This is a genomic window from Acidiphilium rubrum (assembly GCF_900156265.1).
Lineage (GTDB): Bacteria > Pseudomonadota > Alphaproteobacteria > Acetobacterales > Acetobacteraceae > Acidiphilium > Acidiphilium rubrum.
The window spans coordinates 1-56,355 of sequence record NZ_FTNE01000024.1; the positions used below are offsets into that span (position 1 = coordinate 1).

General features: G+C 67.0%; 51 protein-coding genes, 1 tRNA gene and 1 pseudogene (1 of these 53 only partly in view). 20 read left to right on the forward strand and 33 right to left on the reverse strand.

Annotation, left to right across the window (positions count from 1 at the left end; translation table 11 throughout):
* Nucleotides 1-435: pseudogene (locus BW994_RS19725) on the forward strand (hypothetical protein); the annotation flags it as partial.
* Nucleotides 436-476: 41 nt separating this feature from the next.
* Here the strand turns inward: BW994_RS19725 and BW994_RS14745 are convergent.
* Complete coding sequence (locus BW994_RS14745) at nt 477-1,643, reverse strand: CCA tRNA nucleotidyltransferase (RefSeq protein ID WP_029312602.1); 1,167 nt, start codon at nt 1,641-1,643, stop codon at nt 477-479.
* Nucleotides 1,644-1,787: 144 nt separating this feature from the next.
* Between BW994_RS14745 and BW994_RS14750 the strand changes: the two genes are divergently transcribed.
* Nucleotides 1,788-2,258, forward strand: a complete 471-nt coding sequence (locus tag BW994_RS14750; RefSeq protein WP_211252788.1) for a hypothetical protein — start codon at nt 1,788-1,790, stop codon at nt 2,256-2,258.
* 6 nt (nt 2,259-2,264) lie between these two features.
* Here the strand turns inward: BW994_RS14750 and BW994_RS14755 are convergent, their stop codons facing one another.
* Entirely contained in the window at nt 2,265-2,825 is a 561-nt protein-coding gene (locus tag BW994_RS14755; RefSeq protein WP_029312600.1) for an NUDIX hydrolase, read from the reverse strand.
* A gap of 34 nt (nt 2,826-2,859) precedes the next feature.
* Nucleotides 2,860-3,507, reverse strand: coding sequence for a DUF1285 domain-containing protein (locus BW994_RS14760; protein ID WP_245801584.1), 648 nt, complete (start codon nt 3,505-3,507; stop codon nt 2,860-2,862).
* A 138-nt stretch (nt 3,508-3,645) separates the two neighbouring features.
* Here BW994_RS14760 and BW994_RS14765 point away from each other — a divergent pair, with 138 nt between their 5' ends.
* Genes BW994_RS14765 through BW994_RS14780 form a run of 4 tightly spaced genes read left to right on the forward strand, consistent with a single transcriptional unit; the run spans nt 3,646 to nt 10,211 of the window.
* Nucleotides 3,646-4,674 carry an AAA family ATPase gene (locus BW994_RS14765; protein WP_081849135.1) on the forward strand — a complete coding sequence of 343 codons (1,029 nt, stop codon included), beginning with the start codon at nt 3,646-3,648 and terminating at the stop codon, nt 4,672-4,674.
* Complete coding sequence (locus BW994_RS14770) at nt 4,667-5,518, forward strand: DUF58 domain-containing protein (RefSeq protein ID WP_029312597.1); 852 nt, start codon at nt 4,667-4,669, stop codon at nt 5,516-5,518. The genes BW994_RS14765 and BW994_RS14770 overlap by 8 nt, the downstream gene beginning before the upstream one ends.
* Nucleotides 5,515-8,196: a DUF4159 domain-containing protein gene (locus BW994_RS14775; protein ID WP_029312596.1), complete on the forward strand. Its 2,682-nt coding sequence runs from the start codon at nt 5,515-5,517 to the stop codon at nt 8,194-8,196. The genes BW994_RS14770 and BW994_RS14775 overlap by 4 nt, the downstream gene beginning before the upstream one ends.
* Nucleotides 8,196-10,211, forward strand: a complete 2,016-nt coding sequence (locus BW994_RS14780; protein ID WP_029312595.1) for a hypothetical protein — start codon at nt 8,196-8,198, stop codon at nt 10,209-10,211. Before BW994_RS14775 ends, BW994_RS14780 begins: the two co-directional genes overlap by 1 nt.
* A 258-nt stretch (nt 10,212-10,469) precedes the next feature.
* On the opposite strand, the gene BW994_RS14785 is transcribed toward BW994_RS14780, so the two are convergent.
* Nucleotides 10,470-11,246 (reverse strand): SDR family oxidoreductase, encoded by a 777-nt coding sequence (locus BW994_RS14785; RefSeq protein ID WP_029312594.1) that lies wholly within the window; start codon nt 11,244-11,246, stop codon nt 10,470-10,472.
* Between the two features lie 4 nt (nt 11,247-11,250).
* Nucleotides 11,251-12,024: an alpha/beta fold hydrolase gene (locus tag BW994_RS14790; protein ID WP_051657448.1), complete on the reverse strand. Its 774-nt coding sequence runs from the start codon at nt 12,022-12,024 to the stop codon at nt 11,251-11,253.
* Nucleotides 12,025-12,157: 133 nt separating this feature from the next.
* Between BW994_RS14790 and BW994_RS14795 the strand changes: the two genes are divergently transcribed.
* Genes BW994_RS14795 through BW994_RS14805 form a run of 3 tightly spaced genes read left to right on the forward strand, consistent with a single transcriptional unit; the run spans nt 12,158 to nt 16,504 of the window.
* A complete protein-coding gene (locus tag BW994_RS14795) occupies nt 12,158-12,784 on the forward strand; it encodes a GntR family transcriptional regulator (RefSeq protein ID WP_217696470.1) in 627 nt (208 codons plus the stop codon).
* A gap of 53 nt (nt 12,785-12,837) precedes the next feature.
* Complete coding sequence (locus tag BW994_RS14800) at nt 12,838-14,190, forward strand: MFS transporter (protein WP_211252787.1); 1,353 nt, start codon at nt 12,838-12,840, stop codon at nt 14,188-14,190.
* 13 nt (nt 14,191-14,203) lie between these two features.
* Nucleotides 14,204-16,504 carry a xanthine dehydrogenase family protein molybdopterin-binding subunit gene (locus tag BW994_RS14805; protein ID WP_245594159.1) on the forward strand — a complete coding sequence of 767 codons (2,301 nt, stop codon included), beginning with the start codon at nt 14,204-14,206 and terminating at the stop codon, nt 16,502-16,504.
* A gap of 9 nt (nt 16,505-16,513) precedes the next feature.
* Here the strand turns inward: BW994_RS14805 and BW994_RS14810 are convergent, their stop codons facing one another.
* A complete protein-coding gene (locus BW994_RS14810) occupies nt 16,514-16,777 on the reverse strand; it encodes a DksA/TraR family C4-type zinc finger protein (protein WP_029312589.1) in 264 nt (87 codons plus the stop codon).
* A gap of 151 nt (nt 16,778-16,928) precedes the next feature.
* On the opposite strand from BW994_RS14810, the gene hemN reads away from it, so the two are divergent.
* The gene (gene hemN, locus BW994_RS14815; RefSeq protein ID WP_029312588.1) at nt 16,929-18,281 is read left to right on the forward strand and encodes an oxygen-independent coproporphyrinogen III oxidase; all 1,353 of its coding nucleotides are present in this window, start codon (nt 16,929-16,931) and stop codon (nt 18,279-18,281) included.
* Between the two features lie 17 nt (nt 18,282-18,298).
* Here the strand turns inward: hemN and BW994_RS14820 are convergent, their stop codons facing one another.
* The 7 genes from BW994_RS14820 to BW994_RS14850 are packed head-to-tail and all read right to left on the reverse strand — an operon-like array spanning nt 18,299 to nt 25,632.
* Nucleotides 18,299-18,847 carry an NADH-quinone oxidoreductase subunit B family protein gene (locus BW994_RS14820; protein WP_029312587.1) on the reverse strand — a complete coding sequence of 183 codons (549 nt, stop codon included), beginning with the start codon at nt 18,845-18,847 and terminating at the stop codon, nt 18,299-18,301.
* A gap of 6 nt (nt 18,848-18,853) precedes the next feature.
* A complete protein-coding gene (locus BW994_RS14825) occupies nt 18,854-20,257 on the reverse strand; it encodes a hydrogenase large subunit (RefSeq protein ID WP_245594158.1) in 1,404 nt (467 codons plus the stop codon).
* Between the two features lie 7 nt (nt 20,258-20,264).
* Entirely contained in the window at nt 20,265-21,713 is a 1,449-nt protein-coding gene (locus BW994_RS14830) for a hydrogenase 4 subunit F (RefSeq protein WP_029312585.1), read from the reverse strand.
* Nucleotides 21,710-22,375, reverse strand: coding sequence for a hydrogenase-4 component E (locus BW994_RS14835; RefSeq protein ID WP_029312584.1), 666 nt, complete (start codon nt 22,373-22,375; stop codon nt 21,710-21,712). The genes BW994_RS14830 and BW994_RS14835 overlap by 4 nt, the downstream gene beginning before the upstream one ends.
* An 11-nt stretch (nt 22,376-22,386) precedes the next feature.
* A complete protein-coding gene (locus tag BW994_RS14840) occupies nt 22,387-23,343 on the reverse strand; it encodes a respiratory chain complex I subunit 1 family protein (RefSeq protein WP_029312583.1) in 957 nt (318 codons plus the stop codon).
* Nucleotides 23,334-25,373, reverse strand: a complete 2,040-nt coding sequence (gene hyfB, locus BW994_RS14845; RefSeq protein ID WP_029312582.1) for a hydrogenase 4 subunit B — start codon at nt 25,371-25,373, stop codon at nt 23,334-23,336. The genes BW994_RS14840 and hyfB overlap by 10 nt, the downstream gene beginning before the upstream one ends.
* 1 nt (nt 25,374) lies before the next feature.
* Nucleotides 25,375-25,632 (reverse strand): helix-turn-helix domain-containing protein, encoded by a 258-nt coding sequence (locus BW994_RS14850; protein WP_029312581.1) that lies wholly within the window; start codon nt 25,630-25,632, stop codon nt 25,375-25,377.
* Nucleotides 25,633-25,803: 171 nt separating this feature from the next.
* Here BW994_RS14850 and BW994_RS14855 point away from each other — a divergent pair, with 171 nt between their 5' ends.
* Nucleotides 25,804-26,514: an SDR family NAD(P)-dependent oxidoreductase gene (locus BW994_RS14855; RefSeq protein WP_029312580.1), complete on the forward strand. Its 711-nt coding sequence runs from the start codon at nt 25,804-25,806 to the stop codon at nt 26,512-26,514.
* 137 nt (nt 26,515-26,651) lie between these two features.
* On the opposite strand, the gene BW994_RS14860 is transcribed toward BW994_RS14855, so the two are convergent.
* The 4 genes from BW994_RS14860 to BW994_RS18925 form a co-directional block, all read right to left on the reverse strand.
* Nucleotides 26,652-28,529 carry a heavy metal translocating P-type ATPase gene (locus BW994_RS14860; protein WP_245594157.1) on the reverse strand — a complete coding sequence of 626 codons (1,878 nt, stop codon included), beginning with the start codon at nt 28,527-28,529 and terminating at the stop codon, nt 26,652-26,654.
* Between the two features lie 37 nt (nt 28,530-28,566).
* A complete protein-coding gene (locus tag BW994_RS14865; RefSeq protein ID WP_139334144.1) occupies nt 28,567-29,262 on the reverse strand; it encodes a VIT1/CCC1 transporter family protein in 696 nt (231 codons plus the stop codon).
* 40 nt (nt 29,263-29,302) lie between these two features.
* A complete protein-coding gene (locus BW994_RS14870; protein WP_051657447.1) occupies nt 29,303-30,391 on the reverse strand; it encodes an AI-2E family transporter in 1,089 nt (362 codons plus the stop codon).
* A gap of 580 nt (nt 30,392-30,971) precedes the next feature.
* Entirely contained in the window at nt 30,972-32,711 is a 1,740-nt protein-coding gene (locus BW994_RS18925) for a DUF2786 domain-containing protein (protein WP_217696471.1), read from the reverse strand.
* 309 nt (nt 32,712-33,020) lie between these two features.
* Here BW994_RS18925 and BW994_RS14880 point away from each other — a divergent pair, with 309 nt between their 5' ends.
* Entirely contained in the window at nt 33,021-33,293 is a 273-nt protein-coding gene (locus tag BW994_RS14880) for a transposase (protein WP_281174444.1), read from the forward strand.
* 110 nt (nt 33,294-33,403) lie between these two features.
* On the opposite strand, the gene BW994_RS14885 is transcribed toward BW994_RS14880, so the two are convergent.
* The 3 genes from BW994_RS14885 to BW994_RS14895 are packed head-to-tail and all read right to left on the reverse strand — an operon-like array spanning nt 33,404 to nt 35,500.
* Nucleotides 33,404-34,159: a molybdopterin-dependent oxidoreductase gene (locus BW994_RS14885; protein ID WP_029312574.1), complete on the reverse strand. Its 756-nt coding sequence runs from the start codon at nt 34,157-34,159 to the stop codon at nt 33,404-33,406.
* Nucleotides 34,156-34,779, reverse strand: a complete 624-nt coding sequence (locus tag BW994_RS14890) for a cytochrome b/b6 domain-containing protein (RefSeq protein WP_029312573.1) — start codon at nt 34,777-34,779, stop codon at nt 34,156-34,158. The genes BW994_RS14885 and BW994_RS14890 overlap by 4 nt, the downstream gene beginning before the upstream one ends.
* Nucleotides 34,780-34,804: 25 nt before the next feature.
* Entirely contained in the window at nt 34,805-35,500 is a 696-nt protein-coding gene (locus BW994_RS14895) for a hypothetical protein (RefSeq protein WP_029312572.1), read from the reverse strand.
* Nucleotides 35,501-35,722: 222 nt separating this feature from the next.
* Here BW994_RS14895 and BW994_RS14900 point away from each other — a divergent pair, with 222 nt between their 5' ends.
* Nucleotides 35,723-36,754, forward strand: coding sequence for an aldo/keto reductase (locus BW994_RS14900; RefSeq protein WP_029312571.1), 1,032 nt, complete (start codon nt 35,723-35,725; stop codon nt 36,752-36,754).
* A 172-nt stretch (nt 36,755-36,926) separates the two neighbouring features.
* Here BW994_RS14900 and eutC read toward each other — a convergent pair whose 3' ends face one another.
* From eutC to BW994_RS14920, 4 genes are all read right to left on the reverse strand, one after another.
* Complete coding sequence (gene eutC / locus BW994_RS14905; RefSeq protein ID WP_029312570.1) at nt 36,927-37,712, reverse strand: ethanolamine ammonia-lyase subunit EutC; 786 nt, start codon at nt 37,710-37,712, stop codon at nt 36,927-36,929.
* A complete protein-coding gene (locus BW994_RS14910; RefSeq protein WP_029312569.1) occupies nt 37,702-39,090 on the reverse strand; it encodes an ethanolamine ammonia-lyase subunit EutB in 1,389 nt (462 codons plus the stop codon). The genes eutC and BW994_RS14910 overlap by 11 nt, the downstream gene beginning before the upstream one ends.
* Before the next feature lie 116 nt (nt 39,091-39,206).
* The gene (locus tag BW994_RS14915; protein ID WP_076454674.1) at nt 39,207-40,304 is read right to left on the reverse strand and encodes a LacI family DNA-binding transcriptional regulator; all 1,098 of its coding nucleotides are present in this window, start codon (nt 40,302-40,304) and stop codon (nt 39,207-39,209) included.
* A gap of 10 nt (nt 40,305-40,314) precedes the next feature.
* On the reverse strand, nt 40,315-41,334 hold the full coding sequence (locus BW994_RS14920) for an L-idonate 5-dehydrogenase (protein WP_029312567.1): 1,020 nt from the start codon (nt 41,332-41,334) through the stop codon (nt 40,315-40,317).
* A gap of 176 nt (nt 41,335-41,510) precedes the next feature.
* On the opposite strand from BW994_RS14920, the gene BW994_RS14925 reads away from it, so the two are divergent.
* The 4 genes from BW994_RS14925 to BW994_RS14940 are packed head-to-tail and all read left to right on the forward strand — an operon-like array spanning nt 41,511 to nt 45,973.
* Nucleotides 41,511-42,278 (forward strand): glucose 1-dehydrogenase, encoded by a 768-nt coding sequence (locus tag BW994_RS14925; RefSeq protein WP_029312566.1) that lies wholly within the window; start codon nt 41,511-41,513, stop codon nt 42,276-42,278.
* Nucleotides 42,275-43,810: a sugar ABC transporter ATP-binding protein gene (locus BW994_RS14930; protein WP_051657445.1), complete on the forward strand. Its 1,536-nt coding sequence runs from the start codon at nt 42,275-42,277 to the stop codon at nt 43,808-43,810. The genes BW994_RS14925 and BW994_RS14930 overlap by 4 nt, the downstream gene beginning before the upstream one ends.
* Nucleotides 43,791-44,873, forward strand: a complete 1,083-nt coding sequence (locus tag BW994_RS14935) for an ABC transporter permease (RefSeq protein ID WP_029312564.1) — start codon at nt 43,791-43,793, stop codon at nt 44,871-44,873. Before BW994_RS14930 ends, BW994_RS14935 begins: the two co-directional genes overlap by 20 nt.
* Nucleotides 44,870-45,973 carry a substrate-binding domain-containing protein gene (locus BW994_RS14940; protein WP_029312563.1) on the forward strand — a complete coding sequence of 368 codons (1,104 nt, stop codon included), beginning with the start codon at nt 44,870-44,872 and terminating at the stop codon, nt 45,971-45,973. The genes BW994_RS14935 and BW994_RS14940 overlap by 4 nt, the downstream gene beginning before the upstream one ends.
* Nucleotides 45,974-45,995: 22 nt before the next feature.
* Here BW994_RS14940 and BW994_RS14945 read toward each other — a convergent pair whose 3' ends face one another.
* Both BW994_RS14945 and BW994_RS14950 read right to left on the reverse strand, forming a co-directional pair.
* Nucleotides 45,996-46,637, reverse strand: a complete 642-nt coding sequence (locus BW994_RS14945; protein WP_029312562.1) for a DUF6969 family protein — start codon at nt 46,635-46,637, stop codon at nt 45,996-45,998.
* Between the two features lie 8 nt (nt 46,638-46,645).
* Nucleotides 46,646-46,864: a hypothetical protein gene (locus BW994_RS14950; RefSeq protein WP_029312561.1), complete on the reverse strand. Its 219-nt coding sequence runs from the start codon at nt 46,862-46,864 to the stop codon at nt 46,646-46,648.
* A gap of 193 nt (nt 46,865-47,057) precedes the next feature.
* Here BW994_RS14950 and BW994_RS14955 point away from each other — a divergent pair, with 193 nt between their 5' ends.
* Nucleotides 47,058-47,624, forward strand: coding sequence for an RNA polymerase sigma factor (locus tag BW994_RS14955; RefSeq protein WP_029312560.1), 567 nt, complete (start codon nt 47,058-47,060; stop codon nt 47,622-47,624).
* Nucleotides 47,614-48,288: an NrsF family protein gene (locus tag BW994_RS14960; RefSeq protein ID WP_076454676.1), complete on the forward strand. Its 675-nt coding sequence runs from the start codon at nt 47,614-47,616 to the stop codon at nt 48,286-48,288. Before BW994_RS14955 ends, BW994_RS14960 begins: the two co-directional genes overlap by 11 nt.
* A 13-nt stretch (nt 48,289-48,301) precedes the next feature.
* On the opposite strand, the gene BW994_RS14965 is transcribed toward BW994_RS14960, so the two are convergent.
* The 5 genes from BW994_RS14965 to BW994_RS14985 all read right to left on the reverse strand — a co-directional run bounded on the left by BW994_RS14965 (nt 48,302) and on the right by BW994_RS14985 (nt 54,580).
* Nucleotides 48,302-49,309 carry a HAMP domain-containing sensor histidine kinase gene (locus tag BW994_RS14965; RefSeq protein ID WP_051657444.1) on the reverse strand — a complete coding sequence of 336 codons (1,008 nt, stop codon included), beginning with the start codon at nt 49,307-49,309 and terminating at the stop codon, nt 48,302-48,304.
* A 240-nt stretch (nt 49,310-49,549) separates the two neighbouring features.
* A complete protein-coding gene (locus BW994_RS14970) occupies nt 49,550-50,440 on the reverse strand; it encodes an ABC transporter permease (RefSeq protein WP_029312557.1) in 891 nt (296 codons plus the stop codon).
* Nucleotides 50,437-51,270, reverse strand: a complete 834-nt coding sequence (locus BW994_RS14975; protein ID WP_035229334.1) for an ABC transporter ATP-binding protein — start codon at nt 51,268-51,270, stop codon at nt 50,437-50,439. The genes BW994_RS14970 and BW994_RS14975 overlap by 4 nt, the downstream gene beginning before the upstream one ends.
* Before the next feature lie 102 nt (nt 51,271-51,372).
* Nucleotides 51,373-52,893, reverse strand: coding sequence for a porin (locus BW994_RS14980; protein WP_029312555.1), 1,521 nt, complete (start codon nt 52,891-52,893; stop codon nt 51,373-51,375).
* A 160-nt stretch (nt 52,894-53,053) separates the two neighbouring features.
* Nucleotides 53,054-54,580 carry an ATP-binding protein gene (locus tag BW994_RS14985; protein ID WP_051657443.1) on the reverse strand — a complete coding sequence of 509 codons (1,527 nt, stop codon included), beginning with the start codon at nt 54,578-54,580 and terminating at the stop codon, nt 53,054-53,056.
* Nucleotides 54,581-54,814: 234 nt separating this feature from the next.
* Between BW994_RS14985 and BW994_RS14990 the strand changes: the two genes are divergently transcribed.
* On the forward strand, nt 54,815-55,696 hold the full coding sequence (locus tag BW994_RS14990; protein ID WP_139334143.1) for a methyltransferase domain-containing protein: 882 nt from the start codon (nt 54,815-54,817) through the stop codon (nt 55,694-55,696).
* 225 nt (nt 55,697-55,921) lie between these two features.
* On the opposite strand, the gene BW994_RS14995 is transcribed toward BW994_RS14990, so the two are convergent.
* A tRNA-Val gene (locus BW994_RS14995) sits at nt 55,922-55,996 on the reverse strand.
* A gap of 56 nt (nt 55,997-56,052) precedes the next feature.
* A protein-coding gene (locus tag BW994_RS15000; protein WP_029312552.1) for a hypothetical protein crosses the window boundary here: on the reverse strand, nt 56,053-56,355 show its 3' portion. 255 nt of this gene lie beyond the right edge of the window; 303 of the gene's 558 nt are visible here — the last part of the coding sequence; the start codon falls outside the window, past its right edge — the gene reads right to left on this strand; the stop codon is at nt 56,053-56,055.

A 56,355-nucleotide genomic window follows, 5' to 3' on the forward strand; every position in this document is an offset into this window, starting at 1 on the left:
GCCCTAACCCTGCCGCGCGGCTTCGCCTGGCTCATCCGCCTGCTGCCCAACGGCCCAGCCGCCCCCATCGTCGCCGGTGCCAACGCCCGCGGCGATCTCCAGCACTTCATGGAAGACCCCATCGTCCAGGCCCTGCTCGCCACCCACCCCAGCCTCGGCCGCATCCTCCGCCCGCTCCACACCATGCTCGGCCTGCGCTACCCACCCAGCATCAAGCGCCCCAAATCGACCAAGCCCCGGCCCAAGCGCATCCGCAAACCAAAGCGCCAGCCCAGCTTCATGGACCAATACAAAATCAACCCCGACGGCAGCATCGACTTCACACCCGAACAACTCCACGAAATCCTCGGCCCACCCCCACCGCCCGTGCCACCCTGGCACCAGCCGTTCATCCCCTCCTTCAATGTGAAAAAAATGTGGCGCAAAGGGCCGTGATCTTTCACGCCTAATTCGTTACGATATCGTAATAAATTAATCTACCCGCGGTGGCTCCGCACCAGCATGTCCAACCGCCGCCTCATCTCCTCCCGGCCCGCCACGCAGCCGTGCTCCAACCACCAGGCCCGCAGCGCGGCAAGCAATTCGCCCACCGCCGGTCCCGGCGCCACGCCCAGCGCGAGAACATCGCGACCCTTGAGCGGAAACACCGGCCGCGCCATCGCCGCAAGCCGCGCCCGCAGCGCGGCATATTCCACCCCGCCGGCCAGCCAAATGCGATCGATCAACGACTCCGCCGTCCAATCCGCCAGCGCGCGCCGCAGTACCGCATCATCGGCATCCGCCCCCAGCAGCGGTGCCGCCTGGATCAGCGCAAGCCGGGAGCGTTCGGCCTCCGATAATTTCAGCCGCGCCGCCAGTGCCGGATCGACCATCACCAACCCCGCGAACCGCAGCAACGGGTCCGCCGGCGCACCGGCGGCAATCATGTCCTCGAGCCCGCCGAGCAACCCGGCCTCGGGCAGAATTGCCGCCAATACGCCGGTATCGCGCATCAAATGCAGCGCGCCACACGGGTCGGGTGCCGCAAGGATTTTCTTGATCTCCTGCCAGACGCGCTCCGCCGAGAGCTGCACAAGGCCCGGGTGCAGCGCGCGGATCGCCGCCAGCGCCGCCGGATCGGGTGCAGCACTTGCATAGCGGGCAAAGAAGCGAAAAAACCGCAGAATACGCAAATAATCCTCGGTGATCCGCAAGGCCGGATCGCCGACGAAGCGCACAATCCCCGCCGCCAGATCGGCAGCCCCCCCGAAATAATCGTGCAGCGTGCCCGCACGATCGATCGACATCGCATTGATCGTGAAGTCGCGCCGTGCGGCATCCTCCCGCCAATCATCGATGAACGCAATCACGGCGTGCCGCCCGTCGGTCTCGACATCGCGCCGCAAGGTGGTGATCTCGAAACTCTGCGCGCCGACCAGCGCGGTAATCGTGCCATGGGCAAGCCCGGTCGGAATCGCGCGCAGCCCCGCCGCCTCGAGCCGCGCCACCACGGCATCGGGCGGCAGCGGACTGGCCAGATCGATATCGGCAATGCCACGCCCGGCCAACTGATCCCGCACCGCGCCCCCCACGATGCGCGCTTCAGGGATGGCGCGCCACAGCGTGGCGAGGCCGGGATAATCGATCAAGCCGCTCGGCCCCATTCCCGCAGTTTCAGCAATTTGCGCCTCCTTTTTGTCGTGCGAAAAATTTCTAACCAAATCTTAATGACTATATTGTAACTGTTACAAGACCATGCCAAACCGATGGCTCTCGCTTCATGTCACAATATTTAACGATCCGGAGGATTGTCTTTGAACTACCGTATAGCACGACTGATTTGGCCGCTCATCGCAATTTTGCCAGCCGCCGGATGCGCATCGATCGTCGATGGCACAAGCCAGGTTCTCTCGGTCCAAACCATCGCTGATGGCCAGCCGGTATCCGGCGCCCAATGCAGCCTGAAAAGCAACAAGGGCACATGGTTCGTGACCACCCCCGGAACGGTCACCGTTCATCGCGGCTATGACAGGCTCCATTTGAAATGCGACAAATCCGGCTATCAGCCTGGCATGCTGGCCGTTGCTTCTTCGACCAAGGGTATGGCGTTCGGGAACCTTCTATTCGGCGGCGTAATTGGTGCCGGCGTCGATATGAGCACCGGTGCGGCGTATGATTATCCGAAACTCATCACAGTGCCCATGCAGCCGGCTCCAGCAGCGACGGCATCCGTCAGCGCCAACCCGGCGCCGCAGCCGGCCAGCCAACCCGTCGACTAACGGCGATCAACCCTGGCGCAACGCCGTCGCCAACCGGAGCAGGATCCACGCGGTCGCACCCCAGATCACATGATCAGGGTGCGGCCAGACCGGAAAATCGCGCGTGCCGCCGTGCCAGGTGCCGCGCCGCCACTCCGGCAATGCGGGGTCGAGCAGCGCATCGAGGCCGAGCGGAAAGATCGCTGCGACCTCGCCCGGCGCCGCGACAAACCGGGGTTCGCCATGGATCAGGGCGGTGATCGGCGTAATGTGAAAGCCGGTGCCGGTCGCGAAATCATCGAGCCGGCCGATCAGTTCGACCTGCGCGGGATCGAGCCCGATTTCCTCCCACGCTTCCCGCAGTGCTGCGGCTTCGGGCGAGGCATCCGATGGATCGACCGAGCCGCCCGGCAACGCCACCTGGCCGGCGTGGTGCAGCAGATGCGCCGAACGCCGGGTCAGCCAGACACCGCGCGCCGGCTCGATCGCCACCAGTACGGCAGCGGCTCTGGCATCGCTCGCGCAACCCTGGCTGCGGGGGCTGACCGCCGCATGGCTCAGCCGGCGGCGAATATCATCGGGGGTCATCACGGCGCCAGTGTGAACCGCACCGCCGCGCTGATCAATCCGTGCAGGAAGCCAGTTCGCCCAGCGAGAAAAACACGCCCTGGCTCCAGACGCCGAGCACGCGCTTGCCGAATTTAATGCCGGGCTCGGCGAGCGCGACCAGCTCATAATACACCGAGCGGCTCACCCGCGCCTCGATCGGGAACATCCCCGCGCCATCGCGCACATGTAAATAAGGCGTCGGTTCGCAGGTCAGCAGATTATGCGATACGCGCAGCCCGTGGCCTGGGCCGGCGGTGATCATCTCGTCGATATTGGTGCGAAAATGCAGCACCTGCGACTGGCCCTCGCCGCTCCACTCCAGCCCGACGGCGACGAACGGCGCATCCTCCACCGCGATCCGCCCGCGCTCGGCCGGCGTTTCGAGCAGAAAATGCCCCTCATCGTCGCGCTTGAGCACGCTGGCGAACAGGCACACCATCGATTTCCGCCCGATCGGCGAGCCGCGATACATCCAGGTGCCGTCGCGCCGGATCACGAAGGGCAGGTCACCGCAATCGACCGGCACCCGCTTGCCGCGCCCGGCCGGACCCGCTGGCTTGACCGCGCGCGGCGACGCCGCCTCCGCGAATTCGGCGAACCGCGGACTACCCTGCCGGGCCGCGCAATTGTCGTCCGACCCGTTCTGCGTCATGGTCTCCATCATCGGACTTATGGCAGATGGTCCGGCACTGCGATGAATATCGTTCACAATCCTTAGCCTCTATGCTTCGACCTGATCGTTCATACATGCTGATATAGGCAGGCGATACTCTCGGTAAAACCACACAGGCGATCACAAATGACCAGCATATTGCAAAAAGATGGCGGCGAGGCGAGCGGGGCTGCCACACCGGATATCCTGGCCCGGTTCGCCGCCACCACGGCAAGGCTGGCCGCGGCACGCCAGGAGGTGCGCCGGGTGATTTTGGGGCAGGATGCGGTGATCGACCAATGCCTGGCGGCGGTGCTGTCCGGCGGCCATGCGCTGATCGTGGGCGTGCCCGGCCTCGGCAAGACCAAGCTGGTCGAGGCTTTGGCGGCCGCACTCGGCTTGGCGACACGGCGCATCCAGTGCACGCCCGATCTGATGCCGGGTGATATTCTCGGCAGCGAGGTGCTGGACTCCGATGCCGCCGGGGCGCGCAGCTTTCGTTTCATCGAAGGGCCGGTGTTCACCGAATTGCTGATGGCCGATGAAATCAACCGCGCCAGTCCGCGCACTCAATCGGCGCTGTTGCAGGCGATGGCGGAAAACCGGGTCGCGGTGGCGGGGTTGAACCGCGAACTGCCGCGGCCGTTTCATGTGCTGGCGACGCAGAACCCGCTCGAACAGGAAGGCACCTACCCGCTGCCCGAAGCACAGCTCGACCGGTTCATCTTCGAGATCCGGATCGATTACCCGAGCCTTGCCGATGAACGGGCGATGTTGCTGGCCACCACCGGCACCACGCAGACCCGGGTAAACGCCGCGCTCGATCCCGCAAGCCTGCTGGCGGCGCAGCATCTGGTGCGCGCCATGCCGGTGGGCGAGCGGGTGCTCGATGGCATCATGCGCCTGGTGCGCGGCGCGCGGCCGGAAACCCCGATCCTGCCGGAGCTGAAAGAAGCGCTCGCCTGGGGGCCGGGCCCGCGCGCGGCGCAGGCGCTGATGCTGGCGTGCCGGGCGCAGGCGTTGCTCGATGGCAGGGAAGCCCCGAGCCTCGATGATGTCGCAAGCCTCGCCGCCCCGGTGCTGCGGCATCGGATGGGGTTGTCCTTCGCGGCGCGCGCCGAGGGCGAAGGGGTCGAGGCATTGATCGGCCGGGTGGTGACCAAGGCGCTTGGCTGATCATCGGGCGTCCGCACGCAGCCGGATCGCCGCGGCCGAGGCGCTGGCGGCCCGGCTGCCGGCGCTGGTGCTGGCAGCACAGCGCCTGGCCGCGAGCGCGGCACCAGGCCGGCATGGCCGCCGCCGGGCCGGCGCGGGCGAGCAGTTCTGGCAATATCGCGACGTGCGCGACGGCGATTCCCCCGCCAGCATCGACTGGCGGCGCAGCGCGCGCGGCGAGCGGCTGTATGTGCGCGAGCGCGAGTGGGAATCGGTCGAGACCCTGGTGATCGACGTGCAGGATCACGAGGGGATGGATTTCACGGGCCAGACGAACCAGCCGACCAAGCGGGACCGCGCCTTGTTGCTGGCGCTGGCGCTTGCGGCACTCGCCCTCGATGGCGGTGAGCGCGTCGCCCTGTTCGGCCGCACCCCGGCGTTCGGCGGGCCGGGCGCGCTCGATCGTCTGGCGGCGGGGTTCATGCTGGCGGCGAGCACGACGCCGGTGGCCGGGCGGCTCGCGCTGATCGGCGATTTTCTGGCACCACCCGAGGCGATCGCCGCCGATCTGGCGCGGCACGGCGCGGCGGGTCGGGGCGGCGTGCTGGTGCAGGTGCTCGATGGCGCGGAGTGCGATTTTCCCTATCGCGGCCGGGTGCTGTTCGAACGGCGCGGCGAAGCGGCCGAGGATATCGCCCGCGCCGAAGACATCGCCGCCGCCTATCGGGCACGCCTCGCCGCCCAGCGCGACGCGGTGATCGGCCTCGCCGAAGCCGCACGGCTGGTACCGCTGTTGCACCGGACTGACGCCGCACCCGGACCGGCGCTCGCCGCGATCCGCGCGGGGCTGGAGCCGGTCTCGTGATCGGGCCGATCAGCTTCGCCGCCCCCGCCATCCTGGCCGGGCTCGCGCTGCTGCCGGCGCTGTATTTTCTGCTGCGCGCCACCCCGCCGGCGCCGAGGCGGCAGGAATTTCCGCCGCTGCGTCTGCTGCGCGACATCATGCCGACCGAGCGCACCCCGGTGCGGATGCCGTGGTGGCTGCTGCTGCTGCGCCTGCTGGGCGCGGCGCTGGTGATCATCGGCTTCGCCGGACCGCAGATCGTGCCGCCGCGCCTGCTGGCGGGCGACGGGCCAGTGCTGCTCGCGATCGACAATGGCTGGGCCGCGGCAGCCGATTTCACCGCCCGCATCGCGGCGGCGCGGCATCTGGTGGATCAGGTGGCGGGCCAGCGCGGCATCGTGCTGCTCGCCACCGCGGGCAACGCCGCCGGCCGACCGCCGCGCGCGAGCGGCGTGCTCGGGCGGATCGGCGCGCTCGATGCGCTGGGCGCGCTGCACGCCGAACCCTGGCCGGCGGATCGCGCGGCGGCTGCTGCGGCGGTCACGGTCGCGCGCCGGCGGATTGCCGGGCTGACCGGCGTGTATCTGGCGGATGGGCTGGCAGCACCGGGGTTGCGGCGGTTTCTCGCCGCACTCGATCCCGCACGGATCATCGCCGGTTCGCCGGATAGAATACGCCTGTTGCAGTCGCCGAAGTTGAGCGCGGATGGTGCGCTGATCGCCCGCCTCGCGGTGGTGCCGCAGCAAAATGAAGTGACGCAGCCGGTGCTGGCCGAAGCCTCATCCGGGGCGGCGCTCGCGCGCATCGTGGTGCGCATCGCGCCGGGTGCGGCCAGCGGCGCGGCGCGGTTCGACCTGCCGGCAGCCCTTGCATCCCAGGTGACCTCGCTCGCGCTGCCCGGTGCGGCCGGACCCGGCGGGGTCATGCTGCTCGATGGCGCGACGCGGCAGATCGTGGTCGGGCTGGTTTCCGGCGGCACCGCCAATCCCGAGCAGAAACTACTCGGCTCACTCTATTATGTGCGCCGCGCCCTGCCGCCGGGCAGCGTGGTGCGGACCGGGCGGATCGGCCCGCTGGTCGCCTCCGGCATCAGCGCGCTGATCCTGGCCGATGTGCCGTTGAACCCGGCCGATCGCAGCACGTTGGATCGGTTCATCGCCGGCGGCGGCGTGGTGATCCGCTTCGCCGGACCGTTGACGGCACCGCAACCCGATACGCTCACCCCGGATCACCTGCTGGATGGCGTGCGGATGCTGGGCGGTGCGCTGGCCAGCGGCAAGCCTGAGCGGATTGCGGCGTTCGAGCGCGGCGGGCCGCTCGCCGGCCTCACGCCGCCGCGCGCGGCGACCGTCTCGCGCCAGATCCTGGCCGATCCCGCGACGCTCGACCCGGCGACCGTGTGGGCGCGCCTGTCGGACGGCACGCCGATCGTGCTCGGTGTGCGGCGCGGCCGGGGCGTGCTGGTGTCGGTGCTGACCACCGCCAACACCGCCTGGTCGAACTGGCCGATCGCGGCGGATTTTCCGGCGCTGATCGGCAGGCTGGTGCGCCTGGGCACCGGGGCCGCGCCGAAATCGGGCTTGCTGCGGCCGTTGCGGGTGCTCAACGGCATCGGCACGCTGGGCGTGCCGGGCGCGGGCGCGCGGCCAATGGCGGTGGCGGATTTCGCTCATACCACCGTCTCGCCCGCGCATCCGCCGGGGTTATGGGGCGATGCGCAGGGGTCGATCGCGCTCAATATCGGCGGCCATGTGCCGCCCCTCGCGGCGGCGGCGCTGCCCGCCGGCGTGCCGGTGACCGGGCTGGATGCGCTGCCGCGCGCGCGCCGGTTCGGCCCGCCGATATTGGCCATCGCACTGGCGCTGCTGCTGGCCGATCTGCTGATCTCGCTGCTGCTGCGCGGCGCGCTGCGGTGGCGGGCGGCTTTGGTGCTGCTCGCGCTGCTCAGCGGCGGGCATCGGGCGCGCGCGGCGACCCCAGTTCCGGCCGGCGCGCTGGCGCCGATGCTCGCCTATGTGCGGACCGGTGATCCCACGATCGATCGGATCAGCCGCTCGGGGCTCGGCGCGATCGCCGATCTGGTCAACCAGGAAACCGCAGCGCATCTGGGTGCGCCGCGCGGCGTCACGCCGGGGGTGAGCCCGATCAATTTATATCCGCTGCTCTACTGGCCGATCACCGGCGCCACGCCGGCACCGGATGCCAAGGCGTGCCACGCGCTCGATGCGTTCATGGCCGGCGGCGGGCTGCTGGTGATCGATACCGATGGCGGCGGCAGCGATGCCGCCGGCTCCGGCGCCGGGTTCGACCCCGGGGCCGATGCGGCGCTGCACCGCGCCACCGCCTGCCTCGCCATTCCGCCGCTGGTGGCACTGACCGCGCGGGACACGCTGGCCCACACGTTCTTCCTTGCCCGCAGCTTTCCCGGCCGGTTCGACGGTGCGCCCGTGTTCATCGCCGCCAAGGGGGCGCGCGATGCCGATGGCGTCAGCCCGGTGGTGATCGGCTCGAACGACTGGGCGGGGGCCTGGGCGGTCGATGCTTCGGGCATGCCGGTGCGCGCCTTGCTGCCCGATACGCCCGGCCAGCGCGAGCACGCTGCCTGGTTCGGCGTCAATCTCGTGATGTACGCGCTGACCGGCACCTATAAATCCGATCAGGTGCAGATCCCGGCCATTTTGCGCCGGCTCGGGCAATAATGGCCGGGCCGATCCTGTTCGCACCGCTGGTGCCGGTGCCTGCGCTGGCGGCGCTGAGCACCGTGGCCATCGTGATCGTGCTGCTCGGGCTACGCCGCCGCGCCCGTGGCACGCTGCTGCGCGCGCTCGGGTTCGCGCTGCTGCTGCTGGTCCTCGCCGGGCCGCGCTGGCAGGTGCAGACCACCACCGGCCTGCACGATATCGCGCTGGTGATCCGCGATCGATCGCCTTCGATGACGATCGGCCGGCGCGCCGCGATGAGCGATGCGGCGTTTCATCATCTGATGGCACATGTGCCGCCCGGCACTGATGTGCGCGTGGTGACGCTGCGCGGCGCGGGCGATGACGGCACCAAATTGTTCGGCGCGATGCGCGATGCGCTGGCCACCATCCCGCCCGCACGGCTGGCCGGCATCATTGCCCTGACCGATGGCGAAGCGACCGATGGGCCCATCCCGATTCCCAAAGGCGTCGCGGTCTCCGGCTTGATTGCGGCGCGCGGCAACCAGACCGATCGGGCGCTCGATCTGATCGCGGCACCGCGCTACGGGCTGGTCGGGCATCGTGTGGCGCTGCGGTTCGCGGTGCTCGATCACGGCGTGGCCGATCACGGCACGCCGGTGCCGGTGACCGTTTCGGTCGATGGCAAGGCGGTTGCGCATGTCATGGCGCCGGTCGGCAACACGATGACGGTGAAGCTGCGGATCGCGCACGCCGGTACATCGGTCGTCGCGGTGGCGGCAGAGCCGCTGGCGGGTGAGGTGTCGCGCGCCAATGATCAGGCGGTGTTCGATCTGGCGGGGGTGCGGCGGCGGCTGACCGTGCTGCTGATCGCCGGCGCGCCCAACCCCGGCCTGCGCACCTGGCGGCTGCTGCTCAAGGCCGACCCCGCCGTGCGGCTGGTCAATTTCACCATCCTGCGCCTGCCGACCGAACCGCTGGCCGCCCCGGTGAACGACATGGCGCTGATCCCGTTTCCGGTGAACCAGCTGTTCGGCCGCGACCTCGGCAAATTCGACCTGATCATCATGGACCAGTTCGCCAACGATGACCTGCTGCTGCCGCCCTACCTCGCCAACATCACCGCGCATGTGCGGGCCGGCGGCGCCCTGCTGGTTGAAACCGGCCCGGAATTCGAGGGCGAAAACTCACTCGCGCGCTCGCCGCTGGAGCCGATCCTGCCGGTACAGCCGTTCGGCGACGGCACCGTGACCGGCGGGTTCACCCCGAAATTGACCGGGGATGGCAAGCGCGATCCGGTTACCGCAGCGCTCGCGCATGATCATCTGGCACCATGGTACCGCTATGAAACCGTGCAACAGACCGGCGGGGTCACGCTGCTGCGCACACCGGGGCCTGCCCGTGCGCCGCTGCTGGTGCTTGCCCATGCCGGCAAGGGACGCGTCGCCGTGCTGCTGTCCGACCAGTTCTGGCTCTGGGCGCGCGGCGCGCTCGCCCATGATCCTGCCATGGCGGGGCCGGCCGAAGCGCTGCTCCGGCGCACCGTGCACTGGCTGCTCGGCGAACCCTCGCTCGCGGCACGGCAACTCACCGCGCAGTTCGACGGCACCACGCTTGATATCACCCGCCAATCGCTGAAAGGCGGCCCACCCGGCTCGGCCGTGGTCACCGATCCGTCGGGCAAGACCACCACCATCGCCCTGCACGACGCCGGGCCCGGCCGCTACCAGGCACGCCTCGCCGCAAACGCACAAGGTGTCTGGCAGGTCCGGGCGCACGGCATGACCGCCTACGCCGGCGCCGCCAACGACGATCCGGCGGAACAGGCCGATCTTGCCGCTTCCGACCGCATCATCGGCCCGCTTGCCACCCACACCGGCGGGCACATCATCTGGCTCGGCAAAACCCCGAACCCCAGCTGGTCCGGCCTGCTCCACCGCCGGCACGCCGCGCTGGTGACCGGTGAACGTGACATTCCCATCCCGCCCGCGCTGCCAACCGCCATCCTGGCCCTCGCCCTCCTCACCGCGGCTTGGTGGCGCGAACGCGGCTGATGCCGGTGGGCTGGGGGCACTGAGGGTAAGTAAGATCAGGGGGCTTTGCCCCCCGAACCCCCACTAAGGGCTTAGCCCTTAGAACCCGCTAGTTTTAGGCAAGGGGAGGGCTGTCCAGGCCAGATCGGCGGAGCTACCGAGGCAGCGCCCTCCCCTTGCCTAAAACTGATGGATTTTAAAGGCTCCGCCTTTAACGGGGGTCCAGGGGGCAGAGCCCCTTGGCCTTGCTTACCCTCAGTACCCCCAACCCACCCGACATCAGACGACGATCGGGTGGCTGGCGCCGTCCATGGAGATGTTGACGCCGGTGATGTAGCTGGCGCGGTCGGAGGCGAGGAATGTGACGGCGTTTGCGATATCTTCGGGGCTTGCCATGCGGCCGAGCGGGATGCGGGCGATGCCGCGGGTGCGGGCTTCATCGGTGGTGATGCCGGCGAGGCGTGCGTCGGATGCGAGGCCTTCGTTGACGCGGTCGGTTTCGGTCAGGCCGGGGTTGAGGCCGATGACGCGCAGGCCGCGGGGGGCGTAGGCGGTGGCGAGGCCGGCGGTTGCGAGCATGAGGGCGGCGTTGGCGGCACCGCCGGCGAGGTGGACCGGCGAGGCGATTTTGCCGCCGGCGCCGATGACGTTGATAATCACGCCGCGGCCGCGTGCCGCCATCAGTTTCACCACCGGATCGATCACGTTGATGTAGCTGAAGTATTTCGCATCCATTGCGGCGCGCCAATGGGCGGGTGTGAGGTCATCGGGCGGGGTGCGTTTTGCGGCGCCGGCGCTGTTGACCAGGATATCGATCGGGCCGAGGCGGGCTTCGACCTGAGCGACCATTGTGGCGGCCGCATCCGCGTCGATCAGGTCGGCGGCAAAGCCGGTGGCGGATGGGATGGTGTGCAGGGCGGCGTCGAGATTGGCCTGGCTGCGCGAGCAGATCGCGACGCGGGCACCTTCGTGCGCGAAGGCGACGGCGCAGGCGAGGCCGATGCCTTTGGAGCCGCCGGTGATCAGGACGCATTTGCCGTCGAGGTTGAGGTTCATCGGGTCAGGTCATCCTTTCGATCAGGCCGGCGATCAGCGGCGGGTCCTGGAGTTGTGGCACGTGGGCAAGCCCGGGGAGAATCTCGAGCGTGGCGCCGGGCAGTGCGGCCGCCAGGGCTTCCGCCATGGCGGGTGGGGTGGCCTGGTCTTCCGCGCCGACCAGGATGCGGGTTCGGGCGGTGATGCGGGCGATGTCGTTGGTCAGGTCGAGGGTTTCCAGTGCGGCGCAGGCGGCGGCGAACTGGGCCGGGTCGGTTTGCAGGAAGGCCGACCGCCGTTGTTCGATCAGGTCGGGGTGATCGGCGCGGAAGGCGGCGCCGAACAGGCGGGCCATGGCGGTATCGGCGATGGCGGGCAGGCCTTTGGCCGCCGCGGCCTCGCGCATGCCGCGAAATGCGGCCCGGCCCGGATCGGAGAAGCGCAGCCCGGCGCCGATCAGGACCATGGCGCCGACGCGGGACGGATGATCGAGCGCGAGGCGCAGGGCGAGGAAGCTGCCGAAGCCATTGCCGACGACGAGCGGCGCGGCGGGCAGTGCCAGCGCGGCGATGGTTTCGGCCAGTGCCGCGGCGATCGGGGCGAGGCCACCCTCGATCGGCGGCAGGCCGGCGAAGCCCGGCAGGTCGAGCACGATGGTTTCGGCACGGGTCGCGAGCAGCGGCGTGATGCCGGCCCAGCTTGAGCCATCAGCCAGCAATGAGTGCAGGAAAATGATCGGCCGGCCGGCGCCGGTGCGGTGCACGCCGATCCGTTGCCGCGTGGAAACATGGTCTGTCATCGTCTCTCCCTGAGCTGTCACGATATATCAATGCTGATGCTAGCCGATAAATTTGATTAGTTACAGGCTCTGAATCCTGCTTGTTTTTTTGATCGTGATATATCACAAACGGAACTGGGGGTTCCAGATGTTGATGCGAACGAGCGTCTATGCCGCGCTGAAGGATGACATCATCGCCTGTCGCCTGATGCCCGGCACCGAACTGCGCGAGCCCGAGATTGCGGCGCGCTACAGCGTTGGCCGCTCGCCGTTGCGCGAGGCGCTGCTGCGGCTGGAGGCCGAGGGTCTCGTGGTGATCGTGCCGCGCCAGTACTGCCGGGTCGCGCCGATTTCGCTGCGCGATGCCGCCGATATGTTCGGCCTGCGCCGTGTGCTGGAACCCGAGGCGGCGCGGCTGGTGGCGCGCACGGCCGACGATGCGGCGCGCACGCGCCTGCTCGCGGTGGCGGCGGGCGATGAGGCGGCGGATTTCATCGATGACAACCGGCGGTTCCATTGCACGCTGGCCTCGCTGGCGCCGAACCGCCGGCTGGGGGCCTCTTGCGTCGAGATCATCGAGCAATCGGATCGGCTGGTCCGGGTCAGCCTCGCTCAGATCGAGGGGCGGCGGCCGGATCTGCTGATCGGCGAACATCGCGCCATCGCGGACGCAGTGGTGCGGGGTGATGCGCGCACCGCGGCACGGCTGTTACGCGCGCATATCGATGCCGCCGAGACGCGCGTGCTCTCGGCACTGCGGCGGGCCGCCGTGATCGACTGAACGATGACACCACCATCAATCAATAAAAAATCGAGAATCGGGAGAGAACGACAATGGATCAGGTGATATCGCAAGACAAGGCGATCATGGGTGCTTCGGCGGGGGCGCGGCTCGATCGGCTGCCGATCGGCGCGTTTCACCGCCGCGTCATGCTGCTGATCGGCATCGGCATGTTCTTCGACGGGTTCGACATCTATATCGCAGCGACCGTGCTGGGTGCGACGATCCGCAGCGGGTTCGCAACCTTGCCGCAGGCGGCGCTGTTCGTATCGGCGACTTTCGTGGGGATGATGCTGGGCTCGGTGGTCACCGGGTTTCTGGGCGACCGGTTCGGCCGACGCTTCACCTATCAGGCCAATCTGGCGATTTTCGGCCTCGCCTCGCTCGCCGCCGCGTTCGCGCCGGGCATGGGCGTGCTGATCGCGCTGCGCTTCGTGATGGGGTTCGGCCTCGGGGCGGAGAATGTGGTGGGGTATTCGACCCTCACCGAGTTCATCCCGCCGGCGGCGCGCGGCCGCTGGCTCGGCATGATGGCGGTGATCGTGGTGACCGGCCTGCCGGTTTCGGCCCTGCTGGGTTATGCGCTGGTGCCGCATTTCGGGTGGCGGATCATGTTCATTCTTGGCGGCATCGGCGCGCTGTTCGTGTGGCAGGCGCGCAAGGCGCTGCCGGAATCGCCGCGCTGGCTGCAGACCGTCGGGCGGGATGCGGAGGCTGAGGCGTTGCTCGGGCGGATCGAGGCGGAAGCGTCCAACGGCGCGCCGCTGCCGCCGCCGGCGCCCGGCATCGCGGTGCCGCTGCAACCGTTTTCCGCGCTGTTCGCACCGCCGTTGCTCGCCCGCCTGGTGCTTGGGTGCATCGCGCTGATCGTGATCAACACGCTGATCTACGGGTTCATCACCTGGCTGCCGACCTTCATGGTCAAGCAGGGGCTGAGTGTGGCGCAGAGTTTCGGCTATGCCGTGCTGATGGCGCTGGGTGCGCCGATCGGCTCGGCGATCGGCGCGTTCGGGGCGGATCGCTGGGGGCGCAAGCCGTGTATCGTCGTGGCATCAGCCCTCGCCATCGTGTTCGGCGCGATCTATCCGTTCGTGCGCGATCCGGCGTTTCTGCCGGTGATCGGTTTCGCTCTGACCATTCCGATCTATATCCTGGTCGCCATGCTGTTCGCGATCTACATTCCCGAATTGTTCCCGACCGAAATCCGGCTGCGCGCGGCCGGAATTTGTAACATGTTCGGGCGCGGTGCGACCATCATCACGCCGTTCATGGTGATCCGTCTGTTCGCCGATTATGGCGTCAAGGGCGTGCTGGCCATGATGATCGGGCTGCTGCTCGCGCTGATCGTGGCGGTGCTGGTGCTGGGTGTTGAAACCAGGCAGCGCCGGCTGGAGGCGATTGCCTGACATGGATCGATCGATGCTGAACCACCGCCCGACCCAATCCGAACGCGACCGCACCCGCTGGGTGACCGGAGCGGGGCGCTACACCGCCGATATCGCGGTGCCGGATGCGCTGAGCGCCACCTTTCTGCGCTCGCCGCATGCCCATGCCGAGATCGTTTCGATCGATATCGGCGCCGCACTTGCAATGCCCGGCGTGATCGCCGTGCTGACCGGGGCGGATTGCGCGGACGCCGGCTTCGGCAATTTCCGCGGCCTGATGCGCTACGGGGCCGACGGGCCACACCCGCTGATCGTGCCGTTCCGACCGGTGCTGGCCCACCAGCGGGTGCGCCATGTCGGCGAGGCGGTGGCCTGCGTCATTGCGACCAGCGAGAGCGCAGCGCTCGATGCGAGCGAGGCGATTGCGGTGACCTATCGTGACCTGCCCGCCGTGATCGGCATCGATGCGGCGGGCAAGGCGGATGCCCCGGCGGTCCATCCGCAAGCGCCGGGAAACCTCGCCTTCGCGCATCAGGCCGGCGATGCTGCGGCGGTGCGGGCCGCGTTCGACGCTGCTGAAACAATCGTGGCGACGGCGTTCGACCTGCCGCGGCTGGCGCCTACGACGATGGAGCTACGCGGCATCATCGCCCGCTACGACGAGGCGGCAGGGATTTATCATTTGATCACGCCGCATCAGGGTATCAACGAAATCCGGGCCGATCTGGCGGCGGTGCTGAACGTACCCGAGGCCAGGATCAGCATCGAGCTGCCCGATGTCGGCGGCGGGTTCGGCGCACGCAGCCCGGCCTATCCCGAACATGCCGCCCTGCTGCTCGCCGCGCGCCGCACCGGCCGGGCGGTGCGCTGGGTCGCGAGCCGGAGCGAGTCGTTCCTGACCGATTACTATGGCCGCAGCACGCGACTCGCCGGGCGGCTGGCGCTCGATGCGGCGGGGCGGTTCACCGGGCTCGAGATCACCTACGAGACCGATCTCGGCGCGTATATCACCACGGTCGGCGCCTTCGTGAACGTGCACAACCCGTTGATGAGCGGCAGCGGCACCTACGGTATTTCCGCGATTGCCGCCAATTTCCGCCAGTATTTCACCAATACCGGCCCGATCGGGCCGTATCGCGGCGCCGGACGGCCGGATGTGGCGTTGCTGATCGAACGGCTGGTCGATCGCGCCGCGACCGCGCTGGGGGCGGACCCACTCGAACTGCGCCGCCTGAATGCGATTCCGCGCACCGCCTTCCCTTATCGGACCGCGCTGGGATCGACCTACGACAGCGCCGATTACGCTGCCCTGATCGATGCGGCGCATCAGGCCTCGGACTGGGATGGGTTTGCCGCAAGGCGCACCGAGGCACAGGTGCGCGGCCGGTTGCGCGGGCGTGGCGTGGCATTGTTCACCGAAATCGCCGGCGGCGGTGCCGCGACGCGCGATGAGGCGCGGGTTGTTCTGGGCGTGACCGGTGGCCGGGCGACCGCGCGGATCGAAACCGTGACCGGCGGCAGCGGCCAGAGTCAGGCCGAGACCTATGCGTTCATTCTGGCCGAGCGGCTCGGGATGGACCCCGCCGATATCGAACTCGCAGCGAGTCCGGCGCATTCGACGCTGAACGGCGGTGGCTCGATCGGCTCGCGATCAACCCTGAGTGCCGGCAGCGCGATCGCCGATGCGGGTGATCAGCTGCGCCGGCACCTGCTGGCCGCCGCCGGGCTGCGGGCCAATGCGCCGCCCGCGGAGTTGATCATGGCGGGTGGCGCGATCTGCCGGCCGGATGGCAGCGTCGTGCTGACGCTGGCTGAGGCCATCGCCGCGGCCGATGCGCCGCTCGATGTGGTGGGCGCGGTGCCGGTATCGTCGAGCTTTCCATCGGGCTGCCACGTCGCCGAGGTCGAGATCGATCCGCAGACCGGGCTGGCCGTGCTGGTGAGCTACGTCGCGATCGATGATTCGGGCGTCGTGCTCAATCCCATCGTCGCGGAAGGCCAGATCCATGGCGGCATCGTGCAGGGATTGGGCGAGGTATTCGGCGAGGCGATGCAGTATGACGAAACCGGCCAGGTGCTGACCGGCAGCTTCATGGACTACACCATGCCGCGCGCCGCCGATGTGCCGAATTTCGTCACCGAGGACCGGCCGACCGCATCGCCCAACAATCCGCTCGGCGTCAAGGGCCTGGGCGAGGCCGGCACCACCGGCGCGCTGGCCGCCGCCGCCAATGCGTTCGCCGATGCGCTGGCGATGGTGGGCGCCGAACTGCCGGCGTTTCCGTGCACGGCGCACAGCATCTGGCGCAGCATCCGCACGGCGGGATCGGCCTGACCGTCAGGCCTATTTGAGCTGGCTGTCCTTGCTGCCGCGCCGGTTGAAGCCGATGTTGGCCGGTCGTTGGTCGGCGGCGGACTGGCAGGCGATGCAGGTTCGCACGCCGGGCACCGCGTTGCGGCGCGCCTGCGGGATGTCCTCGCCGCATTCCACGCAATGGGTCTGTCCCGCACCGGTCGGCATGCGGGCGCGGGCGCGCATCACCTCGTCCTTCACGGTATCGTCGATCTGGTCCTGTACCGCCCCGTCCGGGGCCCATCCGTTCGCCATTGTCCTGGTCCGGTTTGCTGGTTGCGCCGATCCTGCAACATGGGACGGCTGAGCCGCGTTGGAAAGCACCGATTCTGCGGTGAATTGCGGAATGTCGGCTGAGTTGATCAGGATCAAGGCGCGATCGAGCCAATCGGTCTAGCGTTCGCTCATGGACACGTTTTCCCTGCTGGCGCGCTACGATCGCCGACTGCCGCGCTACACAAGTTACCCGACGGCCGCGAACTTCGATACGCGGGTCAATGCCAGGACCTATCGGCGCTGGCTTGGCGCGATCCCTGAGGGCAGCGCAGCCTCGCTTTATCTGCATGTGCCGTTCTGCGCCAGCCTGTGCTGGTTTTGTGGCTGCAACACCAGCGTGGTGCACAGTGTTGGCGCCCTTGAGCGTTATGCGGCGGCGATGGTGGCGGAAATCGAGAGGGTCGCTGCGGCGATCGGCCATCGTCTGCCGGTGCGTCATGTTCATTGGGGTGGCGGCACGCCGACCGCCTTGCCCGCCCCCCTGATGCAGGCGATCGATGCCGCACTGCGCCGGCATTTCATGATCGACGGTGCGACCGAAATCGCGATCGAGCTCGATCCGCGCACGCTGCCCGCGACGGCCGAGGCCGATCTGCGCGCGCTCGGGATCGGCCGTGCCAGCCTGGGGGTGCAGGATTTTTCACCGCTGGTGCAGGAGGCGATCGGCCGGCACCAGAGCGTGGCCGAGACGCGCGATGCCGCGACGGTTGCGCGTGTGGCCGGCGCCCGCTCGATCAATCTCGATCTGGTCTATGGGCTGCCGCAGCAGACCGTCGCGTCGCTCGAGGCGACGATTGCGTCGGTCCTCGAGATCGAACCGGACCGGATCGCGCTCTATGGCTATGCCCATGTGCCCTGGATGCAGAAACGTCAGGCGGTGCTGGCCGGTTTCGACCTGCCCGATGCGGCGGCGCGGCTGTGCCAGCAGACCCGCGCGGCGGCGATGCTGGTCGAGGCCGGGTATCGCAGGATCGGTCTCGATCATTTCGCGAAACCCGATGATCCCATGGCTCAGGCCCGCGGCACACCGCGCTTGCGGCGCAATTTTCAGGGCTACACATTGGATGACGCCGCCGTGCTGATCGGGTTCGGTGCTTCCGCGATCTCGGCGTTACCGCAAGGCTACGCGCAGAACGTGACACGGACGATCGAGTATCTCGATGCGATCGAAACCGCGACGCTGGCTACCGCGCGCGGCATCGCGAGGACGGCGCAGGATGACCTGCGCAGTCGGATCATCGAGCGGTTGATGTGCGATCTGACCGTCGATGTCGCGTCGATCGCGGACGCCGCCGGCATGGATGGCGCGACGCTCGATGACGCGTGGCCGCAGCTCGAACCGCTGGAGACCGATGGGTTGATCCGGCGCAACGGCGCGGTTGTTACGATCACCGAGGCGGGCTGGCCGTTTCTGCGCTGTGTCGCCGCGTGTTTCGATCAGTATCTGGACCCGCAGGCTTCGCGCCATGCTGCGGCGATCTGACCGCTGGTTGATTTTTGTCACGCTGAGGGAGTTGGTGCCCGATCGGGCGTGCCTGCGAGGTTTGAGGCAAAGCCGATCAATCCTTGCAGGATCGCGACCGGGTCGGGCGGGCAGCCGGGGATGTGCAGATCGACCGCGATCACCTGCGATGCCGCGCCGAGGCAGGCGGGGCTGGCCGCGAACATTCCGCCGGTGCAGGCGCATTCGCCGATCGCGATGACGAATTTCGGTGCCGGCATCGCCTCATGGGTGAGACGCAGGGCGGCGTGCATGGCGCGCGTCATCGGGCCGGTGATCATCAGCACATCGGCGTGGCGGGGCGAGGCGACGAATTTCAGGCCGAAGCGTTCCAGATCGTAAAACGGGTTGCCGAGGGCAATGAGCTCCAGTTCGCAGCCGTTGCAGGAGCCCGCATCGAAGGCGCGGATCGCGAGCGAGCGGCCGAGGCTGTGCCGGGCCACGCGGTCGAGTTCGGCGGCCAGGGCCGCTGGCTCGCCGGGTGTGATGCTCGGTGCCGGTTCGGTGAGCCGGCCGCGCCACAGGTTTTCGATCAGGGTTCTGCGCATCGGTGCCTACAGGTCGCAGCCGGAATAGCTGGGGTTGAACGATTTGTTGCAGAGCGGGAAATCCGCGACGATGTTGCCCGCGATCGCGGTTTCCAGCGCCGGCCAGAAAAACCACGACGGGTCGCGCAGCATCGCATCCTCGACCATATCGTTGTGCAGGCGGACATGGGCGAAAATATCGCCGCGGAAGCCTTCGATCAGCGCATGCCCGGTGGTGGGGCCGGCCGGTGTGGGCAACGCGGTTTGCAGCGCGCCGTGCGGCAGGGTGGCCAGCAGGTTATCGATCAGCGCCGCACTCTGGTCGAGTTCCGCCATGCGAATCCGCAGCCGCGCATCGACATCGCCGCCCGTCCGGCAGGGCACCACGAAGCGGCCTGTGTCGTAGGGCGGGTAGGGTGCATCGCGCCTTGCATCGAAATCCTGGCCGGAGGCACGGCCGACATAGCCGCCGCAGCCGAGGCGCTGGGCGATCGCCGGGTCGAGCCGGCCGGTAGTGGCGACGCGGTCCTGCAAGGAGGCGGTCTTTTCGTAGAGTTCGAACAACCGCCGCCACTGCGCGAGCAGATCGGGCAGGCCAGCGCGCAGCAGGGCCGCGTTGTCGGCACTCAGGTCGCGCGCGACGCCGCCGGGGATGATGATGTCCATCATCAAACGATGCCCGAAACACGCGGCGCACAGGCGCAGCACCCGTTCACGCAGACCGGCGGTGAGCGCGTGCATCAGGGGAAATCCGCCATCGTTGCAGATCGCACCGATGTCGCCGAAATGATTGGCGAGGCGTTCAAGCTCCGCCATCACGCCGCGCAACGCCGCGGCGCGCGGCGGGGCGGCGATGCCGAGCGCCTGCTCCGCCGCGCGGGCGAAGGCGAAGGCGTATGCCACGGTGGAATCGCCGGAAATCCGCCCGGCGAGGCGCGCGGCGTGCCCAATCGTCTGGTCGCGCATCAGGCCCAGCGTGGCTTTGTGCGTGTAGCCGAGCCGGACTTCGAGCCTGACCACGGTTTCGCCGTTGACCGAGAAGCGAAAATGGCCGGGCTCGATGATCCCGGCGTGCACCGGACCCACCGGGATCTGATGAATGCCGGGGCCGAGTGCTGGTTTGAATTCGTAGGCGGCGCTGTGATCGAGCCAGGGGCGGGGGTCCGGCGTGTCATCGGCGGCGAGCCCGTGCAGGTCGCACAAAGCGCGTTCCATCAGGATCGCACCGGGATGATGGCGCGCGATCGAGGGGAAATGCCCGCCCTCAGTGACTAGGCTGAGCACGCTGATCGCGCCCGATCCGTGCGGCCGGGTGGCCAGATGCACCACGGCGGCATCATCCGCGGGTTCGGCCCAGAGGGCGACGAACACCGAGGCGCCGGTTGCCAGCGCGGCGGCTTCTTGCTGCCAGAGCGGCGGATCGATTTTCATGGCCGCTTCATCCCAGCATGGTCGCGACATGCGCGAACCAGGCATAGAGAAACGCCGGCATCGCGAGGCCGATCAGCAGCACGATGCCGAGATGCAGGAAAATCGGCACCGACGAGGCGCTGATCGGGTGCGATCCCTCGCTCGGCGCGCCGAAACATAGCGTCGTCATGCGCAGCAGCAGCGCGCCGAACGCCAGCAATATGCCGAACCCGAGCAGCACCGCCAGCACCGGGGCGCGCGCGAAGGTCGAGGTGATCAGCAGGAATTCCGATGTGAAGATGCCGAACGGCGGCAGGCCGGCGATGGCAGCGACGCCGGCCACCAGCGTCCAGCCGAGCAGCGGGTGGCTGGTGGTCAGCCCGGTGATCGCGGCGATTTTCTGGGTGCCCTTGGCCTGCGCGATGTGGCCGACCGAAAAGAAGATCGCGGATTTGGTCAGCGAGTGCATCATCATCTGCAACAGGCCGGCGATGTTGCCGAGCGGGCCACCGATGCCGAAGGCGAACGCGATGATGCCCATATGCTCGATCGAGGAATAGGCGAACAGGCGTTTGATGTCGCGCCGCCGGTACAGCATGAGGGCCGCGAAAAACAACGAGAGCAATCCAACGCCGATCATCAATATGCCGGGCTCGATCGTCGCATGGCTCATCGCCAGCACCATTTTGAACCGCAGGATGGCGTAGAGGGCGACGTTCAGCAGCAGGCCGGACAGCACGGCGGAAATCGGCGTCGGCCCCTCCGCATGGGCATCCGGCAGCCAGGCGTGCATCGGCACCAGCCCGGCCTTGGTGCCGTAGCCGATCAGCAGGAAAATGAACCCGACATTGAGCAGTGCCGGGTCGAGCGCCGCGGCGTGGTGGCGCAGATTACTCCATTGCATCGCCGCCATCCCGGTGCCCAGCACCGGCTTGGCCGCGAGATAGACCAGGATGGTGCCGAACAGCGCGAGCGCGATGCCGACGCTGCCGAGAATGAGGTATTTCCACGACGCCTCGATCGAGGCCGGGGTGCGGTAGATGCCCACCATCATCACGGTCGACAGTGTGGCGAGTTCGACGCCGAACCACATCAGGCCAAGATTGTTGGTGATCAGGGCGAGATTCATCCCCACCATCATCACCTGGTACATTGCGTGATAGAATCGCAGATAGCGCGGTGTCAGATGCCCGGTTTGCAGTTCGTGCGCGATGTAGCTGGCGCTGAACAGGCTGGTGGTGCAGCCGACGAAACCGTTGAGCAGCAGGAAGACGATGTTCAGATCATCGATCAGGAACAGCGTGGTCGGCGCCGGCCGGTGCCAGAGCAGCAGGCACGCGGCCGCAATGGTCAGGACACTCGCGATCACGTTGAGCCGCGCCGCCAGGCGCCAGGACGGCACCACGGCGAGGATGCCAGCAGCCGCTGCCGGGATGGCGATGGTGGCGATCACCGCATCGAACGCAAGACCGTTCATGACGCCTCACCGCGAAACGCATCGAGCGCCGTGCTGTCCACCGTGTCGAACCGCTCGCGGATGCGGAACAGAAACACCCCGATCACGATGAAGGCGATCAGGACCGAGAAGGCGACGCTGATTTCCACCACCAGCGGCATCCCCTGCGCGCCGGCGGCGGCGAGGATCAGGCCGTTTTCGAGCGACATGAACCCCGCGATCTGGCTGACCGCGTTGCGCCGCGTCACCATCATCAGCATCCCGAGCAGAATGACCGAGAGTGCGAGAGCAACGTCCTCGCGCGCTAGCGCATCGGCATGGGCGGCGGTGCGCAGCATCACCACCATCGAGAGCGCGACCAGCCCGATGCCGCCCAGCATGGTCAGGCTGATGCCGCCCACCGCCTCGACCTGGCGGTGAATGCCGAAGCGCTCGACGATGCGGTGCAGCGCGATCGGGATCACGATCGCCTTGAAGCCGAGCGCCAGACCCGCCGTGATGTAAAGCTCCGGCGCGTGCTGGATATAGGCCTGCCAGCCGACCGCACAGCCGAGCACCGCGGCGTGCAGCGCGAGCACGTTGATCACGGACGACAGCCGGTCCTGGTACAGCATCATGAAACTCACCAGCACCAGCGCGCCGGCCAGCACATGCGCGATGCTGAGTGCCGTGGCGGATGACATGACATGATCCATCACAGCGATGCCGAGACGAACAGCAGCAGCGTGCCGAGCAGGCCGAGCATCAGCGCGGCCCCGATGAAATTCGGCACCCGGAACACCCGCATCTTGGCGATCGCGGTTTCGAACAGCGCGAGCAGCACGCCGCCGGCGGCGAGTTTCACCAGATAGGCGAACAGCCCGAGCGCCAGCGCGGCAGGCCCGGCGCCGGGTGCGGCAATCGCGACCGGGGCGAAGATGCAGACGATCAGCGACAGATACAAAATAAGCTTGAGCGCGTGGGCAAGCTCGATCAAGGCAAGATGCCGGCCGGAATACTCCAGCACCATCGCCTCGTGCACCATGGTCAGTTCCAGATGCGTCGCGGGATTATCGACTGGAAACCGCCCGGTTTCGGCCAGCGCCACGATCACCAGCGCGACCAGCCCGAGCGCCAGCGACAGGCGCAACCCCTGGGTGCCTTCGTGCATGAACGTGGCGATGGCGGATAACTGGCTCGATCCTGCGACGAGTGCGACGGTGAACACGATCATCAGCATCGCCGGTTCCGCGAGCGAGGCGAACATCGCCTCGCGGCTCGCCCCCAGCCCGCCGAACGCGGTGCCGATATCGAGGGCCGCCAGCATCTGGCAGAACCGCGCGGTGCCGAGCAGTGCGACGATCACGATCAGATCGCCCGACCATGAGAACAGCAGATCGGTCGCGAAACTCGGCACCAGCGAGGCCGAGACCCAGGTGATCGCGAACATCAGATAGGGCGCGGTGCTGAAAATCCACGAGGCATCGGTGGCGATGATCGCGTCCTTGCCGATCAGCTTGGCGAGATCGCGGTAAATTTGCAGCAGCGGCGGCCCGCTGCGGCGTTGCAGCCGGGCTTTCAGCACGCGGACAAACCCGGCCAGCAGCGGGGCCAGCGCCAGCATCAAGGCCATCTGCGCCAGTTGCAGCGCCAGCCTCGTGATCAACCCCATAGCGCGATCCAGCCGAGCAGCGCGACCAGCGCCATGAACACGAACGCGAGGTAGCGCCTTATGGTGAGGAATTGCAGCCGGTTGGTCTGCCCGGCCAGCCAGTCGATCGCACCGATCAGGGGCGCATACAGCAAAGACCACGCGGGATCGCTCCAGCGCAGGTTCAGCCGCGCCGGGTGCGCCTCGCCCGGCAGCGGCAGCGTGGCCTCGTCATGCGCGCGAAATATCACGCCGGCGAACACCCGGCGGATTGGCTGGACGAAGCCCGAGGGCGAATATTGCGTGATGAGCGTGCGCGCCGGCGGGCCGAATTCCTGATAGCCGCAGCCCCAGGCGGGCGCGCGGCGCGTGATGCGCACGCCGAACCGGCGCAGCGCGAGCGCGCCGATGACCGCGCTGATCGCGATGAACAGGGCGATCAGCAGCGGATCATACGCATTCTGGCGGGAAGCGACCGGCACGATCGTCAGCCACGACAGGCCGGCTTGCGTGCTCACCCGCGCGCCGAGCAGGGCGTGGGTGACCGGTGCCAACAGATCGATCGCGAAACCAGGCAGCAGGCCGGCGGCGACACACAGCGCCGCCAGCACGATCATGGCGCTGAGCGACCATCGATCGGTCTCTTGCGCGGCGGCGGCGGCGGTTCCGCGCGCGCGGCCGAGATAGGCAATGCCATAGAGGCGCACAAAACACGCCGCGGCGAACGCCGCCGACAGGGCGACCAACGCGCCGATCGCCGGCACCGCCAGTTTCAGACCGAATTGCGGCAGTGCGGGGCTGAGCAGGATCGCCTGCAACAGCAACCATTCCGAGGCAAACCCGTTGAGCGGCGGCAGGGCGGCAATCGCCAACGCGGCGATCAGCATCGGCACCGCGCTGCGCCGCATCCGGTGGATCAGCCCGCCCAGTTGCGCGAGATCACGCGTGCCGGTCGCGTGCTGGATCGCGCCGGCGCCGAAAAACAGCGTCGATTTGAACAGCATGTGGTTCAGCGCATGGAACAATGCCGCGGTCAGCGCCAGGGCGGCCGCCGCCATCATGCCATCGGCCTTGAACGCCAGCGCCAGACCCAGACCGACGAAGATCAGCCCGACGTTTTCGATCGTGCTGTAGGCCAGAATCGTCTTGATATCGTCTTCCATCAGCGCATACAGCACGCCGAGCACCGCGGTCATGCCGCCGGCCAGCAGCACCACCAGCCCCCACCACCAGGCGGGCGGGCCGGCGAGGTCGAACGCGATGCGAATGAACGCATAGACCGCGACCTTGGTCATCACCCCGCTCATCAGCGCCGAAACATGGCTGGGTGCGGCGGGGTGCGCGCGCGGCAGCCACACATGCAGCGGCACCAAGCCCGCCTTCGACCCCGCGCCGAGCAACGCCAGGATCATCACCGCCGATCCGATCCAGCGTGCGCGCGGCACCGCCCGCATCGCCGCGAAGGCGTAATCCCCCGCCGGTCCCGCGAGCAGGCCGAAACACAGCAGCAGCGCGAGCGTGCCCGCGCTCGCCATCAACAGATAGATCACACCGGCGCGCCTCGTCGCGGCCTCGCTATGGTGCGCCATCACCAGCGCCCAGGATGCCAGCGACATCACTTCCCAGCACAGCAGAAACCCATAGGCATCCGCCGCGATCACCACGAGGTTCATGGCGGCCAGAAACACCGGATAGACCGGCAGCACGCGCCAGGGTTCGGCCTCGTGGCGCGCATAGCCGAGCGCGAACAGGCTGGCCGCCGCCCCACCGATATTGGCGATGATCAGAAACGCCGCCGCCAGATCATCCATGCCGAACTGCATTCCGAGCCCAGACGCTCCGAGATGGGGCAAGCCGATCGGCAGAACCACGAGCGGGTCAGGTGCGATGCCGAGCGCCAGCTGCGCCAGCGCCGCCAGCAACGCGACCACCGCGATGGCGAGCGAGCCGCCATAAACGATCATCCGCCCGGCCGGACGGCGCGCGAGCACGCCACCCACCCCGCCGAGGATGAGCGACGCCGCGGCACACATCAGGATGATCGGTGTCACGTCACATCACGTCGCCCTTCAGCCGAACGCCGCGCCCCGCGCCGGCATCGGACACGTCGCCAGGCCGGATCACGATGATCCCGGCCCGATCGAGCGCATCGAGCAGCTTCATGAGGGAATCGACATTGCCGCGCACGACACCCTCGCTCCCCTCCATCCGCTGGATCGTCGGTAGCGACAGGCCGGACAGCTCGGCCAGCTGTTTCTGGTCGATGCCCAGGAGCGCCCTGGCGGCTTTCAGCTGCCCAGCCGATATCATGTATGAAACATGGATATAAACATGTGAACATCTATAACCAACTCTCTGAAGTTGAAAAGAGCCGAGTGGGCATTGCCGCCGTGCGGTGCCCCGCGCTTGCGTGATCATCGGGATGGGTGGCGCGAGGCCGCTGATCGTCGTCTAATCCCTGACCTTGAAGGAGATAATGGCATGACCCTCGCACCAACCGCAGCGTTTCACCGCGCCCTGATCGTCGGCGCCGGGTCTGGGCTGAGCGCATCGCTGGCCCGGTTGTTCGCGGGCCATGGGCTCAGCGTGGCGCTGGCGGCCCGCACGACCGAAAAACTGGCACCCCTCTGCGCTGAAACCGGCGCCCGCGCCTTCACCTGCGATGCCGGCAATCAAGCGTCGGTGGCGGACCTGTTCACGGCGGTCGAGGCCGCGATCGGCAGCCCCGATGTCGTGATCTATAACGCATCCGGGCGGCTGCGCGGCCCGATCGAGACGCTGGACCCCGCCGATGTCGCAAGGGCGCTCGAAATCTCGGCATTCGGCGGCTTCCTGGTCGGCCAGCAGGCGGCACGGCGCATGATCCCGCAGCATCACGGCGCGATTCTGTTCACCGGCGCGTCCGCCAGTATCAAGGGCTATCCGCAATCCGCCCCGTTCGCGATGGGCAAATTCGCCCTGCGCGGCCTGGCTCAGAGCATGGCGCGCGAACTGGCACCCCAGGGCGTCCATGTCGCGCATTTCGTGATCGACGGCGGCATCGCCTCGGCCAGCCGCCCGGTACCCGCCGAAGCGCCGGACAGCCTGCTCGACCCCGACGCGATCGCTCTGACCTATTGGCAGATCCTGCATCAACCGCGCAGCGCCTGGACCTGGGAGATCGAACTCCGGCCCTGGGTCGAGCGGTTCTGATGATGATCGGCACGCGGCTCCTGTGGACAGATCTGGTCACGATCAAACCACAGGCGAAAGCAACGGCGCTGCTGTAGTTCAATGCTGCGCATCCCGCCTGCCGTGGTTGCTCACACCGATGGCGACGACCGGTTTGATCAGGCACGGACGCCAGACGTCGAACCGGGTGCCGGACCGGCACGATCGCCGCCGAGTGCGCGCAAGGCATTCAGGATCACCATGATGTCGATGACTTCCTGCAACAGAGCGCCAAGCACCGGCGGCAGATACCCGAACGCCGCGACCGCCATGGCGATGAACGACAGCCCCATCCCGACCGTGATCGATTGCAGTGCGATTCGACGCGCACGGCGTGCAATGGCGATCGCTTCGGCGATCCGATCGATCCGATCGACCATCAAAACAACATCCGCCGCTTCCGCCGCCGCCGCGGCACCGCGTGCGCCCATGGCGACGCCGATGTCGGCCGCCGCGAGTGCTGGCGCATCGTTGATGCCATCGCCGATCATCATCGTCATGCCGTAGGCCCGTTCGGCGCGGACACGCGCGATCTTGTCGGCGGGGGACAACGCCGCGAACACCGCATCGAGCCCCAGATGATCGCCGATCCGCTCAGCCGGACCCGCGCGGTCGCCGGTGAGCATCACCAGCCGCCTGAATCCGGCCGCGCGCAGGGTCTGCACGGTCGTCATCGCTTCGGGTCGCTCGGTATCGGTCAGCAGGATCACCCCGGCCACCCGATCATCGATTGCGACCCACGCCGCCGCCGCCGCCGCCTGCGCCTGGGCAACGGCGCTTCCCTCGTCCGGCGGCATAATGCCATTGGCACGCAACAGTCCGGCGCCGCCAACCATGACGCGCCGCGCCCCGATCAGGCCGGCCAGCCCGCTGCCGGGCGTTTCCGCGACATCGGTGGGAATGGTCAGCGCCGATGCCGTAGCGCCGGCCGCGGTAATCGCCACCGCGACCGCGTGCTGCGAGACCTGCTCGAGCGATGCCGCATCGTGCAGCACCGCGGCGGCGGCGAAACCTTCCAGCACCTCGACACCGGTCATCCGTGGCAATCCGGTCGTCAGCGTGCCGGTCTTGTCGAACAGGGCGACGTTGGCGCGGGATAACCGCTCGAGCGCGCCGCCGCCCTTGATGATCACACCACGTCCGGCCGCCCGGGAAATGCCGCAGATCAAGGCGACCGGCGTCGCCAGGATGAGCGGGCACGGCGTGGCCACCACCAGAATGGCGAGCGCGCGCATCGCCTCACCGGTCCAGAGCCAGACCGCGACGCACGACGCCAGGGTTACCGCCAGAAACGCGATCGCCCAGCGATCGGCCAGCCGCGCCATCGGCGGTCGCTCGCGCTCGGCAGATCGGACCAGCCGCACGATCGCCTCGAACGTGCTGTGCGCCGCCGTCGCGGTGCCGCGCAGGACGAACGGGCCGCCCGCGTTCAACACGCCGCTGCGCACCGTTTGATCGACCACCCGCGTCACCGGCAACGGCTCGCCGGTCAGGGCGGATTCGTCCAGAATCGCCGGGCCCTGCACCACCGCGCCATCGACCGGCACCACCTCGCCCGGCTTGATGATCAACTCATCGCCGATCGCCACCGCCGCGATCGCGATATCGACGATCACGCCATCGCGGGTGCGATGCGCGATCACCGGCGTGCGCGAAACCAGCGCCGCCAATTCCCGCCGCGCCCGCGCCCCGGCATATTCCTCGAGCGCCGCACCGCTGGCGACCATCGCGGCGACGATCACGCCCGCCAGATGCTGCCCCAGCGCGATCGAGGCCGCGATCGCCAGCAACGCGATCAGATCGACCCCGAGTGTGCCCCGCCACAGCCCGGCGATGAAATCGATCGCCACCACCAGTGCGACGATCGCGGCCGGACCATCCCAGGCGACGATCGTGAGCTGCCGATACCCCAGCGCATCGGCCACCAGCCCCACGGCCAAACCGACCACGACAAGGCCGAGAACCGCCGCGCGCAACCGGGCATGCGCAAGCATCATCCAAACCCACCGTCGATGACCGCCGCGATCACGCCGCTCATACCGCCGAGCCGATCAAGGCGCCGATGCCGGTGGTGATGCCCATGGCAAGCGCGCCCCAGAACGTCACCCGCAGAGTCGGCCTCAGCAAGCCTGCCCCACCGGCTTTCGCACCGATCATGCCCAGCACGGCGAGGAACAGCAGCGACCCCGCCCCGACCACCGCCAGCAGCGCGCTCGCCGGGGCTAACAAGACCAGGATCAGCGGTGCTGCGGCACCAACCGAGAACGTGGCGGCCGAGGCCATGGCCGCCTGCACCGGCCGCGCCGTCGTCGCTTCCGAAATGCCGAGTTCATCGCGGGCGTGGGCACCCAGCGCGTCCTTTTCCATGAGTTGCCGCGCAACCTCATGGGCGAGTCCGGCCTCCAGACCACGGTCGACGTAGATCCGGGCAAGTTCTTCGGTCTCGGCGCCGGGATTGCCGGCCAACTCGCTGCCTTCGCGCGCCAGATCGGCCCGCTCCGTATCGGATTGCGAACTGACCGACACATACTCGCCCGCCGCCATCGACATGGCACCCGCGACCAACCCCGCAACACCCGCCACCAATACGCCGTGCGCGTTGCCGCCGGCGGAGGCCACACCCAGCACCAGGCTCGATGTCGATATGATGCCATCGTTCGCGCCCAGCACCGCTGCCCGCAGCCAGCCGATCCGCGCGATCAAGTGAGTTTCCCGGTGAGTTTGCCGCATCATGATCTCCGTTTTGGTTCCGGCCCGTCGCCAATGGCCTCTATACGACTTCGCTTTGCACTGTTGATCGAAGGTGCGGCACGGCACCAGCATCCTCTGCCCGCGGCGCCAACCCCAGACCGTGCTGCACATAAAGGATTTCGACCACCGCCATCAGAAACAGCGTCAGCGGGGCGGCGAGCAGCACACCGAGCGGGCCGAGCAGCACGCCGAATGCCACGGTCGACAGAATGGCCAGCACCGGGGGAAACGATGTCACCTGCGCCTGCACCATCGGCGTGATGAAATTACCCTCGACGAAGTGAACCGCCGCATACATCAGCATGACCGATCCGGCCTCCAACGGTCCCTGCGTCAATGCCACCAGCGTCGCCGGCACCGCCGCGAGCACCGCGCCGACATACGGAATAAAGCACAGCAACCCGCCCATCAGTCCCAACGCAAACGCGGCCTGAATGCCGAGCAGCCATAACCCCAGACCGCTCAGGACGCCGATCGTCGCCATCACCAGAATCTGGCCGAGCAGCCAGCGCTCGAGGATCTGCCCGGTCGTGAGAAACAGCCCTTCGGCCGTAGCCTGATAGGGCGGCGGCACCAGCCGAAAACACAGGCGCCGGTAGCGAGCGGGTTGGGCGGCAAGATAGATCGCCGCAAACAGCGCAATCACCGCATAGCCGAGCCCCCGCATGATCATCCCTGCCGCCGCGGCGACGATCCCGGTTGCCCAGCCCGTCGCCCCCAGAACATTGGCGCGATGGGCCTGAGCCAGAATCTCCCGTCCGTAGGCGGTTGTCTTCAATCGGTTGATGACCAGTTCGAATCCGGCCGGTGCGGTCTGGAGCACATCGTTGAACTGTTTTGCAACGGTGGAGCCAAAGATCCACAAAGCGGCGGCAACAATTGCCAAGCCCAGCAGCAGCACCGCTGCCAGCGCTATGCCACGCCGGATGCCGGTATGTTGCGCAATCCATCGCGCGGCAGCACACAGCCCGATTGCGGACAGAATGGCCCCAAACAACAGGACGACAATGTCTGCGAGTTGCCAGGCGGCCACCGCCAAGGCGCCGATCACCAGGACGACCAGCACCTTGGCCGCGAACCGGCCCAGCGTGACGGGGTTCGAAGTCACGTGGGCAGCGCCGTTTTCGATCGGGCTTGGAGAGCAGGATCGATCGCGTTCGGCGCCGCGGCTTCACTTGGCCGGGATGACGCTGCTGGCAAAACGGGACACTGCAGGTTGATTAGCCTTGAGCAATCCCGTTCGAGGGCAAGCGCTGTCAAGGTCGGCACCCTTGCCTCAGCCAAGCAGGATGAACGCGGTTGCAAAAACCAGGGTTCGTTCGAGGTCGAACGCGGGCGACTGCGCTTTGTCATTGCAAACCCCCACTCCGGCCCAAGCCGGCTCGCGAAACGGTGGAAACCATAGCTGGTCGCCTTCTCATGGCTGTGCGGCGCTTGGCTGGGACGGCGATGGTCGCCAACAGCCCCGCTTCGCAGCCTCCTTTTCACATCGTTCAGCACGCTTGGCTTTGATATGAATCAATCGGCGCCTGCCGGAGCGACCGCCAGCAAGTGTGGCGCAGGCGGGCTACTTATTCACAGCGGTGGTCATCGTCGCTCTTCGGGTATGGTTGGAATTGCAACCGATCAGGTGGTGTAACCTGGCGTCTGGCAATTTGTCTGTGTTCAGCAGGGTCGCGTTCATGGGCTCAAACCGTTGTTGTAATACCAGGCGCGAATTCGAATTTCTCACCGGCTTCCTGTCCAGCGGTATAGGCATCACGAATGACACGTTTGCCCGTAGCGTGGGACCTTTGACTTAGATGAAGCCCAAGCTTGGACATTTCTTCTTCGATCATGGCCGATTTGACAGGAACCAGATCTCGGCCGGACGCGCTACGGATGGTCTCGTCACGGGCGGCGCGCATCGCACCGAGCTTGGCGGAAATACCGCGGGAAAGCCCGATCTGAAACGAGTTGGTTGCTGACCTGCGATCCCCTTTCATCTCTTCGTACAGGTCGCTCCGGCGGAAAACGGCGGTCTCCGTATCGAAGGCGCGCTCGACCATCTCATAGAGGTATTGTGCAGCCGTGACGTCGCTGCGAAGGCCGAAGAAGATGTAGCGCAGCGGTGCGCCTTGAGCGCGTTCGGACCAGACCCGGCAGTCGAAGAACGCGGCGATTGCGGGAATGCACTCGTCGATCGGCGCGATCCGGCGCCGGTTGGTCTGGATGCCGATCCCCTCGCAGGGCTGCGCCTGCAGTTCGAGTTCGTTCAACGACAGCCCGTACCGATCGAGCAACTCGGCGACCTTCTCCGCAGCCGCCATAGCCTCCTGTTCGGTACAGCCCTGAGCGACGGTTTTTGCGCGCAGGCCCTGGATTCGTTGAACCAGCCGGTCCAGAGGCAGGTCGCTGTTACTGGTCTGCCGATTGCCCGGTCGGGGACGGAGCCGATCGAATAGCAGGCGGATGCGGGAGGGCCACCCGCGCGTCGCAATGGCTTCGTCGAGCGTGCGGGCAATGATATCCAACGTCAGCCCGACGGATCCACCGCGTTCCCGCAACCAAACGGTTTCAAGCTGCGCGGCGGCAATGCACTCGAACGCATCCGCCATGAGCTCATCCTTCGCGTCGCGTGCGGTGAGCGCCGCGTCCAACGCGTCAAAAATCCGGGTCTGATCCGCTAGTCTCCGGGCGCGCAGCATCAGTTCCTGACTGGGTGGCTTGCCCGCCAATGCGGCCCAGTCTTGCGCAAGGGCGTACAACGCCTCGTCGATCTCCTCGTATAGACCTGGCTCATTGCCGTCCGCGGGCGGACGGTTGAGGCCGGGAATTTCTACGGTTCCGTGTCGAACGACATGGGTATAGACAGCCTCGGCCCAGCGGGCGTTGGCAAAGCTGCCCTTTCCACCCGCTGCTGCATGGCTCTGGGCGACGGCCAGAGCGTCCTGATCGAGCGGTGTGACCGCACCGATCAGATAACCGCATCGATCACCGGTCACGGCGACGCGGGCGACGATGGGGATTTCCAGTGGAAACGGCGGCAGGTCGGCACCTTCGATCGCCAGCGTTTCCCCGGCCAGGATATCGTGGACGGTAAGGCGGCCATCCGCCTCGGTCTTCTGAATACGGAGCAATCGGAAGCGTGCTTTGGCAAGCGCTGCGAGGGCTGCGGCATCAATGGATGAAACCTTCCCCCGGCTGCGGGTTAGGCGATCAAACGCAGTCGAGCCGCTGGCAGAGGGTTGCGACACGAGCAGGTCGGCCGACAGCAATATCGCATCGGCCATCATTGCCATCATCCGGTCGTCCGTAATGGAAGAGTGCGGCTGCTCGCGTGGTGCCCATTTTCGCATGAGGGCGTCGGCACGATCCGGGGCCACGAAATCGAGCGCCGCCGTAAAAAATTTATCAAGCCGCGCGTGGATCCCTGATGAAGAAGACATAGTCCGTGCTGTCGCAGGCATAACTCACTCCCGGATGAAGTTGAGAGTCTAGCAGGCCCGGCATCGAGTCGCATACCGGCTCAGATGGAGCCCGTGTCGGGCAGAAAGGCTTCCTCGAAGCGATCTGGGCGCCGATTGGCTCACGGCCGCCGATGGTACGCGACAACCGGCGCGACTCCGTGGACATTCTCGGCGCCATCTGCCCAACGCGTGGCATCGGTGCTGCCATCATCATCATGCCTGGCGTGAATACCGAGGCGATGAACAAGCATCTCAAGTTGCCAGGGCGCCACCTGCGCCCATGCCCTGCTGGTCTGCGATGGTGCCGGATGGCATCAACCCGGCGAACCGCTGATCGTGCCAGACAACATCACCCTGCTCCGGCTCCCGCCTAATGCGCCGGAACTCAATCCTATGGAAAACGTCTGGGATTATCTGCGCGGTGACAAATTAAGCGGCCTCGTCTGCCACACTTACGAGACCATGCGCGACGCCAGCAAAGAAGCCTGGAATTTCATCGCCAATGACGCGGCTCCAATTGCCTCAATCGGAACCAGAGACTGGGCATGCGTCGATCTTTAGGGCCACGGGTATAACGGGGTCCAGGGGCGGCGGAGCAGAAGGTTCCAGCGATGCTCTTCATCGCTGGACTGGCTCCGGAGGGAGAGCCCTGGCCTTGCTTGCCCCGCGCCTCAGGCGCCGGCGAACCAGTCGTAGCCCTGGTTTTCCCAGTAGCCGCCGGGGTAGGTGTTGGTGACGGCGATCGATTGCAGGTTTTTGGCACTTTTGTAGCCGAGTTTGGTGGGGATGCGCAGGCGGAGTGGTGCGCCCCATTCGGGGGTGAGCGGCTTGGTTTCGAAATCGAGCGCGAGGATGGTTTGCGATTGCAGGGCGCTCGGCATGTCGATGCTGGTGGAGTAGCCATCGAAGCAGGTGAAATTGACGTATTTCGCGCGCGGATCGGCGCCGATGCGTTTGAGGAAGCTGTGGAGCGGGATGCCGGACCATTGGCCGATCTGGCTCCAGCCTTCGATGCAGATGTGGCGGGTGATCTGGCTTTGTTGGGGCAGGGTGCGGAGGTTGGCGAGGGTCCAGGGTTTGGTTTGCTGGACCAGGCCGCTGACGCCGAGTTGCCAGGTGGCCGGGTCGACCACGCGGACCTGCCAGTCCGGGTAGTAGGCGTTGAAGCGAAACGGTTTGGTGATGGCGCTGGCGGGGTAGGTTTCGGCGAGGCGCGATTTGCTGAACAGGGCTTCCTGAATGCGGTCGTCGAAGCGGAGCATGGCTTCGAGTGCGGCATCGACGCCGGAGTGGGTCGAGAGGTCGCAGCCGGTGAGCAGAGTGAGGGCACCGAGCGAGAAGCCGCCGCGCAACAGGCCGCGCCGGCGCATGCGGTCGAACTCGGGTTTCACGTCGGACGGGCGGACCGCAACGGGTTTGTTGGTCATGGTGCGGTTTCCGGATCGGCTTTTGTGTTGGCGACCATAGAGACCAGGGTGCGCGGATAGAAAGCGACCAGTGTGACATGGATGATGATGAAGCCGGCGATCAGACCCATCATGGCGAGATGGATGCCGCGCGCGATCGGGTAGCCACCGAACAGGCCGGTGAGCCAGCCGAACTGGACGGGTTTCCAGATGGCGAGGCCGGTGGCAACCGCGAGGGTGATGATGAGGATGACCCCGGCGTAGAGCAGTCGTTGCACCGCGTTGTAGTGACCGGCGCGGTGCGGCAGGCGCAGGCGCAGTGCGGCGCCGAGGTCGTGTGCGACGGCGGCGGGGGTTGGGGGGTGCAGCTCGCGGCGGAAGTGACCGGAGGCGATGCCGTAGGCGATATAGGCCAGACCATCGACAAACAGCAGCCACATCGCGCTGAGGTGCCATGCGAGGGCGCCGCCAAGCCAGCCGCCGAGCCCGGCCCAGCGCGGGAACAGGAAGGGCAGGCTGGGCGAGGCGTTGTAGATTTCCCAGCCGCTGAACATCATGCAGCCGATCGCGTACACGCCGATCCAGTGCATGATGCGGATGGGCACCGGGTGCGCGGGGCGGCGGGGACGCGGCTGGCTCATGGCTGGTTGCTTCCTGGCAGGCCGATCACATCGGCGGTGTGACGCCGTCAACCCCGACCGCGACGGCGCCGGCGGTAATCTTGCCGTCGGATTCGCTGGCCTTGATGAAGACGTGGGCGCCGGTGACGGCATCGGCTTTCATGCCGGGTGCGAACTTGACGATCGGCGCAGTAGGGGGAACCAGGATGGTCTGCTGGCCGCCTTTGTAGGTGACGGTGAGGCGTTTGACGCCGTCGCTCGATTTGGTGGCGGCGACGTTACCGTTGGTCATGGTGCTGCTGACTTTGCCGCCGGCCGCGCCGCCCGAGACCGCGGCGACGTTGCCGTTGGTCATGGTGCTGGCGGTTTTGGTGCCGCCGGACAGGGTGGTGTCGGGCAGTTTGTCCCACGCATAATGACCGTCGCCGGTGCCGCGCATCGCGTTCGGGAAGATGACGACTTCGAGCGCGATCAACTGGGAGCCGACGGTTTTGGTCGCGGTGCCGATGTAGGTGTTTTTGTCGATCATACCGAGCGAGGATTTTTCGACCTTGAGGAAATGGGTGTCGCCGCCGATCATGACCTGTTCGGTCTTGCCGCTGTTGGTCTTGAGGGTCAGCGTATCGGCGCTGATCGCGGTGATGGTGCCGCGCAGGCGGACCGGGGTGGATGCTGCCAGCGCGCCGACCGAGATGGCCGAAACCGCCGCGGCGGCGAGGCTGAGGGTGACGAATCGCTTCATGGTGGTTCCCTTTGCTGTGAGACACTGCGTGCCCCTGGAGATGGTACGCTGTGGCGATGACAAAAGTCCGGGATGGTTGGTGATAATTTGGTAATGTGCGGCGCGGGTCGGGGGATGGGCCGGGGGTGCGGTGGACAAAAACGGCAGGGGGGCTGTACTTTACCAGTAACGGACGATCGCCCCATGATCGGGGAGGACGCATGGCATGACAGGAACAACCCAATGGAATATCGCCAACTCGGACGCTCCGGCCTCATGGTACCGGTTCTCAGCCTCGGCACCGCGACCTTCGGCGGCAGCAACGAATTCTTTCGCCGCTGGGGCGAGACCGATGTGGCGGAGGCGGCGCGGATGGTCGATCTGTGCCTCGATGCCGGGGTGAATTTTTTCGATACCGCCGATGTGTATTCGCAAGGCATGTCCGAGGAGATTCTAGGCCAGGCGCTGAAGGGCAAGCGGAGCCGGGCGCTGATTTCCTCGAAAGCGACGTTTCCGACCGGGGACGGGCCGAACCAGCGTGGATCGTCGCGCTATCATCTGGTGCGGGCGTGCGAGGCGAGTCTGAAGCGGCTGGGCACCGATCATATCGACCTGTATTTCATGCACGGGTTCGATGCGGTGGCGCCGGTCGATGAGACGCTGCGGGCGCTGGACGATCTGATCGGTGCCGGCAAGATCGGATATATCGGGGCGTCGAATTTCTCCGGCTGGCATCTGATGAAGTCGCTCGCGACGTCCGAGAAGTACGGGCTGGCGCGGTATGTGGCGTATCAGGGGTATTATTCGCTGGTCGGACGGCATTACGAATGGGAATTGATGCCGCTCGGGCTCGATCAAGGGGTCGGCCTAATGGTGTGGAGTCCGCTGGGCTGGGGGCGCCTGACCGGCAAGATCCGCCGGGGTCAGCCCGATACCTCCGGCCGGATCGCGGCCGGTGGGGCGGAAGGCGGGCCGATCGTGGATGACGAGTATTTGTACACCGTGGTCGATGCGCTCGATATCGTTGCCAAGGATACCGGCAAATCGGTGGCACAGGTGGCGCTGAACTGGCTGCTGCAGCGGCCAACCGTGGCCAATATCGTGATCGGGGCGCGTACCGAGGCGCAGCTCAAGCAGAATCTCGACGTGGTCGGCTGGTCGCTGAGCACGGAACAGGTCGGGCTGCTGGATCGGGCGAGCCATCAGACGCCGATCTATCCGTACTGGCACCAAACCAATTTCAATGATCGGAACCCGAAGCCGACGGCTTGGTAGTTGTGGGAGTGGGACATAAAGAAGGAAGGCCAGGGGCGCTGCCCCTGGACCCCGCCAAAGGCGGAGCCTTTGGAATCCATTAGTTTTAGGGGTAGGGAGGGCCGGCTGCCGGGCTCTCAAACAGTATTGTCTGGACGCCCTCCCTACCCCTAAAACTAGCGGGTTCTAAGGGCTAAGCCCTTAGCGGGGGTCCAGGGGGCAGAGCCCCCTGGGCTTCTTCCTTGAGCCCCACCCCCGTCACCTGCCGGTGCAGCGCTTCGCGGATCAGCCAGGCGAGGGTGTCCGCCGCGGCGTCGGGGGAGAGGCCGCCTTTGGTGTGGATGTTCGAGATGCAGTTGCGGGCAGAATCGCGGCAGCCGCGTTTGGGGGCGTAGGTGAGGTAGATGCCGAGGCTTTCGGCGACGCTGAGGCCGGGGCGTTCGCCGATCAGGATGGCGCAGAGCCTGGCGTTGAGGGCTTCGCCGATATCATCGCCGATGGCGACACGGGCCTGGGTGGCGATGACGATGGGGGCGATGCGCAGGTGGGGCAGGCGGCGGCGCACCGCGTTGAGTGTGGGGATGGCGTTGGCGGCGACGGCGGTGGCGGAGAGGCCATCGGCGATGACGAACACCGCATCGTAGTCGCCCGGGGTGAGCAGGGGACGGCAATCGGGGTGCAGGCGGCGGCCGAGGTCGGGGCGGCGGAGGTATTGCTCGCGGCTGGCGGCTTCGCTGTGGACGGTGATGACCGGCGGATCGAGCGCTGCGCGCAGGGCTTCGACATCGAGGCTGGCGTGCACCGCATCGCGCGCTTTGGCGTGGGCGAGCTGGAAGGCGAGCACGTCGTGCATCGGCATGGCGTCGCCGATGCGGCCGAGGCCGATGCGTGCGTTGGTGGTGGCGCGGAGTTTGGCCCAGGGGTCGTTGGCCCGGGGATCGTTGACGGTTTGGGGGGTCAGGTCGGGCTCAGGCGGCATCGGCGCCGATCAGGCGTTGCACGAATTGGCGTTCGGGCAGGCGGACGCGGCCGCGATCGTCGAGCATGCCCATGGTTTCGAGCCAGGCCTCGAACTCCGGGGCGGCGCGGACGCCGAACGTGGAGCGCAAATAGAGCAGGTCGTGGTAGGACAGGCTCTGGTAGTTCAGCATGATGTCGTCCGCACCAGGGACGGTGATGACGAAGGTGACGCCGGCGGTGGCGAGCAGGGTCATCAGCGTGTCCATGTCGTCCTGATCGGCTTCGGCGTGGTTGGTGTAGCAAACGTCGCACCCCATCGGCACACCGAGCAGCTTGCCGCAGAAATGATCTTCGAGGCCGGCGCGGATGATTTGCTTGCCGTCGTAGAGATATTCCGGGCCGATGAAGCCGACCACAGTGTTGACCAGCAGGGGTCTGAAATGGCGGGCTACGGCGTAGGCGCGGGCTTCGATGGTCTGCTGGTCGATGCCGAAATGCGCGTCGGCCGAGAGCGCCGCGCCCTGGCCGGTTTCGAAATACATGACGTTGTCGCCGACCGTGCCACGAGCGAGCGACAGAGCGGCGTCCTGCGCTTCGGCGAGGATGGCGAGGCTGACGCCGAAGCCGGCGTTGGCGGCCTCGGACCCGGCGATGGATTGGAACACCAGATCGACCGCGCCGCGCCGGTTCATGATTTCGATGGCGTTGGTGACATGGGTGAGCACGCAGGTCTGCGTCGGGATATCGTAGCGCTGGCGCAGCGTGTCGAGCATGTCGAGCAGGGCGAGGCAGTTGGGCACGTTGTCGGTCGCGGGGTTGACGCCGATCACGGCATCGCCGGTGCCGTAGAGCAGGCCATCGAGCGTGGCGGCGGCGATGCCGCGCAGATCATCGGTCGGGTGGTTGGGTTGCAGCCGGGTGGAGAGATGGCCTGGCAGGCCGATGGTGTTGCGGAAGCGGGTGATCACCGAGCATTTGCGGGCGACGGCGATCAGGTCCTGGTTGCGCATCAGCTTGGAGACGCCGGCCACCATTTCGGGCGTCAGGCCGGGGGCGAGCGCCTGGAGCGCTTGGGTATCGGCCTCGTAGGAGAGCAGCCAGTCGCGCAGTCCGCCCACGGTGAGATGGGCGACCGGGGCGAAGGCGGCTTCATCATGCGTGTCGATGATCAGGCGGGTGACGTCGTCGCTCTCATAAGGAATGAGCGCTTCGCTGAGGAAGGTTTTCAGCGGCACATCGGCAAGGATTGTGCGGGCGGCGACGCGCTGGGCATCGGATGTGGCGGCGAGGCCGGCGAGTTCATCGCCCGAACGGCGGGGTGAGGCACAGGCGAGAACCTGTTTCAGGGTTTCGAACCGGAAGGTCTCGCCGCTCAGGATGGCGGAATAGCGGGGCATGCGGGAGTATAGGGGTAAAAAGAGCAGGCAAGCACTTCTTTTTTGTGAACAAAAAAGAAGCAAAAAAAACTTTGTTAATTTGGGCCCGTGCCGGTGAAAGCGCCCGTGCCCCAGGGTCAAAAAGTTTTTTGCTTCTTTTTTCCAAAAAAGAAGTCCTTCCCTTCCCTTTCCCCCACCGTACTCCCCCGCACCTCAAGACTCATACTCGTCTCATCGATCGTAGCCGGGCACGCCTCACCGCGCCGCAGCGCCTCGATCACGGTGCGCAGGATAGCACCGGCGCGTTGGCCGATCTGGGCGGCTTCGACGGCGATGGTGGTGATACCGGGGTGGCTGCAGCGGGCGATTTCGAAATCGCCGAAGCCGCCGATCGCGATGGTTTGCGGCACGGCGATGCGGCGGCGCTGGCATTCGCTGATCGCGCCGAAGGCGATCGGGTCGCTGGCGCAGACCAGGCCGTCGATATCGGGCCAGCGGGCGATGGTGCGGGCGAGACCGGCGGCGCCGTGGTGCATCGAGAGCGGCGGCAGGCCGTAGCGCAGCGTGCGGGGTGGGCCGAGCCCGAGGCGGACGAGGGCTTCGAGGTAGCCGTGTTTGCGGGCTTCGCCGCGGGGGTCGCGCGGCGAGGCGCCGCCGAGGAAGGCGATGCGCCGGCGGCCGATGGCGGCGAGGTGTTCGGTCATCATGGCGCCGGCGGCGCGGTTGGAGAAGCCGACGACATGGCCGATCGGGGTGGCCGGCAGGTCCCAGGTTTCGACCACGGGAATGCCGGAGCGGGCCAGGCGATCGGCGACGCGGCTGGTATGGACGCCGCCGGTCAGCACGATGCCTTCGGGGCGATGGCGCATCATGGTCTGCACCAATTCGTCCTCGCGGCCGATGCGGTATTCGGTGGTGCCGAGCAGCAGGTCGAGCCCGGCTGCGCGCAGTTCGGCTTCGAGACCGCGCACGGTTTCGGCGAAATTGGCGTTGTCGATCGAGGGCACGATGACGGCGACGAAGCCGGAGCGGCGGCTGGCGAGCGCGCCGGCGGCGGCGTGGGGCACGTAGTGCAGCCGGTCGATTTCGGCGAGGATGCGCGCCTTGGTTTCGGGCGCGATGCGGTCGCCGCGCAGGGCGCGCGAGACGGTCATTTTCGAGACGTTCGCGGCGCGGGCGACGTCGTTCATAGTCGGCGCGCTGCGCGTTGGGGTGGGTGTTGGCGGTTTGGTCATGGCGGCGGTTTCAGAAGGTGATCTGGACTTTCATGGCGCGGGTTTTATCGGCGGCGAGGGCGAAGGCGTCGGCCGCCTGATCGACCGGGAAGGTCGCGCTGAGCATGGGGGCGACATCGATCGCGCCGGTGCCGAGCAGGGCGACGGCGTGGGCGAATTCATCGGTGAAGCGGAAGGTGCCGAGCAGGTCGATCTCCTTGGTGACCAGGACCATCGAGGCGACCGGCAGATCGCCGCCGAGGCCGACCTGGACGATGCGGCCGCGCGGGCGGACCACCGACATCAGGGCCGGCAGCGCGCTCGGGGCGCCGGAGGCTTCGAAGCCGATGTCGAAATAGCCGCGATCGGCGGTGAATCGATCGAGCGCCTCGGGGGTGATGGCTTGGTCCGCACCGAGGGTGCGGGCGAGGGCGAGGGGCTCGGCGGCAATGTCGGACGCGATGATTTCACCGGCACCGGCATGGCGGGCGGCGAGCAGGATGAGCATGCCGATCGGGCCCATGCCGGTGATGACGACGCGATCGCCCGGGCGGAGTGCGGCGCGGGTGAGCGCGTGCAGGGCGACGGCGAGCGGTTCGGCGAAGACGGCGATCGATGGATCGAGCCCGTGCGGCAGTTTGACGAGCTGTCTGGCCTCGACCGTGACTTCGGTGCTGAACGCGCCCTGGACATGCGGGCGACGCATCGCGCTGCCGAAGAAGCGCATGTCGAGGCAATGGTTGCTCATGCCTTCAGTGCAGAAGCGGCAGATGCCGCAGGGCAGCGCGGGGTTGATCGCCACCGCATCGCCCACCGCGAGGTCCGTGACGCCGGAGCCGAGGCCAGCAATGGTGCCGACGACTTCATGCCCGAGCACCATGGGTTCGGCGAGCCGGACCGGGCCGAAGCCGCCGTGGCGGACGTAGTGCAGATCAGACCCGCAGATGCCGCCGCGATCGATCCGCACGCGCACCTGGCCGGCGCCGGCTGGCGGAGCGGTGCGCGGTTCGACGCGCAGATCGCCGGCGCGATGGATCACGATTGCGGGCATGGAAAATTCCTCCTTGAGACGCCGGGCGGCTTTGTGTTACGAGGGTTGTGTTAGCGGTAACATGCTCCGGAATTGTCGCGACGGCAACGCGGGTTATGGTACGGCTGACGCGTTTGATACGAAACCATAAGAATAGCGCCCGCCGGCCGAATGGTCAGGACCGGGCGCAGGGCAGGATGATGACGAACCAGGCGTTTGACCTCAGCGGGAAACGTGCCTTGATCACCGGCGGCAGCCGCGGCATCGGGCTGGCGATTGCGGCTGCACTCGCGCAGGCGGGTGCCGCCGTGGTGCTGAATGCGCGCGATGGCGCCGCACTCGAACAGGCGGCGGCCGGCTTGCGCGCGGCGGGGCACAACGTGGCGAGCCAGGCGTTCGACGTGATGGACCCGGCGAGCGTGGAGCGCGGGGTTGCGGCGATCGAGGCGGATGGTGCCATCGACATCCTGATCAACAACGCCGGGATGCAGCACCGGATGGCGGCGGAGGATTTCGCCGAGGCGGATTTCGACCGGCTGATGGCGATCAATGTGAAGGGCGCGTTTTTTGTCGCCCAGGCGGTCGGGCGGCGGATGATCGCGCGGCGGCGCGGCAAGATTATTAATATCGCGTCGGTGCAAAGCGAGCTGGGCCGCGCCTCGATCACGCCCTATGCGATGTCGAAAGGGGCGGTGCGGCAATTGACGCGCGGGCTGTGCGCCGAGTGGGCGCGGCATAATATTCAGGTCAATGCGATCGCGCCGGGGTATTTCCGCACCGAGCTGACTTCGGCCTTGGTGGCCGATCCCGCGTTCACCGCCTGGCTGGTCGCCCGCACGCCGGCCGGGCGGTGGGGCGAGGTGGCGGAGCTGGGCGGCACCGCGGTGTTTCTGGCCTCTGCCGCCGCCGATTTCGTCAATGGCCAGACCATCTTCGTCGATGGCGGGCTGACGAGCGTGGTATGAGCGCTGCCCAGGTGCCGCCGCTGCTGGAGATGCGCGGCATCGGCAAATCGTTCGGCGGCACGCGGGCGCTGGACCGGGTGGATTTCACCGTCGGGCATGGCGAGATCGTGGCTCTGCTGGGCGAGAACGGCGCGGGCAAATCGACCCTGATCAAGATTCTGGCCGGGATTCACCGGATGGATGAGGGCAGTATCGGGTTTCAAGGGCGGGTGAGCACGGGATCGCCGGGGTTGCTGCCGATCCGCTTCATTCACCAGGATCTGGGCCTGTTCGACTGGATGACGATCAGTGAGAATTTCGGGCTGACGCTGGGGTTTTTGCGCCGGTTCGGGCTGATCGACCGGGCGGCGAACCGCGCGCGCACGGTGGCGGCGCTCGCCGCACTCGGGCTCGATCGGCATCCCGACACGCGCATCCGCGATCTTGGCCGGGCGGAGCGCGCACTGGTGGCGATTGCCCGCGCGCTGGCGGCGAACGGCGAGGTGCTGGTGCTCGATGAGCCGACCGCGAGCCTGCCGGCTTCGGAAGTGGCGCGGCTGTTCGATGCGCTGCGGCAGTTGCGGGCGCGCGGGGTGGGCATTGTGTACGTGTCGCACCGGCTGGACGAGGTGTTCGAACTGGCGGACCGGGTGGTGGTGCTGCGCGATGGCCGGCTGGCCGGCGCCGGGCCGGTGGCGGGGCTGACGGCGGACCGGCTGATTTCAATGATCGTCGGGCAGGGGTTCGCGCGACACCGGCGCACCGATTGCGCAGCCGGCACCGCGGTGCGGCTCGCGTGCCGGTCGGTGATGATCGAGACGGCGGCGCCGCTCGATGCGGCGTTCCGGGCGGGCGAGATCGTGGGCCTGGCCGGGCTGGTCGGCGCCGGGCAGGAACGGCTGGGGCGCGCGCTGTTCGGCCGGGCGGTGGTGCATGAGGGCGCGATCACGCTTGATGGCGCGGCCTATGCGCCGCGCGATCCGCGCCATGCGATGGCGCGGGGGATCGGGTTCGTCGCCGGCGACCGGACCGGGGAATCGACCGCGGCGCGGCTGAGCATCGCGGAGAATGCGTTTCTGAACCCGTATGCGCATGGCATGGGCGCGCTGGAATACATCACACCGCGCCGCGTGCATCGGCGCGCGCATGCGCTGGGGCGCCGGGTCGGGCTGCGGCCGAACCAGCCTTGGCTGCTGCTCGAACAATTATCGGGCGGCAACCAGCAGAAAGTTGTGGTGGGGCGCTGGCTCGATCAGGGGGCAAAGCTGCTGGTGGTGGAGGACCCGACTTCGGGCGTCGATGTCGGCGCGCGGGCCGAGATTTACCGGCTGTTCGCCGAGGCGGCGGCGGCGGGGGCGACGATTTTGGTGGTGTCGTCGGATTTCGAGGAAATCGCGCAGATCTGCGACCGCGCGCTGGTGTTCGACCGGGGCGCGGTGGTCGCCGAACTGGCGGGCGACGCGCTCACCATCGACCGGTTGATCGCGGCGGCATCGGCCGGGGTGTTTTCGCGGCGACATGAAGGGAGTGCGCATGGAATCGCTCAAATCTGACGCGCTGGAGCCGAGCGGGGCCGAGCGCGAGAGCATGGGGCGCGGCGAGCTGGTGCGCCGCGGGCTCACCACCTACGGGCTGCCGATCATCACATTGTTCCTGATCGCGCTGTTCTCGATCCTGTTGCCGGATACGTTTCCGACCGCGGACAATATGCGCGCGGTGTTCGTGGTGAAATCGGTCGTGGCATTGCTGGCGCTCGCCGCCCTGCTGCCGATGATCGCGGGGCGGATCGATCTGACGGTGGGGTATGGCATCGTGCTGTGGTCGATCATCGCGATCAGCCTGCAGGTGCAATATCACTGGCCCTGGCCGGTCGCGGTGCTCGCCGTGCTGGTGCTGGGCGGGCTGTTCGGGTTGATGAACGGGCTGCTGGTCGAGATCGCGCAGATCGACAGTTTCATTGCCACCTTGGGCACCGGCACGATCATTTTCGCTTTGGCGGAATGGTATACCGGCGGCGAACAGATGGTCGGCACGCTATCGGCCGGGTTCACCGCGATCAACGACGGGCGGTTGCTCGGGGTGGTGCCGCTGCCGGTGGTCTATGTGCTGGTGATTGCCTTCGTGCTGTGGCTGGTGACCGAGCGGATGCCGCTGGGCCGGGTGCTGTACGCGATCGGCGCAAACCGGCGCGCGGCGGAGTTGAACGGCATTGCGGTGCGCACCCATGTAGTCGGGGTGTTCATCGCCTCCGGCGTGCTGACGGCGTTCGCCTCGGTCGTGCTGGCGGCGCAATTACGGATCGGCACGACCAGCCTGGGGCTGAGTTATTTGTTGCCCGCCCTGGTCGGCGCGTTTCTTGGCTCGACCACGATCAAGCCGGGCCGGGTCAATGTCTGGGGCACGGTTGCCGCCGAGGTGCTGCTGGCGGTCGGGATTTCCGGGATCGAGCAGCTGGGCGGGGCGTTTTTCGTATCGGATTTGTTCAACGGCATCACGCTGGTGCTCTCGATCGGCCTGGCCGGTTTCGCGCAGCGCCGCCGTGCGGTTCATCTGAAGGCGGTGCGGCCGGCATTGGTGCCGGCACCAGCTGCCTCGGCAACAAGGGGGGATTTATGAAACCAGGAATGATCATCGCCATCGCGGCGGCATCGGCCGGATTGTCCGGGCGGGCGCTGGCCGATACCACCGTCGCGGCGGCCAAGGCGTTCGTCGCGGCGGCGACCAGCAAGACGATACCCTACACCGGCCCGACCACCGGGCCGAAGGCGGTGCCGGGCAAGTTCATTGTCTATGTATCGACCGATCAGTCGAACGGCGGCGCGCGCGGTGTGGCCAAGGGCGTGGCGGCGGCGGCCAAGGCGATCGGCTGGCGCTTCCGGCTGATCGACGGCAAGGGCACGGCGGCGGGGCAGAACGCCGCGTTGTCCTCGGCGATCGCGCTCAAGCCGGCGGGCATCGTGCTGGGCGGGGTGGATGCGGTGCAATCCGCGCCGTTCATCGAGCAGGCCGACAAGGCGGGCATCAAGGTGGTGGGCTGGAATGCATCGCCGCGTCCCGGTCCGATCGCTTCGCCCGGCGTGATCTATAATGTCACGCAGAACTCGCTGGACGTCGCGAAGGCGGCAGCGCTGTACGCCATTGCAAAGTCGGATGGGCACGCGAACGTGGTGATCTTCACCACCAGCGAGTATGCGATCGCGATGGCGAAATCGGCCGAGATGGCCAAGACCATCAAGCAATGCGCCGGGTGCAAGGTGCTCGCGGTCGAGAACGTGCCGCTGGGTGCCACCGCGACACGGATGCCGCAGGTGACGGCGGCGCTGCTGTCGAAATTCGGCAAGACCTGGAATTATTCGCTGGCGATCAATGATCTGTATTATGATTATATGGCGCCTGGATTGTCGGCATCCGGTCGCAAGGGCGACGGCCCGCCGTATAACGTGTCGGCCGGCGATGGTTCGGAATCGGCGTTTCAGCGCATCCGTTCGAAACAATTCCAGACCGCGACGGTGGCGGCGCCGCTGGAGCTGGAAGGGTGGCAATGCGTCGATGAGCTGAACCGCGCCTTCGCCGGGCAGCCGCCGGCGACCGAGACTGATCCGGTGCATCTGTTCACGCCGGACAACATCGATCAGGACGGCGGCAAGACCAATGTGTTCAACCCGTCGAACGGCTACAAGGCGGTGTTTCTGAAGATCTGGGGCAAATCGGCCTGATGACACGGCCAGGGCACGCGGCTTACGCGAGCGTGTCCTGGAGCGCCGTCAGGACTGCGACAAGGTCGATCGGGTGGGCCGAAGTGATTTCGAGGTCGCGGTCCTCGAAGGCATCGACGCCGGGGTTGTTGCGTTGCCAGGCGGCGATGGCGGCGTCGCGCGCGGTCAGCAGATCGGCGATGTCGGCCGCGAACAGGGCGAACAGGGCGTTGATGCACTGGCTCACCGGCCCGCCATCGCTGACCTGATAGGCGCGCGCATAGCCGATTGCCTGCGGTGCCGGGATGAAATCATCGTCGGTGACCCAGCGATTGGTGGTGAACAGAGCGGTGGGGCGGCCGCAGCGGTCGAGCGCGATGGCGATCAGATGATGGATCGGTGCGCCCTCGCCCCGCCCGGCCGGGCGGATGAAGGTGTGGATATGGCCAATTTCCGCCCAGGTCGGGCTGACCGCGCGCGCCGTGTCCGGCGCGTGGGCGTGGAAGTAATATTGCGCGCCGCTAACCGGATCGTGGACATCGCCGGGCGGATGATGCTCGAAGGCGATGAACGTCGCGCCGGCCAGCAGGGCGGCGACCAGGTTGGAGCCGCGATCCTCGATCGATCGCAGGGCGGCGACCAAGGCGGCGGCGGCCGCCAGACGGGCAGGATCGGCGGCGGGCATGGCGGGGTTTATTTGCCGGCGCAGGCACCTGATTTCATTTTTTTGTTGGCCATCGCGGCGTGACCGGGCTTGGCGTTGGATTTCGCGCCCATCTTGCCGCCGGCGCAGGGGTTGGCGGCGGTTGCGGCCTGGGCGGGTGCCGCGCTCACGAGACCGGCGATGGCGACGGCCGAACCAAGTGCGAGGGCTGTGCGTGTGATCGGGTGGGGCGCGGTTGGGTTTTTCATGGCGGTTCCTTCCAGGGCGCTACGGCCGGGTTGATGGATGTGATCGGGCCGTACCTGTCAGTCTGATATACGCGGTGTCGCAGGTTTTGGTTACCGTTCGTGCCGAGGATTTTTTCGGCGGCGCGGGTCTGGCTGGCCATGGACAGCGGCGGGGCGGCATCGGATGATCGGGGTCGCTTCTGACGGAGGATGGATGGCGGAGGAAGACGCCAACTGGCGCATCTGGCTGGCGGCGGCGCAGGCGGGCGACCGGCGGGCTTATGGGGCGTTGCTGGCCGCCGCGCTGCCATGGCTGCGGGCACGGGCGCGCGGGCGGTGGCCGACGGCCACGCTGTCGGATATCGAGGATATCGTGCAGGAGACGCTGCTGGCGTTGCACCGCAGCCTTGCCTTGTACCAGCCGCCCCGGCCGGTGGCGCCGTTCCTGTTCGGCATCATGAAGCTGCGCGGAGCCGAAGTGCGCCGCCAGCGCCATCGCCACGCGGCGCGTGAGACGATTCTGGACGATGTGCCGGTAACCTCGCAGGCGTTGCGGACGAATCCGGATCAGGATGCGGCGGTGGATCAGGCGGCGATGCAGGCGGCGATCGGGCGGTTATCCCCGCGCGATCAGGAGATTCTCGATATGCTGAAATTGCGCGAACTGAGTTTGCTGGAAGCCGCCGCGGTTTCCGGGCTGAGCGTGACGGCGTTGAAGGTCGGCACGTTTCGGGCGATCCGGCGGCTGCGGCGTGCCATGGGGGTCGAGGATGTCGAATGAACGCCTGATCGCGGCGCTGGCCGATGAACTGAGCCCGGTGCGCCGCGCACCGGCGCCGGGGCACTTGACGATGTCGTGGCTGGCCGTGACGGTGCCGATACTGGCACTGGTGACGCTGATGATGGGGCCGCGCCCCGCCCTGCTGTCGTTGCTGCTGCGGCCCGGCTTTGCGCTCGACGAGGCGCTGGCGCTGCTGACCGCGATTGCCGCCGCCTATGCTGCGTTCTGTGCCGGCCGACCTGATCAGCCGGGCTGGAAATTACTGCTGCCGGTGGGGGCGATGGCGCTTTGGCTGGGTGTGCTGGGCCGGCAATGCCTGTTGCTGTCGGTCAGTACGCAGGGCGGCGCGCTGCGGCTGCATGTCGATGCGATGTGCGTTCCGGCCATCGCGGTCGCGGGCATCGCGCCGGCGGTAGCGATGGTGTGGCTGCTGCGACGCAGCCCGATGTTCCGCACCGCGCACGCCTGCCTGTGCGGGGCGCTCGCCGCGGCGGCGCTTGCGGAGTGCACGCTCCGGCTGTTCCATGGCAGCGACAGTTTTCTTACGCTGCTGGTATGGCAGATGGGGAGCGTCGTCTTGTTCACGTTGGCCGTCGGTGCCGTAGGTCGGGCGGCTCTGGGCCGGGCCAGATCGGGGCGGACCGTCAGTTACGCCGGGTCCTGAGCGCAGGGTGGCGTTATGATCGGCGGTGCGCGGTGATCGGCACGCTGATCCGCACGATCAGGCCGGGGGCATGGTCGTCGAGCGTGATCGTACCGTCGTGGAGGGCGACCACGGCCTTGACCAAAGCAAGGCCCAGGCCGTGGCCGGCGGTGGTGCGCGCCGCATCGAGCCGGACGAAGCGGCGGAACACGCGTTCGCGGTCGGCATCGCGGATGCCGGGGCCGCGATCGGCCAGTTCGATCGTGACGGCGCGGTCCTGCGCGTGCGCCGCCAGCGTGATGGCGATGCCGGGCGGACAATGGCGGATGGCGTTCTCGATCAGATTGACCAGCATCTGCGTGATCAGCGCGGCATCGCCCTGGATGATCAGATCATCCGCGATCGCATGGGTGAGGCGCTGGTCACGGTCTTCGGCCACCAGCTCGTAGGACTCCGCCAGCGCGCGGCACAGGGCGGACAGGTCGATCGGCTCGAAATGCCCCTGCACCGCCCCGGCCTCGACCTCGGCGATCCGCAACAGGGCAGCGAAAATCGCGATGATCTGTTCGACCTGCTGCAACGCCTGGGCGTAGCCCGGATCGGTCACCGCGCCGCGCTGTGCGTGCACCAGATGATCGCGCAGCCGGGTGAGCGGTGCCCGCAGATCATGCGCGATGTCGCTGGTAACCTGGCGCGCGGTTTCGACCAGGCGATCGATCGTGGCGAGCATCAGGTTCAGGTCGGTGGTCAGGAAATCCAGCTCGTCGTCGATGCCGTACAGCTTGATCCGGTGCGACAGGTCGCCCGCGACGATCTGGCGGCTCGCCTCGCTGATCGCGCGCACCCGTTGCAGGCTATAGAGCGCGATCAGCAGGCTCATCAGTAGGCCGAGCGAGATCATGAAGCCGAACACACCGGCAAACAGCCAGGCGATTTCGGTGTTCAGCCGCGCGAAGACCGAGGCATCCTCGCCGATGAACAGGATGTCGCCGTCGGACAGGCGCTGGCCGATGCCATCGATCGCGCGCACACGCGGCGGCATGCCGGGTAGGTTCCAGCGCGTCAGGTGGCGCCAGAGCAGCGGGCAGGTAGATCTGCTTGTCGATGCCGCCGACCATCATGCTGACCTTTTGCAGCTTGGGCGCGGCATGGGCGGCGGGTGACGCGAGCACGCCGGTGGCGACGACCGCCGCGGCGGCGATGCCGCGCAGCAGGCTGGCTGATGAATGCTTGAACATTGGACGATCCTCCATGATTGTTGAGACTGGTCGTGGCCGGTGGACTACAAGCCGGCCTGGCTTGTTTCGGTGGCGGCGGGTGGCCGCCAGGCGAGCAGCCGGCGTTCGGCGATCGACATGAGGCCTTCCGCCGAAACCGCGATCAGGCCGATGATGAGCATCGCGCCGAACACGCCGTTGGTGTCGAAATTGTTCTGTGCCGTCGCGATCACGAGGCCGAGCCCCTTCTGCGCGCCGAGGAACTCACCCACGATCGCGCCGATGATCGAGAAACCGAGGGCGACATGCAGACTAGCGATGATCCAGGTGGTCGCGGAGGGCACCACGACATGCCAGACCACCTGCAACCGCGAGGCACCGAGGATGCGCGCATTGGCGACCAGATTGCGATCGACGCTGCGCACACCCTGGAACGCGTTGAAGAACACGACAAAGAACACCAGCACGGCCGCGAGCATGACTTTCGAGGGCAGGCCGAGGCCGAGCCAGATCACGAAGATCGAGCCGAGCACGATGCGCGGCAGCGCGTTCACCATTTTGATGTAGGGGCCGAGAATATCCGCGAGCAGCGGGATTTCGCCGAGCAGCACCCCCATCACGACGCCGCTGATCACGCCGACGGCGAAACCGAGCAACGCTTCCTCCATGGTCACCCATATCTGTAGCCAGAGCGAGCCATAGGCGGTGCCGTGGACCGCCCAGTCCGCGAGGCGCAGCAGAATGCCCCAGGGCGAGCCGGCGAAGAACGGGTCGAGGATTTTGAAATGGGTCAGCAGCTGCCAGCCGGCGACGATCACGATGAAGGTGCCGATCTGGCCGGCCCGCACCGTGAGCTTGTAGTTGCGCACCCGGCGGCGCGCCGCGACGGCGAGCGGATCTTCGACCTCGAAGGCCGGTGCCGGGCCGCCGCGCGGGGTGATCGGGGCGTCGCTCATGATGCTGCCCTCCGCGCAGTGGCCGCAGCCGACAGGGCATAGGTGCGTTCGACCTCCTCGCGCAGGGATTCCCAGATCTGGCGATAGAGTTCGAGAAAACGCGGGGTGAACCGGATATCCTGCACCGCACCGCGCGGGCGCGGCAGATCGATTTCATAGACCGCCTTCACGGTGGCGGGTCCGGCGGTCATCACCACGACCAGATCGGCCATTGAAATCGCCTCCTCGAGGTCGTGGGTGACGAACAGCACCGATGGCCTGGTCTGCTCCCACAGGCGCAGCAGCTCATTGGTCATGATGGCGCGGGTTTGCACGTCGAGCGCTGAAAACGGCTCGTCCATCAGGAGCAGGCGCGGTTTGTTGATCAGCGCCGCCGCCAGGCTGACGCGCTTGCGCATGCCGCCGGAGAGCTGATGGGGGTAATGATCCTCGAACCCGGCGAGGCCGACCACGCCGAGCCAGCGCCGCGCTTCGGCCAGCGCATCGCGCGTGGCCATGCCGCGGAATTTCGGGCCGAGCGCCACGTTGTCGAGCACCGATTTCCACGGCATCAGCGCATCGGTCTGAAACACGAAGCCGGCGTTGGGCGTGATGCCGTCGACCGGTTTACCGAACACCCGCACCTGGCCGGCGCTGGCGCGTTCGAGCCCGGCGGTCAGCGTCAGGGTGGTGGATTTACCGCAGCCGGTGGGTCCGACCACGGCGCAGAACCGACCCGCCCCGACACGCAGATTGACATCGCGGATCGCCGTCATGGTCGAGCCGGTCGGCGTGACGAAGCGTTTCGTCACACCGGTCAGTTCGATGCCGTCTTCAGTTGATACACTCATATCGATACTCTGCTGTTGGTAGCGGGGCTGTTGGTAGCGGGGCTGTTGGTAGCGGGGCTGTTGCTAGCCGGGCTGTTGGTAGCGGCGCTGTTGTTGGCGGGCTCAGAAATGCCAGATCCCCCCGAATTCGAACCGATCGGCATTTTTCGGCGGCACGTTGGTGCCCCGCTGGAACTGCTTCTGGCCGATCATGCCCTCGATCCCGAGATCGACGCTGGGCACCGGCCGGTAAATCAGGTTGATGTGGGCGGTCTTGGTGGCGATCGCGTTCGCGGTATCGACCGGCAGGAAACCCGCGAGGTTGAGATGATTGTACCCGATCGCGACGGTCGAGCGCAGCTTGGCGGTCCAGAAATGCTGGACCCAGGCGGTGAATCCCTGGTCGTCCTGCACTTTCGAAGCAATGGTCAGCGGCGTCCCGGTCACGCCGTTGTCGACCGCCAGCACCGAGGCGACGTTACCGCCGAAATCATCGGGGATGTAGCGGCCGATCGCGCCGGACCAGAGCTGGGCGCCGATGTTGTCCTGCCCGAAGCCCTTGTTGATCGCACCGAGGTTGAGGGTGGTGCCGACCAGGCCGGCGCCGGTGATATGGCTCACCCGGTCGCCGTAGCCATCGGTGTAGGCGACGTCGCGTACCACCGCGCCGAGCTGAAAGTGCAGCAGCTTGCTGGTGTATTGATACCGCGCGCTGAAATCGGGCATCGGCTCGGTGACCGAGGGGACCTCGATATTGTCGCGCGTGTCCTGATAGCCGCTTTGCGGGCTTTCCGCCGCGATCGAGACGATCGATGCCTTGTTGAACGGGAAGGTCAGGCGGATCTGTTCGGTGCGCTCAGCCGGAATGCCGGCCGGGCCGCCGTTGTCGAAGGTCTCGGGCGTGTCGGTCGCATCGAGGAAGTTGGAGTTGAGCATACCGAGCGTGAGCGGCCCGATGGTGCCGTAGGCGAACACGATGCGCGCTGAATAGGAGTTGTTCTGCAGCGCCTGATTGTAGTCGCCGCCGGCGACGAACCCATAGAAATCCAGCGCGAAATTCGTGGTGATCGGGCCGAGGTCGCTCGGCGTGCTGGTCTGCACGATCAGGCGCGAGACCTTGCTCTGGAACTGGAAATCACCCGCGCTCGCGCGTCTTGCCGGGCTGGGCGGCAGCAGATTGCCGATCGAGAATTTCGGGCCGAAATTCTGGGTCGGGCTGTATTCCGCCTGGAAATTGATGAAGCCGCCGATATGGATCGAGGTGTTGGTCCCGGGAATCACGAACGAGCCCGGCAGCGCGCCCATGGTGACGTACTGGTTGTTCGGCAGGCCTTCCTGCTGCGCCCGGGTGGGCGATTCCTTCTGGGACATTGTGGCCAGCACGGCATTGCGCGCGGCGATCAGGGTTTCGTCGTGCTTCTGGCGGGTGGCCATGGCGGCGGCGCGTTCGCGCATGGCCAGCGCGCGGAGCTGTTCCTTCCGCTCGACCTGGGCCTGATTAGCCTGGATCGCGGCCAACTTGGCCGAGAGCGCGTTGATCTGGGCCTGCAACTGGCTGATCTGGTCGGCCTTTGCCGCATGCGGCATGGCGGCGGCCAGCGCAATGGCGGAGCAGACAAATAGGGCGTGTTTGGAAACTCTCATCGGCACCGTTCCTCCCAGAACATTTTTTTGAACAGCCCGATCCGGATGGCCGGGCCATGTTGAGGGCGTGGATGACGGATCGGTAATTCCGCATCCATGGATGAAATCGTGTGGATTTGTAATGTGCAGCGGCCGGCAGCGCGGAGCCGGCCCGGGCGGCCTAGCGGATAGGGTCGTCCTGCATGGTCGGGGCGTCCTGCGTGTCCGGCGCATCGGGCGCGCCGGGGGCGGTGGCCCAGGCGAGTTCGACCAGCGTGACGATGCGGCGCCCGGCGCCATCGGTCTGGCAGACGATCAGCCCCTGTTCCTCCATATAGGTGAGCAGGCGGCGGGCGCGGCCGAGCGAGCGGGTGCCGTAGGCGCGCGCGATCGCCTGATCACCCGGGCACGGCAGACCCTCGCGGGCGGTGCGGGCGATCATCATGAAAATACCCTGGATATCCTCGGGCAGCACGGCGGCGCGGGCTGCGATGTCGCGCCAGATATCGTCTTCGGCCATGTCGCTGCTGATGCCAGCGCGGGCGTGGGTCAGCATGCGGCGGAAGGTGACCAGATCGGGGGCGACGGTGCCGAGACCGGCGATCCGGCAGCGGACCAGGAAATCCTGATACAGCACGCCGATCGCGCGGAACCCGGCTTCGGGGTCGGCCAGGATGGCGGCCAGAATCCGATCGAGCCGGGCCGCGCGTTCGGCCCGCTCGGCCGGGCTCGCGTCCGGCTCGGGCGATGGGCTGCGGCTTTCGGCGACCAGCGGTGTCGCGGCCATCAACTGGCTCAGCAAATCAGGCGGCGGCGTCGCGGGGGCGCGGCGCGGCAGGCGCACGGCATCGGGCGGGGTTGCGGCAAGGATGACGGCGCGGGCATCATCGAGTGCGGCTTCGGGCAGGGGCAGCAACGATGGCGGCGCGTTGCGCGGCTGGGTTGCCGTGCCGCCGATGCGGATGCCGAGCGGACGGCGGCTGAGCGCGGGGCCCAGCGCCATGAAATGGCCGCGTTGCAGATCGCGGAACGCTTCGGCCTGGCGGCGTTCCATGCCGAGCAGATCGGCCGCGCGGGCCATGTCGATATCGAGGAAGGTGCGGCCCATCAGGAAGTTCGACGCCTCGGCCGCGACGTTCTTGGCCAGTTTGGCGAGGCGCTGGGTCGCGATAACGCCGGCGAGGCCGCGCTTGCGGCCGCGGCACATCAGATTGGTCATGGCACCGAGGGCGAGCTTGCGCGCCTCATCCGACACCTCGCCGGCGACGGCGGGGGCGAACAGCTGCGCTTCATCGACCACGACCAGCATGGGGTACCAATGGTCGCGGCCGACTTCGAACAGGCCGCCGAGGAAGGCGGCAGCGCGGCGGAGCTGGGTTTCGGCATCGAGCTGTTCGAGGTCGAGCACGGTGGAGACGCGGTGGATGCGCGCGCGTTCGCCGGCGAGTTGCAGGTCCTGTTCGGTATGCAGTGCCGCATCGATCACCAGATGGCCGAACCGCTCCGCCAGGGTCACGAAATCGCCCTCGGGGTCGATGATGGTCTGCTGCACCCAGGGGGCGGATTGTTCGAGCAGGCGGCGCAACAAATGGGATTTGCCGGAGCCGGAATTGCCCTGCACCAGCAGCCTGGTCGCCATCAGTTCCTCGAGGTCGAGCATCGCCGGCGCGCCGGCCGCAGTGGACCCCATATCGATTGCAGTCGTCATGTCTTGATGTGTAGCCCTTCAGCATGGATGGGCTCATCGATCGGGCCTCACCCGCCAAGTCTTTACCCCGCCGGCGGCGGCACCGCCAGACGCGGAGGGATGGGGTGGCGTTAGGCGGATGTTAGGAATGATGCGGTATCACCGCCTTCGTTGCAGCGGTTTGAAGCCTTCCGCCCATCCACAGAGAAAAAACCGATCGATCGCTGCCGGTTTTCTTTGTGGCCCAGACAAAAAATGGACTTTGATATGATGCTCGATGCCGCGGCGACGCAGAAATGGATGGGCCGGTTGCGTGAGGCGACATCGGCGATATCGCCCAACAGCGGCGCATTGGACTGGCTACTCCGCCAGACCATCCACACACACATGCACCGGATTGCGGTGCTGCCCGCCTTCGGGCTCACGCGCGGCACCATCCGGGTGCTGGACGTTGGCGCCGGGACCGGCGCGCTCTGCCTCGATATCGCCTGGCTGTGCGGGCCGGAGGCACGGATCATCGCGGTCGATCGGGATGCGCAGAGCATCGCACTGCTGCAGGACCTGGCCGCGCGGCTCGGTTGCACAATCGAGAGCCGGCTAGGCGAGGCGTATCGGCTGCCCGTGGCGTCCGCCAGCCAGGATTTGACGGTGTGCCGGTTCCTGTTCCAGCACCTCGACCAGCCCGCGGCGGCGCTGGCTGAAATGATCAGGGTAACCGCGCCGGGCGGCCGGGTCGCGGTGATGGATGTCGATGACGGGGCGTGGCTGTCCTACCCGGGGGAAGCGCCGGTTCTGGAGCAGTTGAACGAAGCGATCCGGCTGTGGCAGGCATCGATCGGGGCGGGCCGGCAGATCGGGCGGCGACTCTATCATTTGTTTCGATCCGCCGGATTGACCGAATTGCAGGTGCTGTCGGTGCCACGGGTTCGGCTCGGCACCTATTACGGACGCAACCACGAGCTCGAGGCGCATCACAAGGCGTATTACCTCAATTATCGCGACGCGCTGATCGGCGCCGGGCTGATCACGGCGGCAGCGTTCGACGCCGCGATCGCGGCGCTGGAGCGCTCGATGAATGACGATGATTTCGGCTTCTCTTCGGATTTCATCGCGATCGGCCGGGTCCCGTACGCCTGATTCGCGGCGGTTGGCGCAGGTGTGAAGAGCGGCACAACCGACGGCCACGGGTTCGACGCGCTCCAGTATAGTTGCAACGGGCCAGACTGTTCTGCATGAACGGTCTCGCCGACACCAATTCACTCACCGCAGGAATTTGGGCGCTCTAAGGCAGCCGCGCCGTTCCGTATCAGGGCGAAGCGGGGCCAGAGTTTCCAGTGTATCGCCGTCATGATCCGGAAAATCTGGTGGGCGCGACAGGGATTGAACCTGTGACCCCCGCCGTGTGAAGGCGATGCTCTACCGCTGAGCTACGCGCCCGATCCGACCGGTGATCTAGCTTTACCCGGGGATTGACGCAAGAGGGCGCCAATCGGTCACGTCGCCCGGGTCGGGCGGGCGCTGGCGAAGGCGATGCCGAGGAAGCCGACCAGGCACGCCACGCTGAAGCCGTTCAGCGTGATCAGGCTGGAATATTCAGCACCGCTGTAGCGCTTCAACGGCACCCAGGTACCGAACCGCAGCACGCCGTAGGCGATGAATGGCAGTGCCGCGATCGCGAGCGATACGATGCGTTCGCGCTGGTGAAACCCCAGCGTGCCGAGCAGGACGCAGGGGATCAGGAACAGCGCAGTGCCAGAGGAGAAGCCCAGCACCGCGCTGCACCACACCGTGTTCAG

Bases quoted from the DNA above. Each gene is read 5' to 3' on its own strand.
- BW994_RS14850 (WP_029312581.1), bottom strand. From the start codon at position 25,632: ATGATATCGGCTGGGCAGCTGAAAGCCGCCAGGGCGCTCCTGGGCATC.
- BW994_RS14755 (WP_029312600.1), bottom strand. From the start codon at position 2,825: ATGACCCCCGATGATATTCGCCGCCGGCTGAGCCATGCGGCGGTCAGC.
- BW994_RS14885 (WP_029312574.1), bottom strand. From the start codon at position 34,159: ATGACCAACAAACCCGTTGCGGTCCGCCCGTCCGACGTGAAACCCGAG.
- BW994_RS14790 (WP_051657448.1), bottom strand. From the start codon at position 12,024: ATGACAGACCATGTTTCCACGCGGCAACGGATCGGCGTGCACCGCACC.
- BW994_RS14785 (WP_029312594.1), bottom strand. From the start codon at position 11,246: ATGAACCTCAACCTCGACGGCAAATGCGTCCTGATCACCGGCGGCTCC.
- BW994_RS14980 (WP_029312555.1), bottom strand. From the start codon at position 52,893: ATGAGAGTTTCCAAACACGCCCTATTTGTCTGCTCCGCCATTGCGCTG.
- BW994_RS14765 (WP_081849135.1), top strand. From the start codon at position 3,646: ATGACCAGCATATTGCAAAAAGATGGCGGCGAGGCGAGCGGGGCTGCC.
- BW994_RS14895 (WP_029312572.1), bottom strand. From the start codon at position 35,500: ATGAAGCGATTCGTCACCCTCAGCCTCGCCGCCGCGGCGGTTTCGGCC.
- BW994_RS14950 (WP_029312561.1), bottom strand. From the start codon at position 46,864: ATGAAAAACCCAACCGCGCCCCACCCGATCACACGCACAGCCCTCGCA.
- BW994_RS14965 (WP_051657444.1), bottom strand. From the start codon at position 49,309: ATGCCGCCGCGTGTGCGCGCGATCGATGGCATCGGCCAGCGCCTGTCC.
- BW994_RS14760 (WP_245801584.1), bottom strand. From the start codon at position 3,507: ATGGAGACCATGACGCAGAACGGGTCGGACGACAATTGCGCGGCCCGG.
- eutC (WP_029312570.1), bottom strand. From the start codon at position 37,712: ATGCCGCCTGAGCCCGACCTGACCCCCCAAACCGTCAACGATCCCCGG.
- BW994_RS14970 (WP_029312557.1), bottom strand. From the start codon at position 50,440: ATGAGCGACGCCCCGATCACCCCGCGCGGCGGCCCGGCACCGGCCTTC.
- BW994_RS14935 (WP_029312564.1), top strand. From the start codon at position 43,791: ATGGAATCGCTCAAATCTGACGCGCTGGAGCCGAGCGGGGCCGAGCGC.
- BW994_RS18925 (WP_217696471.1), bottom strand. From the start codon at position 32,711: ATGTCTTCTTCATCAGGGATCCACGCGCGGCTTGATAAATTTTTTACG.
- BW994_RS14795 (WP_217696470.1), top strand. From the start codon at position 12,158: ATGCGAACGAGCGTCTATGCCGCGCTGAAGGATGACATCATCGCCTGT.
- BW994_RS14960 (WP_076454676.1), top strand. From the start codon at position 47,614: ATGTCGAATGAACGCCTGATCGCGGCGCTGGCCGATGAACTGAGCCCG.
- BW994_RS14805 (WP_245594159.1), top strand. From the start codon at position 14,204: ATGCTGAACCACCGCCCGACCCAATCCGAACGCGACCGCACCCGCTGG.
- BW994_RS14855 (WP_029312580.1), top strand. From the start codon at position 25,804: ATGACCCTCGCACCAACCGCAGCGTTTCACCGCGCCCTGATCGTCGGC.
- BW994_RS14915 (WP_076454674.1), bottom strand. From the start codon at position 40,304: ATGACCAAACCGCCAACACCCACCCCAACGCGCAGCGCGCCGACTATG.
- hemN (WP_029312588.1), top strand. From the start codon at position 16,929: ATGGACACGTTTTCCCTGCTGGCGCGCTACGATCGCCGACTGCCGCGC.
- BW994_RS14925 (WP_029312566.1), top strand. From the start codon at position 41,511: ATGATGACGAACCAGGCGTTTGACCTCAGCGGGAAACGTGCCTTGATC.
- BW994_RS14930 (WP_051657445.1), top strand. From the start codon at position 42,275: ATGAGCGCTGCCCAGGTGCCGCCGCTGCTGGAGATGCGCGGCATCGGC.
- BW994_RS14920 (WP_029312567.1), bottom strand. From the start codon at position 41,334: ATGCCCGCAATCGTGATCCATCGCGCCGGCGATCTGCGCGTCGAACCG.
- BW994_RS14780 (WP_029312595.1), top strand. From the start codon at position 8,196: ATGGCCGGGCCGATCCTGTTCGCACCGCTGGTGCCGGTGCCTGCGCTG.
- BW994_RS14745 (WP_029312602.1), bottom strand. From the start codon at position 1,643: ATGGGGCCGAGCGGCTTGATCGATTATCCCGGCCTCGCCACGCTGTGG.
- BW994_RS14900 (WP_029312571.1), top strand. From the start codon at position 35,723: ATGGAATATCGCCAACTCGGACGCTCCGGCCTCATGGTACCGGTTCTC.
- BW994_RS14890 (WP_029312573.1), bottom strand. From the start codon at position 34,779: ATGAGCCAGCCGCGTCCCCGCCGCCCCGCGCACCCGGTGCCCATCCGC.
- BW994_RS14945 (WP_029312562.1), bottom strand. From the start codon at position 46,637: ATGCCCGCCGCCGATCCTGCCCGTCTGGCGGCCGCCGCCGCCTTGGTC.
- BW994_RS14840 (WP_029312583.1), bottom strand. From the start codon at position 23,343: ATGGGGTTGATCACGAGGCTGGCGCTGCAACTGGCGCAGATGGCCTTG.
- BW994_RS14865 (WP_139334144.1), bottom strand. From the start codon at position 29,262: ATGCGGCAAACTCACCGGGAAACTCACTTGATCGCGCGGATCGGCTGG.
- BW994_RS14830 (WP_029312585.1), bottom strand. From the start codon at position 21,713: ATGAACGGTCTTGCGTTCGATGCGGTGATCGCCACCATCGCCATCCCG.
- BW994_RS14860 (WP_245594157.1), bottom strand. From the start codon at position 28,529: ATGATGCTTGCGCATGCCCGGTTGCGCGCGGCGGTTCTCGGCCTTGTC.
- BW994_RS14985 (WP_051657443.1), bottom strand. From the start codon at position 54,580: ATGACGACTGCAATCGATATGGGGTCCACTGCGGCCGGCGCGCCGGCG.
- BW994_RS14910 (WP_029312569.1), bottom strand. From the start codon at position 39,090: ATGCCCCGCTATTCCGCCATCCTGAGCGGCGAGACCTTCCGGTTCGAA.
- BW994_RS14810 (WP_029312589.1), bottom strand. From the start codon at position 16,777: ATGGCGAACGGATGGGCCCCGGACGGGGCGGTACAGGACCAGATCGAC.
- BW994_RS14975 (WP_035229334.1), bottom strand. From the start codon at position 51,270: ATGAGTGTATCAACTGAAGACGGCATCGAACTGACCGGTGTGACGAAA.
- BW994_RS14955 (WP_029312560.1), top strand. From the start codon at position 47,058: ATGGCGGAGGAAGACGCCAACTGGCGCATCTGGCTGGCGGCGGCGCAG.
- BW994_RS14820 (WP_029312587.1), bottom strand. From the start codon at position 18,847: ATGCGCAGAACCCTGATCGAAAACCTGTGGCGCGGCCGGCTCACCGAA.
- BW994_RS14940 (WP_029312563.1), top strand. From the start codon at position 44,870: ATGAAACCAGGAATGATCATCGCCATCGCGGCGGCATCGGCCGGATTG.
- BW994_RS14835 (WP_029312584.1), bottom strand. From the start codon at position 22,375: ATGTCATCCGCCACGGCACTCAGCATCGCGCATGTGCTGGCCGGCGCG.
- BW994_RS14800 (WP_211252787.1), top strand. From the start codon at position 12,838: ATGGATCAGGTGATATCGCAAGACAAGGCGATCATGGGTGCTTCGGCG.
- BW994_RS14990 (WP_139334143.1), top strand. From the start codon at position 54,815: ATGGACTTTGATATGATGCTCGATGCCGCGGCGACGCAGAAATGGATG.
- BW994_RS14825 (WP_245594158.1), bottom strand. From the start codon at position 20,257: ATGAAAATCGATCCGCCGCTCTGGCAGCAAGAAGCCGCCGCGCTGGCA.